Raw genomic sequence first — 56,914 nt, 5'->3', positions numbered from 1 at the left:
GCTCAGCAATCGTTGGTTACATCTTTGATTTCTCGCGGAGTAACTTGTGATGCTGATAATCTTGTTGACTATCAGTCTGACTCCACAAGCACCCACACGAATTGCTTGATTCAGTTGTTAAAGAGCGGTTGGTTAAGATCTTTCGTCTCAACCGAGGCGCGTATTCTACAGCAGCCTCATTTGCTGTCAAGTGGTTATTTTCAGAAGTTTTCGAAGATTTCTTCAACAACTTCAACCACTTGCGCTTGCGATCTCTCGTAAGCGGGAGGCGAATTCTACAGCGTTACACGCTGCTGTCAATACCTCTTTTTCAACTCCCTTTCGGCTTCGATGAACTGAAGCAACTTGCTGTCGACAACTGCGTAACTCGTTGTTTACCAAGGAGTTTTCCGTTTCGACTGCGCCGGAAGTGCGGCGAATTATAGGCTTCCAGAATCTGCCGTCAACCTTCTTTTTCACATTTCTGTCATATAAGTCAAAAAAGCCCCAATAATGCAAAGGCCGGCCCCAAGGGGCCGGCCTTTTACCTACCGAGCCTTACAGGCTAGGGAAGGCGAATTGCGACGCTTCATGGCTGGCCCGTTGCGGCCAACGCTGGGTGATTGCCTTGCGACGGGTATAGAAACGCACCCCGTCCGGCCCATAGGCATGCAAGTCGCCAAACAGCGAACGCTTCCAGCCACCAAAGCTGTGATACGCAACCGGCACAGGCAACGGCACGTTAACCCCCACCATGCCGACTTCAATCTCATCACAGAACAGGCGCGCCGCTTCACCGTCACGGGTGAAGATACAAGTACCGTTGCCGTATTCATGATCGTTGATCAGCTGCATCGCCGCTTCCAGGCTATCCACCCGCACTACGCACAGCACCGGCCCAAAGATCTCTTCTTTATAGATACGCATCTCAGGGGTCACACGGTCAAACAAGCTGCCACCGAGGAAAAAACCTTGCTCATGCCCTGCAACACTCAAGCCACGGCCGTCAACGACCAGCTCAGCCCCCGCCGACACACCGTCCTCTATATAGCCACTGACTTTATCTCGCGCCTGCCCCGTCACCAACGGGCCCATATCCAGCCCGCAAGAAGTGCCCGCACCAATCTTCAACGCCTTGACCTGAGGCGCCAGCTTGGCGATCAACGCATCCGCTACCTGGTCGCCCACGCACACAGCCACCGAGATCGCCATGCAACGCTCACCGCAGGAACCATAAGCCGCGCCCATCAGGGCACTCACAGCGTTATCCAAGTCTGCATCCGGCATCAGCACCGCGTGATTCTTCGCCCCACCCAGCGCCTGCACGCGCTTGCCGCGTTTGGTCGCTTCGGAATAGATGTACTCGGCAATCGGCGTCGAACCTACAAAGCTCAAGGCTTTGACTTCCGGAGCTTCGATCAATGCGTCCACCGCGCCCTTGTCGCCATGCACCACGCTGAGCACGCCCTTGGGCAGTCCGGCTTCCTGCAACAGCTGCGCGATCAACAGCGTCGAACTCGGGTCGCGCTCTGAAGGTTTAAGGATGAAACAGTTACCGCAGACAATCGCCAGCGGGTACATCCACAACGGCACCATCGCCGGGAAGTTGAACGGGGTGATACCCGCCACTACGCCCAACGGCTGGAAGTCCGACCACGCATCAATGTTCGGCCCTACGTTGCGGCTGTATTCACCCTTGAGAATCTCCGGCGCCGAGCACGCGTACTCCACGTTCTCGATCCCACGCTTGAGTTCACCCGCGGCGTCTTCCAGGGTCTTGCCATGTTCTTCGCTGATCAACTGCGAGATCCGCGCTTCGTTCTGCTCCAGCAGTTGCTTGAAACGAAACATCACTTGGGCACGCTTGGCCGGCGGCGTATTGCGCCAAGCCGGAAACGCCGCCTTGGCTGAGTCAATCGCCTGTTGAATGGTTTCACGGCTGGCCAAAGGCACCTGGTGAATCACCTGGCCGGTAGACGGGTTATAGACGTCGGCACTACGACCGCTGTCGTTGACCAGTTCACCGTTGATCAAATGCTGGATAAGGCTCATGCAGGGCTCCTGAAAAATTGTTCTATATAGAAGGAGAAATCAGTCGATCTTGTTCAGCACTTCGCCGACCGCGTCAAACAGACGGTCCAGGTCCTGCGGCTGGCTGTTGAAGGTTGGCCCGAACTGCAGGGTGTCGCCGCCAAAACGCACATAGAAACCGGCCTTCCACAACGCCATGCCGGCCTCGAATGGACGCACAATGGCATCTCCATCACGTGGGGAAATCTGAATCGCACCGGCCAGGCCGTAGTTGCGAATGTCGATCACATTCTTGCTGCCCTTCAAACCGTGCAGCGCATTCTCAAAGTGCGGCGCGACTTCGGCTACGCTCTGCACCAGGTTTTCTTTCTGCAACAGGTCCAATGCCGCCAAGCCCGCCGCGCAAGCCACCGGGTGCGCCGAGTAGGTGTAGCCGTGGGGGAATTCCACTGCGTATTCCGGCGTCGCCTGGTTCATGAAGGTCTGGTAGATCTCGCTGCTGGCAATCACCGCGCCCATCGGGATCGCGCCGTTGGTGACTTGCTTGGCAATGCACATCAGGTCCGGGGTCACGCCGAAGCTGTCGGCACCGAACATCGAGCCGGTGCGGCCAAAGCCCGTGATCACTTCGTCGAACACCAACAGGATATTGTGCTGGTCGCAAATTTCGCGCAGACGCTTGAGATACCCCTGCGGTGGCACCAATACCCCAGCGGAACCGGCCATAGGCTCGACAAATACGGCCGCAATGTTCGACGCGTCATGCAGCTCGATCAGCTTGAGCAACTCATCGGCCAAGGCAATACCGCCCTGCTCCGGCATGCCCCGGGAGAAAGCGTTGCTGGCCAGCAAGGTGTGAGGCAGATGGTCAACATCCATCATCGCCTGGCCAAACAGCTTACGGTTACCGTTCACACCGCCCAGGCTGGTACCGGCAATGTTCACGCCGTGGTAACCACGGGCGCGACCAATCATCTTGGTCTTCGTGGCCTGGCCTTTCAGGCGCCAGTAGGCCCGCACCATCTTCACCGCCGTATCGGCACATTCAGAGCCCGAATCGGTGAAAAACACATGATTCAGGTTGCCTGGGGTCAGCTCGGTGATTTTTTCCGCCAACTGGAAGGACAACGGATGACCGTACTGGAAGCCTGGAGAGTAGTCCAAGGTGCCCAATTGCTTGGCGACCGCTTCCTGGATTTCCTTGCGCGTATGCCCGGCGCCACAGGTCCAAAGGCCCGACAACGAATCATAGACCTTGCGCCCCTTGTCATCGGTCAACCAGCTACCTTCGGCGGCCACGATCAGGCGTGGATCGCGCTGGAAGTTGCGGTTGGCGGTGTAAGGCATCCAGTGCGCATCCAGCTTCAATTGGCTGGCCAGGGACGATGGGGCGTTTTCGGGCATGTTCATCAGCAAAACCTCGCAGGGCAAAAGGCAGCGTCGGGATTGAAAAAGCGTTGTTGCAGCTAAATTGCCACGGGGATAAAGTCGGTGAAATCCAACTCTTCTAACCTTCAGTCAGGACTTCACTAAACTATGAGCAGCCGTCGTCCCGACCCTTTGGCCCAAGTCAGTGACTTCGATATTCGCCTGCTGCGCATCTTTCGCAGCGTAGTGGAGTGCGGCGGCTTCTCGGCAGCGGAAACCGTTCTCGGCATCGGGCGCTCGGCCATCAGCCAGCAGATGAGCGACCTTGAGCAACGACTAGGGCTACGACTCTGCCAACGCGGCCGCGCCGGTTTTTCCCTGACGGAAGAAGGCCGCGAGGTCTATCAATCTGCCTTGCAACTGCTGAGTGCCCTGGAAAGTTTTCGCACCGAGGTCAACGGCCTGCACCAACATTTGCGCGGCGAGTTGATCATTGGCCTCACCGATAACCTTGTCACTCTGCCCCATATGCGCATCACCCACGCATTGGCGCAGTTGAAAGAACGCGGCCCGGACGTGCAGATCCAGATCCGCATGATCGCCCCCAATGAAGTGGAGCAAGGCGTACTCGACGGTCGCCTGCACGTCGGTGTGGTGCCCCAGGCCAGCGCACTGTCGGGCCTGGAATACCAGCCGTTGTACAGCGAACGTTCCTTGCTCTATTGCGCGGTCGGCCACCCGCTGTTTTACGCCGACAACAAGCAACTCGACGACGAGCGCGTCGACAGCCAGGACGCCATCGCCCCCACCTTCCGCTTACCTGCGGAAATCCAGGCCCATTACCAGGCGCTCAACTGCACCGCCAGTGCGTCAGACCGTGAAGGCATGGCGTTCCTGATTCTCACCGGGCGTTATATCGGCTACCTGCCCGATCACTACGCCAGCCTGTGGGTACAACAAGGCCGACTGCGTGCGCTGAAACCGGCTACACGTTTTTACGATTTGAGCCTGGCATCGGTCACGCGCAAGGGCCGTCGCCCTCATTTGGTGCTGGAAAGTTTCCTGGAAAGCCTGGCCGCCACCCGCTGATTCGGGCCTCGCGCAAAAAGCTGAGCATATGGACAGCTTTTTGCAAGGACTCAAGGACCTTGAACCGTCCGCCTTGAGTTGACCCGCCATGCCCCCAAAATCCTCCAGCCCCAGCGACCTCATCTACGGCCTCAACGACCGGCCGAAACCACTGCCGGCTCTCCTCGCGGCGCTGCAACATGTATTGGCGGCGTTCGTCGGCATTATCACGCCGCCTCTGATTATTGGCTCCACCCTCGGCCTCACCGCCCACTTGCCCTACCTGATCAGCATGGCGTTGATGGTTTCCGGCGTAGGCACCTTCATCCAGGCACGCAGGCCGTTTGGTATCGGTGCCGGCATGATCTGCCTGCAAGGCACCAGCTTTGCGTTTCTCGGCGCGGTGTTGTCTGCAGGCTTTCTGGTGAAACAACGCGGCGGCAGCCCGGAAGACATTCTGGCGATGATTTTCGGCGTGTGCTTCTTCGGCGCGGCGGTACAGATTGTATTGAGCCGCTTTATCGGCCAGCTGCGCCGCGTGATCACACCGCTGGTGACCGGCATTGTGATTACGCTGATCGGCATCAGCCTGATCAAAGTGGGCATCACCGACCTCGGCGGCGGTTTCAATGCACCGGACTTCGGCGCCCCCGCCAACTTGGCGCTGGGCCTGTTCGTTGTACTGACGATCATCCTGCTCAACCGCTCGAACACGCCCTGGGTACGCCTGTCGGCCATCATCATCGGCCTGGCCCTGGGCAGCCTCGCGGCGTGGTTCAGCGGTAAACTGATTCCCCAGGCTTTGCCTGACCTGCCATTGGTCAGCCTGCCTACACCATTCCGCTTTGGTTTCAACTTCGACTGGAGCGCCTTCCTGCCGATTGCGCTGATTTATCTGATCAGCAGCATCGAAACCGTCGGCGACCTCACCGCCAATTGCATGATTGCCCGCCAGCCTATCAGCGGCCCTTCTTATATAAGCCGGCTCAAGGGCGGCGTCCTCGGCGATGGGGTGAGCTGCATGATCGCCGCCACTTTCAGCGCTTTCCCCAACACCACGTTTGCGCAGAACAATGGTGTGATCCAGCTCACCGGCGTGGCCAGCCGTTACGTCGGTTTATACATCGGCGTGTTGCTGTTCTGTCTGGGCCTGTTTCCGCTGATTGGCGCCGTGCTGCAGCAAATCCCCAAGCCGGTGCTGGGCGGCGCGACGCTGGTGATGTTCGGCAGTGTGGCCGCGGCCGGCGTGCGCATTCTCGCCCAGGCACCGCTGGATCGACGCAGCATGCTGATTATCGCCACCTCGTTCGGTGTTGGCCTGGGTATCGCCGCGCAACCTAACCTGCTGCACCTGATGCCGACACTGGTGCAGAACCTGTTCGACTCCGCCATCACCAGCGGCGGTATCACCGCCATCCTCCTGTGCCTGTTACTGCCGGAGGCCAAGGCAAGTACCACCGCCGCAAACCACACCCCGGAACGCGACAGCCTGGAACCGCTTTGACGGTTTTATTGCATCAGGACTTGTCTGAGGCTTGAGGGTGGGTTATCTGTGCACACGTCGTCTCTATCGATCAGCACGGAAACCTCCATGAGCCTCGAAGTTCCTGCCCACAGCAACCACGGCGGTAAACCCGCCAGCCGCATTCGGCAAAAGAATGAACAAGCGATTCTCCAGGCTGCTGAAGATGAATTCGCGCGCCATGGCTACAAAGGCACCAGCATGAACACCATCGCTGCCAGCGCCGGGCTGCCCAAGGCCAACTTGCACTATTACTTCACCAACAAGCTGGGCCTGTACATCGCAGTGCTGAGCAACATCCTCGAACTCTGGGACAGCACCTTCAACGCGCTGACCGCCGAGGATGACCCGGCCGTGGCGCTCGCTCGTTACATCCGCACCAAGATGGAATTCTCGCGCCGCCAACCCCAAGCCTCGCGGATCTTCGCCATGGAGATCATCAGCGGTGGCGAATGCCTCACTGAATATTTCGGCCAGGACTATCGGGCCTGGTTCAGCGGCCGTGCCGCAGTGTTCCAGGCGTGGATCGACGCCGGCAAAATGGACCCCGTCGACCCCGTGCATCTGATCTTCCTGCTGTGGGGCAGCACCCAGCACTACGCTGACTTCGCCACCCAGATCTGCCGCGTCACCGGTCGCACCAAGCTGACCAAGCAGGACATGGAAGATGCCGGCACCAACCTGATCCATATCATTCTCAAAGGCTGCGGCATCAAGCCAGCCCTATAAACGAAGCGATTTATGTCTTTTACGCTCACCGGTTTTTGCGAGTTTCGTGAAGAAATACGCAAGAGCCGCTTTATCACCGTGGCGGCGCCGATTACCAGCCCGCAGGACGCCCAAGCGTTTTTCGAGCAACACAGCGACCTGAACGCCACGCACAACTGCTGGGCCTGGAAGCTAGGCGATCAATACCGCAGCAGCGATGACGGCGAACCCGGTGGCACAGCCGGGCGCCCGATCCTCGCGGCCATCGAGGCCCAGGGCTTTGATCAGGTGGCCGTATTGGTGATCCGCTGGTACGGCGGCATTCAACTGGGCACGGGTGGCTTGGCCCGCGCCTATGGCGGCGGGGCCAATAAATGCCTGCAAAATGCCGAGCGCATCGAGCTGATCAGCCGCGTACCTCTGAGCTGCGCCTGTGGCTTCTCCGAGCTGAACCTGGTGAAGCTGCGCGTCGCTGAACTCGGCGGGATTGTGGTGGAAGAAACCTTCACCGCCAACGGCGTAGAGCTGCAACTCGCCCTGGGGGAGGCGCACATCGACACCCTGCAAACCCAGCTCGCCGACCTGAGCCGTGGGCGCATCCTGCTCGAACGCTGAAACTGCTACTGTTATGCGCTGAACTCCATGAACCGCGATTTCAAAGGAAGCCTTTCATGTCTACGCCAAAAACCGCACTGATCATCGGCGCCTCGCGCGGGCTGGGCCTTGGCCTGGTCAAGCAACTGCTCCAGGACGGCTGGGACGTGACCGCCACCGTGCGCGATCCGAACAAGGCCGATGCCCTGAAAGCCGTGGGGCCGGTGCAGATCGAGAAGTTGGATATGGACGACCAGCAAGCCGTGATCGCCCTGGCCCAACGCCTGAAAGACCACACCTTCGACCTGCTGTTCGTCAACGCCGGCGTCAAGGGCCCGGCCAACCAGGAGCCCGGCCACGCGACCCTGGCGGAAGTCGGCCAGTTGTTCTTCACCAACGCCGTGGCGCCAATCAACCTGGCCCAGCGCTTTGTCGGGCAGATCCGCAAAGACACCGGCGTGCTGGCCTTCATGAGTTCGGTACTGGGCAGCGTGACCATTCCCGACGGCTCGGACCTGGCGCTGTACAAGGCCAGCAAGGCCGCCCTCAATTCGATGACCAATAGCTTTATCACGCAACTGGGCGAGCCCAAGCCGACGGTGCTGTCGCTGCATCCAGGTTGGGTGAAGACCGACATGGGCGGCGAAAATGCCCACATCGACGTCGAGACCAGCGTGCGCGGCCTGGTGGACCAGGTAAATGCCTACACCGGCAAAGGCGGCCATCACTTCGTCGACTACAAGGGCGACACCATCACCTGGTAACCACCCTCAACTGTAGGAGCGAGCTTGCTCGCGAAGAACGCCCAAGCACTGCGTTAAACCAGACTGCCCGCGTCATCATTGACGATTTTCGCGAGCAAGCTCGCTCCCACAGAGGTAAACTGCCCACCTCGCCCTCCCCGGCGACCCTGGATCAGCAGACAGGGCAACACTGAGCTGGCAAACCTGAACCCATCATTCAGAGGAGCCGGCCAATGCCTGCGACCCGTATCTGGTTAAAAAACCCCCTCGCGATATTCACTGCCAATCGCCTTGATGCCCGTGGCGGCCTGGTGCTGCAAGACGGTGTCATCACAGAAGTGCTGGCCCAAGGGCAGGCACCTGCACAACCCTGCGCACAGGTGTTCGATGCCCGCGAGCATGTGGTGCTGCCTGGGCTGATCAATACCCACCACCACTTCTATCAAACCCTGACCCGCGCCTGGGGCCCAGTGGTCAACCAGCCGCTGTTTCCCTGGCTGAAAACCCTGTACCCGGTATGGGCGCGGCTCACCCCGGAAAAACTCGCCCTGGCCAGCAAAGTCGCCCTGGCCGAATTGCTGCTCTCGGGCTGCACCACGGCGGCCGATCACCACTACCTGTTCCCCGATGGTTTGGAAAACGCCATTGATGTGCAGGTAGGCAGCGTGCGTGAACTGGGGATGCGCGCCATGCTCACCCGCGGTTCCATGAGCCTGGGCGAAGCCGATGGCGGCCTGCCGCCGCAGCAAACGGTGCAGCAAGGCCAGGTGATTCTCGAAGACAGCCAGCGCCTGATCCGCGAATATCACCAGCGCGGTGACGGTGCGCAGATCCAGATCGCCCTGGCGCCGTGCTCGCCGTTTTCCGTCACCCCCGAAATCATGCAAGCCAGCGCCGAGTTGGCCAACCAGCTGGACGTGCGCCTGCACACCCATTTGGCGGAAACTCTGGATGAGGAAGATTTCTGCCTGCAACGCTTCGGGCTGCGTACCGTTGATTACCTCGACAGCGTCGGCTGGCTCGGCCCGCGCACCTGGCTGGCCCACGGCATTCACTTCAACCCGGACGAAATCGAGCGCCTGGGCGCAGCCGGCACCGGCATCTGCCATTGCCCAAGCTCGAATATGCGCCTGGCCTCCGGCATCTGCCCCACCCTGGACCTGCTTGCCGCCGGCGCCCCGATCGGCTTGGGCGTGGACGGCTCGGCCTCCAACGACGCTTCGAACATGATCCTTGAAGCCCGCCAGGCCCTGTACATCCAGCGCCTGCGCTACGGCGCGGAAAAGATCACCCCCGAAGGCGTATTGGGCTGGGCCACCAAGGGCTCGGCGCAGTTGCTGGGGCGCACAGACATTGGCGAGTTGGCCGTCGGCAAGCAGGCGGACCTGGCACTGTTCAAGCTCGATGAGCTGCGCTTCTCCGGCAGCCATGACCCCATTTCCGCACTGCTGCTGTGCGGTGCGGACCGTGCAGACCGGGTGATGATCGCGGGTCAATGGCGGGTGATCGATGGTCAAGTCGAAGGCCTGGACCTCAAGGGCTTGATCGCCGATCACAGCCAGGCCGCGCGCCATTTGATCGCGGGCACCTAAGCCAGGCGCCAATCAAAATGTGAGAGCGGGCTTGCTCGCGAATGCGGTGTGTCAGTCAGTACATCTGTGACTGAACCACCGCATTCGCGAGCAAGCCCGCTCCCACATTGGGTCTGCGGCGCCTTTCAAATCGGGTTACAGCCCCAACAGCGACAGCATGATAAAGGTCGCAAACAACACAAAATGCGTCATCCCTTCTATCGCATTGGTTTCACCATCGTTGAGGTTGATCGCGCTGACGATCAGCGTGATAAACACCATAACCGTTTGCACCGGCGTCATCGCCATCTGGAACGGCTGCCCGGTGTAGAGCGCCATGGCTTCCATCACCGGCACCGTCAGGATCACCGTGGACAACGAAGCCCCCAGCGCGATGTTGACCACCGATTGCATGCGGTTGGCCAACGCGGCGCGCAATGCCGTGAGGATTTCCGGAGCGGCCGAGATAGCCGCCACCACAATCGCGGTAATCACTGGTGGTGCGCCTGTGCCTTCCAGGCCCAGGTCGAGGGTCTTGGACATCACCTCGGCCAGCGCGCCAATCACGATCACCCCAAACACCAGGGTCGCAATGGAAAACGTCAGGCTGACAGACGGCGCGTGCTCGTCTTCCGGCTGTTTCTTACGGCGTTTCTCCGGGTAGCTGTAGCTGAAGAAATAACTGTGCGGCCCCACCTGCATGCGCAGGAACAAGGTGTAAAGCACCACCATCGCGCCAATGGTGAAGGCCGAGTAAATTTTCCAGTCCGCTTCGGGGATAAATTCCGGTACCACCATCGACACCCCCATGGCGGTAAGAATCATCACACTGTAGGTGCGCGCCGAGTCATCGTTGTAGGACTGTTCGCCATGCTTGATGCCGCCCATCAGCGCGGCCAGGCCGAGGATACCGTTGATATCGAGCATCACCGCTGAGTAGATGGTGTCGCGCACCAGGGTGGGCGATGGCTCGTTACTCATCATGATCGCCAGGATCACCACTTCCACCAATACCGCGGCGAGGGTCAGGATCATGGTGCCGTAGGGGTCGCCGACTTTTTCCGCCAACTGTTCGGCGTGATGGGCCACGCGCATCGACGCCATCACGATAAACGCGATCAGCGCAAAGCCGGCCAGCAACGCAACCAGTTGGCCGCTGTGGAGCATCCAGTGTTCCAGAGGGTAGGCGGCGATGGCGGCAATCAGCGCCAGCAGCATGAATTTTTCTTGCTTGAGGGATGTGAGCATTCCGGGCCTTCTCGTACAGCGAATCAGTCATTGATGGGGTACAGACTGCGCCGAGCCGCTAACGTTTCGTTACACCTTAGTTCAGGCCGCCCTTGCGTGAGTGACAGAAATACTCTCCTGCTGGTCAGGTTTTGCCGATTATTTCAGCCATGGCCTGTAGAATGCCGCCATTGCACCTGATGAGATTTTAAAAATGTACGATTGGCTCAACGCCCTGCCCAAGGCTGAATTGCACCTGCACCTGGAAGGCTCGCTGGAGCCTGAGTTGCTGTTCGCCCTGGCCGAGCGCAACAAGATTGCGCTGCCATGGAACGACGTCGAAACCCTGCGCAAAGCCTACGCCTTCAACAACCTGCAAGAGTTTCTCGACCTGTATTACAAGGGCGCCGATGTGCTGCGCACGTCCCAGGACTTCTACGACCTGACCTGGGCTTACCTGCTGCGCTGCAAAGCCCAGAACGTGATTCACACCGAACCCTTCTTCGACCCGCAAACCCACACCGATCGTGGCGTGCCGTTCGAAGTGGTGCTCAACGGCATCGCCGCTGCGCTTAAAGACGGCGAGCAGCAACTGGGCATCACCAGCGGTTTGATCCTCAGCTTCCTGCGCCACCTGAGCGAAGACGAAGCGCAGAAAACCCTCGACCAGGCGCTGCCGTTCCGTGACGCGTTCGTGGCCGTGGGCCTGGACAGCTCGGAAATGGGCCACCCACCGAGCAAGTTCCAGCGCGTGTTCGACCGTGCCCGTCACGAAGGCTTCCTGACCGTGGCCCACGCCGGTGAAGAAGGCCCGCCCGAGTACATCTGGGAAGCCATCGACCTGCTGAAAATCCAGCGCATCGACCACGGCGTGCGAGCCATTGAAGATGAACGCCTGATGCAGCGCATCATCGACGAACAGATCCCGCTGACGGTATGCCCGCTGTCCAACACCAAGCTCTGCGTGTTCGACGACATGGCCCAGCACAACATCCTCGACATGCTCGAGCGTGGTGTAAAAGTCACCGTGAACTCGGACGACCCTGCCTATTTCGGCGGTTATGTCACCGAGAACTTCCACGCGCTGCACACCTCCCTGGGCATGACCCAGGACCAGGCCAAACGCCTGGCGCAGAACAGCCTGGATGCGCGGCTCGTGAAACCGTAACTGAATAGACTTGGACTCAACCTGTGGGAGCTGGCTTGCCTGCGATAGCGGTGTATCAGCCAGCCTCTTATTGCCTGACCTACCGCTATCGCGGGCAAGCCCGGCTCCCACATGGCCCCATCAGCTTCAAGCCTGGGTGAGTTCTTCCAGGGTCTTGCCCTTGGTCTCCATCCCGAACAGCCACACCACCAGCGCCGCCACCGCAAAGCACAGCGCGCCCAAGGCAAATACCCCGCCCTGCCCGGTTATCGGGAACACCAACCCGGTCACCAACGGCCCCAGCAACGAACCAACCCGCCCAATCGCCGACGCAAACCCCGAGCCGGTTGCACGTGCCGAGGTGGGATACAACTCCGGCGTGTAGGTGTACAGCACCGCCCACATGCCAAACAGGAAGAACTGCATCAACAACCCCGAGGTGATCAGCAGGCCCACGTTGCCGCCAAACACTGCGCTCTGCCCATACAGAAACGCCATCACCCCGCCGCCCAGCAGGGTCACCACGCACACAGGCTTGCGTCCCCAGCGCTCCACCAACCACGCGGCCATCAAAAAGCCTGGGATTCCGCCCAGGGAAATGATCACCGTGTAATACACCGACTGAGTCACGGCAAAACCCGATTGCTGCAACAACGCACTCAACCACGACGTCAGCCCGTAGAACCCAAGCAGGGCGAAGAACCACACACTCCAGATCATCATCGTGCGTTGGCGGTACTGCGCCGACCACAGCTGCTGGAACGCGGAGAAAAACGTCCCCGGCGCACTCTCGATCCGTGGCAGGGCAATTGGCTCCGGCAAGTCGGCACGGCCCAGGGAATCGCGCACCTTCTGCTCGATGCCAAGCAAGACCTTGTCCGCCGCCTCATGGCGCCCAGCCTGTTCCAGCCAACGCGGCGACTCCGGGATAAAGAAACGGATGGCCAGCACGAACACCGCCGGTACCGCCAGCACCAGGAAGATGTCGCGCCAGCCAATCACCGGCAACAAGAAGTAAGACAGTACGCCCGCAGCCACAAAGCCCAACGGCCAGAAACCATCCATCAAGGCGATATAGCGCCCGCGTCTTTTAGCGGGGATCAGCTCCGACAGCATCGACTGGGCAATGGGAAACTCCATGCCCATGCCAATGCCCAGCAGGATCCGAAACAACGTCAGCGTCTCCACCGTCTGGGCCGTGGAACACAAGTAGCTCGCCAACCCCCAGAGGACGATGCTCCACTGAAACACCGGTTTGCGACCGAATCGATCAGCAAGCATCCCGGACAGAGAAGCGCCCACCACCATGCCGAAAAAACTCGAACTGGCCAGCAACCCGGCCTGGGCCGTGCTCAGGCCAAACTCGGTTTTGATCGAGCCCAACAGGAAGGTCATCATCGCCAGGTCCATGGAGTCAAAGAAAAACGCCAGGGCGATGATGATGAAAATGATTCGGTGGTAACCGCTGATGGGCAACCGTTCCAGGCGTTCCGCCGCGCTATAACCCTGCCTACCCATGCCACACCCCTCGTATGAAAAATCCCCCTTGCGAGTGTGCGGCATCGTTTGCGCCGGCTATTGCTGGATGCGACCTGACGACAGCTGAGAACGACGCCTACAGCTTGGCAATGCGAGCTATGTGCTCAAGCCCCAGGTCATTGACCGACAAGGCCCGTGACTCGTTGATCACGCTGATCCAGTTCGCCTGCAGAAACAGTTGCATCAAGCCCGCCCCCAACGCACCGCCCAGGTGGGGTTGCTGCTGGCTCCAGTCGAAACAGTCGCAGGCCAGCGGCGATGCCAATGCCTGGGTAAAAATGCCCAACTGCGCCAACGCCTGCACGCCATTGGGCGTCACCTCTGTACGCGGCTCATGGCGCTCGATCCACCCGGCCTCAAGCATCCGTTGATACAACTGCGCCGCCAGCTCGCCGCCGAGGTGGCCATGGCACCAGCGGGCACGGCGCAGCAATGGCGGTGCGCGCAGCGCCGCTGGCAAAACATCAGGTGTGCTGCGGGCCGCGCTGGCCATAGTGGTGCTGGCCAGCGCATCAATGGCGGCACTGACATCGGCCGCCGCTACACGAAACAGGCGCTGGCCCCGCCGCGCCTCGATCCGCAACAGGCCGCTGCCGGACAGCCGCGCCAAATGTGCATTGGCTGACGCCGGCGACAGCCCGGCCAGCGTCGCCAGCTCTTCGGAAGTCTTCGCCGAACCGTCCATCAAGGCCCAGAGCATGGCCGTGCGTTTAGGCTCGGCGAGCAAGCTGGCGATCTGACTGATGCAAGGTGCTGCTCCCATGTATTCACTCCCTGTTAAACCATTTTTCTGCTGCGGTTGACGCCCAAGTATAGGTGCGCAGGCAGGAGGTTCCCCGGTGTCTGACGGTGCAAATCAGGACAAGATATGAGTGAAACTTCCGAGCGTGGCGCAGGCTATTGACGAGAAGCCATTCGTCCCGGTCGCTGGGCCGTCAATGTCGCACAACGGGACACGAGCATGTCCCGCAGCAGATTGATGGGTTTACTCAATTGCGCACGGTGGGCGCACAGCAGGTTGAGCGGGGTGCGCTCGCCCTGCAGTTCCGGCAGGATCAGACGCAAGCGCCCGGCCAGCACATCGGTGCTCACATCCAGCCAGGACTTGTAGGCGATGCCCATGCCCGCCACCGCCCAGCGGCGCACCACATCGGCGTCATCGCTGAAGCGATCGCCGCTGACCGTCAGGCCCACATGGCGCTTGCCATCGTAAAAACCCCAGTGGTCGTGGACGCGGCTGCCGAGCATGTACAGCAGGCAATTGTGCTGGGCCAATTGCTCCAGATGGCGCGGCTCGCCATGCCGGGCGAGGTAACTGGGGGCGGCGCAGAGTACGCGAATATTGTCCGGAGCAATGGGCAGCGCAATCAGGCTGGAGTCTTCGGGTTCGCCGTAACGCAGGGCAATGTCCACGGGCTGGCGGAACAGGTCGGCGATGCGATCACCGAGCAACAGGCGCACGTTCAGTTGCGGATGCTCCTGCTGGAACGCATCCAGCCACGGCAACAGTTGGTTGCGGCCGAAATCCGAGGGTGCCGACAATTGCAGCACACCACTGACATGATCCTGGCCACTGGCCAATAGGCGCCGCCCTTCATCCAGCGCGCTCAGTGACGCCCGCGCGTACGCAAGGAAGCCCTCGCCTTCGGCTGTCAGGCGCAGGCTGCGGGTGGAGCGCGCCAGCAAGCGCGTACCCAGTTGCTGTTCGATACGCTTGAGCGCGGCACTGGCCACCGCCGGTGACAGGTCCATGACCCGCGCCGCAGCCGACAGGCTGCCCAAGTCCGCCGCTCGCACAAACAACTGCAAATCATCAAAACGCAGCATGCATTTCCGCTCATTATCAATATTTGGTTGAAACAGCCTGCTGTTTTAGCCGCTTTTATCGGCGTGGGAAATAGCCAATCATCTGCCCATCCCGTTAGCCCGTGCCCGGAGTCGACTATGCCCACCGCTTTTAATGTCATCGCCACGCTGATCGCCAAACCAGGCCAGCACGCCACCCTGGAAACCCTGCTGCGCGGCCTGCTGGAACCGACCCGCCTGGAAGCCGGTTGCGAGCAGTACGACCTGCACCAGGACCTGCAACACCCCGAGACCTTCTACATGCTTGAGCGCTGGAGCGACGACGCTGCACTGGCCGACCACGACCAGAGCGCGCATATCCAGAGCTTTCGCGCCAAGGCCGCCGATGTGATCGAACACTTCGAACTCAAGCGCCTGAAATTTCTCGCCTGATCCCGCCTTTTTTGTAGGAACGAGCGTGCTCGCGAAAACCCCAACGACGAGGCGCGAAACCAGAAACACCGCGTCATCGTTAACGATCTTCGCGAGCAAGCTCGCTCCTACCTTGACCGTATTCACTTGGAGTCATCATGAAAGCCATCGCCTACTACGCCTCACTGCCGATCACCGATCCAGAATCCCTGCAAGACATCGAACTACCAGCCCCCGTGGCCGGCCCCCGTGACCTGTTGGTGGAAGTCAAAGCCATCTCGGTCAACCCGGTGGACACCAAGGTGCGCCAGAACGTCGCCCCGGAAAATGGCGCCGCCAAGGTGCTGGGTTGGGACGTGGCGGGTGTGGTCAAGGCGGTCGGCAGTGACGTGACGTTGTTCAAGGCCGGCGACAAGGTGTACTACGCCGGTTCCCTGGTACGCCCAGGCGGCAACAGCGAATTGCACACAGTTGATGAGCGCATCGTCGGCCATATGCCCCAAAGCCTGGGGTTTGCCGAAGCGGCCGCATTGCCGTTGACCGCTATCACTGCGTGGGAGCTGTTGTTCGAACGTTTGCAGGTGACTGAAGGCAAAGACGATCAAGGCCAGAGCCTGCTGATCGTCGGCGCTGCCGGTGGTGTGGGGTCGATCCTGACTCAGTTGGCCAACCAGCTCACCGCGTTGAAGGTCATCGGCACCGCCTCGCGCCCCGAGACTCACGCATGGGCCAAGGCCTTGGGAGCACACGTGGTGATCGACCACAGCCAGCCGCTGAGCGAAGTGTTGAAACAGGCCGGGCACGGGCAAGTGACCCACGTCGCCAGCCTGACCCAGACCGAGCAACACTTGGACCAACTGGTCGAAGCACTGCAACCCCAAGGCAAGCTGGCGTTGATCGACGATCCCAAGGCCCTGGATGTGAGCAAGCTCAAGCGCAAGAGCCTGTCGCTGCACTGGGAGTTCATGTACACCCGTTCGATGTTCGAAACGCCAGACATGATCGAGCAGCACAACCTGCTCAATCGCGTGGCCGAACTGATCGACGCCGGCACCCTGAAAACCACGGTGGGCGAGCACTTCGGCGTGATCAATGCGGCGAACCTGCGCCGCGCCCACGCTCTACTGGAAAGCGGCAAGGCCAAGGGCAAGATTGTGCTGGAAGGGTTCTGAAAAAACGGCTGTCAGTGTCGTCTGTTATCCACGTAGGTAACGGACGACACCATTAGTCCGAGAGTTGATCCTTGTCATATTTATGCGCCCGTTCAGGTTTATATTGGCCGCCTTTGCCACGATTCTTTTACGTGAGGAAGTCAGCAATGAAAATCCTGATAAAAGCGTTAGCAAAATCCCCAGGCAGCCAATGGCAAGTTCGTCTCGACGGCGAGGCCATCACCTTTCGCAGTGAAGCCGAGGCCCGCGCCTTCGCCGACACGCTGCAGGCCCGGATCCAGGCGCCCCATCGCTTCCCCCTCAACCAGCAACGTTCCGCTGGCTAAACCGAACTTCAGACCTGCGCCTGTACGGCCCTTGCCCGTTGCAGGCGCTGGGTCGCCATGGCAATGGTCACCGCCAGCACCCCGCAGAGGCTGATGACCATGGCCATCGGCATCGCCGTGCCGTCGTGCAACACACCAACCAACGACGCCGCCCCTGCAGCCACACCGAACTGAATGCAACCGAGCAACGCCGATGCGCTGCCGGCCCGAGCCCCCTGCCCGCTCATGGCACAGGCCGAGGTATTCGGCAAAATACAGCCCAGACTGGCGATACAGATAAACAGCGGCACCAACAACGGCCATAGCGCTTCAGTGCGCAACGCGGCAATTCCCAACAGCGTCAACGCCGCCGCCACGTACACCCACACGGTACGCGACAACAAAAACGCCGGGCCGCGCTTGGCGAGCAATCTTGCGTTCAGTTGCGCCACCAGGATAAAGCCCGCGGCGTTGGAGCCAAACAACCAGCCGTAATGCTCGGCCGGTACGCCATAGAGCTTGATAAACACGAAGGGGGAACCGGCGATGTAGGCAAACATTCCGGCAATCGAGATACCGCCGGTCAAGGCATAGCCCAGGTACACCCGGTCTGACAGAAGCGAGCCGTAGCGGCGCAACGAGCCCGACAACGGCTGACGCGGCTGATCGGCCGGGAAGGTTTCCGGCAACCCGACCGCCACGGCGATGGCCGCCATCACGCTGAACAACGACAACGCCAGGAAAATCGACTGCCAGCCCCACACGCCGACCATCAGGCCACCGGCCAACGGCGCCAGGATCGGGGCCAGGCCGGTCACCAGCATCAGTTGCGAATACACCTTGGCCGAACCCACGGCATCGCATTTGTCACTGACCACCGCCCGGGAAATCACCATGCCCGCACACCCGCCAAGGGCCTGCACGAAGCGTGCACCGATCAGCCATTCCAGGGACGGCGCATACGCACAAGCGAAAGACGCGAGGGTAAACAGGGTGACGCCGCTGAGCAGCGGCACGCGCCGGCCAAAGCGGTCGGCCAGCGGCCCGTAGATCAATTGGCCAATAGCCAGGCCCGCGAAATACACCGCCAGGGTCAGCTGGATATGTTTTTCGTCAGTGGCGAAGGCCGAGGCCATTGCCGGAAATCCCGGCAGGTAAAAGTCGATCGCCAACGGCGCGAAGGCGCTCAAGGCGCCCAGAATCAGGATTATGCGAAGGTTCATCAGACACCCAAGTGAGTCGGCAGCTCGACAGTCTAGCCGCGCTTGGGTGCCATGAACATTACGTTAGGTGGCTAACGATCAGAAAATCACGCCAACTTGACGCTGTAGCCTTCCTCGGCAATCAGGCCGATCACTTGGTCAGAGGACAGACTGCTTGCCACCCGCACTTCTTTAGCCTTCAAGTCGACCTCCACACTTGCTGCCGAATCCTGGCTCTGTACCGCCTGGGTCACCGCTTTAACGCAATGGCCGCAGGTCATTCCTTCAACGCTGAATATTTGCATGACATGACTCCTTTGATGAGGTTGAGCCCAGTGTCGAGCTTGCCATGATGGCAAGGTCAAGTTCTCAGTATTTCTGCCGGGCTGGTATTCGGCGGCGGCGTCGTCCAAGCTTCAACCTCCCTAGCTGTGAACCATGGAGCATTCGCCATGCGCTGGTCGTTTTTTGCCCTTGCCGGCCTGATGAGCTTGCCTGCCGCTGCGCCCCAGGCCCTGGCAGCTGAAGATTATGCGGTGCTGATTATTTCCCGCGAACGCCTGGAAGTGCCGACCCACTGCGAGATCGGCCTGTATATCCAGGACCAACTGGCCGGGCGTCTGTTCCAGGAACAGGCCACCTCCTTCAACCTTCCCCCCGGCGATGTGTCGCTGCGCCTGAAAGTGTTGCCGAGTCAGGCCCCCGGCTGTCTGCCAGGCATGCTCGCGCCTCCCGCGCAGAACATCACCTTGAAAGCCGGGGATGTACGCAAATTACGCATTGCACTGGGCCCGGACGGCATGTACCTCAAAGCGGCGAAACTGGAATACTGAGTAACCCCACGATCGTTCCCACGCTCTGCGTGAGAACGCCTCATCGGACGCGCTGCGTCCCGGGTACAAGGCACTGCTTCAACGCCAGGGTGACGCGGAGCGTCACGGCCGCATTCCCACGCAGAGCGTGGGAACGATCGGCGCAGAGCGTGGGAACGATCGGGCTTGACCTTCCCCACAGGTTAAGGTTGATCCTAGTGGCAACTTCTTCTGGAGGACTGCCCCATGAATGGATCCACCACCTTTGACCTGCCCATCGGCGGCATGACCTGTGCCAGCTGTGCCGGGCGGGTCGAACGCGCGCTGGGCAAAGTGCCTGGCGTGCAACGTGTCAGCGTCAACCTGGCCAATGAGCGCGCGCACATCGAAGTACAGGGCCAGATGGACCCCAGCGTGTTGATCGCCGCCGTCGACAAAGCCGGCTACACCGCCAGCCTGCCCCAAAGCGAAACCGCTACCGACGCCGATCAGGCCCGGCGCCTGCGCCGCGAGCGCTGGTCGCTGGTGGCGGGCATTCTGCTGGCGCTGCCCTTGGTGCTGCCGATGCTGGTAGAACCCTTCGGCCTGCACTGGATGCTCCCCGCCTGGATACAGTTTGCCCTGGCCACGCCGGTGCAATTCATCCTGGGTGCGCGCTTCTATGTCGCCGCGTGGAAAGCCGTGCGCGCCGGCGCCGGCAATATGGACCTGCTGGTGGCGATCGGTACCAGTGCCGGCTACGGCTTGAGTATCTATGAATGGCTCACCGCCGCCCCAGGCGTGACGCCGCACCTGTACTTCGAAGCCTCGGCGGTGGTGATCGCCCTGGTGCTGCTGGGCAAATACCTGGAAAGCCGCGCCAAGCGCCAGACCGCCAGCGCCATCCGCGCCCTTGAAGCCTTGCGGCCGGAGCGGGCGATTCGCGTGCAGGACGGCCGCGAAGAAGACGTCGCCATCAGTGCGTTGAAGCACGGCGACCTGGTGCTGGTCAAACCCGGCGAACGCTTCCCGGTGGACGGTGAGGTGGTGGAAGGCCAGAGCCATGCCGATGAAGCCCTGATCAGCGGCGAAAGCCTGCCGGTGCCCAAACAACCCGGCGACGCGGTCACCGGTGGCGCCATCAACGGTGAAGGCCGCCTGCTGGTGCGCACCCTGGCACTGGGCGCGGAAAGCGTGCTGGCGCGCATCATCCGCCTGGTCGAAGACGCCCAGGCCGCCAAGGCACCGATTCAGAAACTGGTGGATAAAGTCAGCCAGGTGTTCGTGCCGGCCGTGCTGGTATTGGCGCTGATTACCGTAGTGGGCTGGTGGCTGTATGGCGCATCCCTGGAAACCGCCATCATCAATGCGGTGGCCGTATTGGTGATCGCCTGCCCTTGTGCCCTGGGCCTGGCCACACCGACCGCAATCATGGCCGGCACTGGCGTCGCCGCACGCCACGGCATCCTGATCAAGGACGCCGAAGCCCTGGAGCGCGCCCATGCCGTGAGCGCCGTAGTGTTCGACAAGACCGGCACCCTCACCTCCGGCGCGCCCAACATTGCGCATTTGGCGGCCGTGGATGGCGATGAAGCCCTGTTATTGCAACAGGCCGGCGCCCTGCAGCGCGGCAGTGAGCACCCACTGGCCAAGGCCGTGCTGGATGCTTGTCGCGACAGAGGCTTGGACGTGGCCGATGTGAGCGCCAGCCAATCCCTGACCGGGCGCGGCATTGCCGGTACGCTCGACGGTCGGCCATTGGCGCTGGGTAATCGCCGCTTGCTGGAAGAGACCGGCCTGGACGCAGGCGATTTAGGCCCGCGAGCCAAGGAATGGGAAGCCGAAGGCCGCACCTTGTCCTGGCTGATCGAACAAGGCGCGCAACCCCGTGTGCTGGGGCTGTTTGCCTTTGGCGACACGCTCAAGCCCGGCGCGTTGCAAGCCGTGCAACAACTCAAGGCGCAGCACATCAGCAGCCACCTGATCACCGGCGATAACCACGGCAGTGCACGGGTGGTGGCCGAGGCCTTGGGCATCGACGATGTGCATGCCGAAGTACTGCCCGCCTATAAAGCCGCTGCCGTGGCCGAGCTGAAAAAAACCGGCGTGGTGGCCATGGTCGGCGACGGTATCAACGATGCACCAGCCCTGGCCGCTGCCGATATCGGCATCGCCATGGGCGGCGGCACCGACGTGGCCATGCACGCCGCCGGTATCACCTTGATGCGTGGCGACCCGCGCCTGGTGCCGGCCGCCCTGGAGATCAGCCGCAAGACCTACGCGAAAATTCGACAGAATCTGTTCTGGGCCTTTGTGTATAACTTGATCGGCATTCCCCTGGCCGCCTTCGGCCTGCTCAACCCGGTACTGGCTGGCGCCGCCATGGCCTTGTCCAGCGTCAGCGTGGTGAGTAACGCCCTGTTGTTGAAAACCTGGAAACCCAAGGACTTGGAGGATCAACGCCCATGAACATCGGCCAAGCCGCCCGCACCAGCGGGCTAAGCGCGAAGATGATTCGCTACTACGAATCCATTGGCCTGCTGAAAACCGCCCACCGCACCGACAGCGGCTACCGGGTGTACTGCCACGACGACCTGCACACCCTGACGTTCATCAAGCGCTCGCGAGACCTGGGGTTTTCACTGGAAGAAGTCGGCAAGTTGCTGACCCTGTGGGAGGACCGCCAGCGGGCCAGCGCCGACGTAAAAGCCCTGGCGCGCCAGCACATCGACGAGCTGAACCACAAGATTCGCGAGCTGGGGCAACTGCGCGATACCTTGCAGGACCTGATGGAGCACTGCCAGGGCGATCACCGGCCCGATTGCCCGATCCTCAAGGAGTTGGCAGCGGGCAACTGCTGCGCCTGACAGACAGCACGCAATGATCGTTCCCACGCTCCGCGAGGGAATGCCGCTTTCGACGCTCCGCGTCACGCTTTAGGACGCAGAGCGTCCAGGGATGCATTCCCACGCAGAGCGTGGGAACGATCAGCGTCGCTGTGAGTTACTGCATCCAAGGCGGCGGCGGTGGCTCGTCCGGCACTTTGCTTGGTGGCGCATCATCCGCCGCGCGAATCGCCTGGCGACGTTCTTCATCCAGCCGCGCCGCTTCGATTTCGCGGATCACACCGCCCACATCCGCCAGTTCTTCCGGTTCGTCGAACTCACCGGTCAATACACTGGCCGGGTGCAAGGTGCCGGCTTCATACAGCGCCCACATTTCCTTGGCGTACTTGGTTTTCTTCAACTCCGGGGCAAAACGCCCGAAGTAGGAAGCCATGTTGCCAACGTCGCGCTCCAGCATGCTGAACGCGTGGTTGTTACCCGCCGCATCCACCGCCTGGGGCAGGTCGATGATCACCGGGCCCGTAGGCGTGAGCAGTACGTTGAACTCGGAAAGGTCACCGTGCACCAGGCCGGTGCACAGCATCAGCACGATCTGGGAGATCAGGAAAGCGTGGTATTCGCGCGCCTGGTCCGGCTCCAGCACTACGTCATTCAGACGCGGCGCCGCATCGCCGTATTCGTCGGCCACCAGTTCCATCAACAGCACGCCTTCGAGAAAGTCGAACGGCCGGGGCACACGAACGCCCGCACCGGCCAGGCGAAACAGCGCCGCCACTTCCGCGTTCTGCCAGGCATCTTCGGTTTCTTTCTTGCCGAACTTGGAGCCCTTGGCCATGGCTCGCGCCTGGCGGCTGTTACGGACCTTACGGCCTTCCTGGTATTCGGATGCCTGACGAAAACTTCGTTTATTCGCCTCCTTGTAAACCTTGGCGCAACGCAATTCATTGCCGCAGCGCACCACATAAACAGCTGCTTCTTTACCACTCATCAGAGGGCGCAGCACTTCGTCGACCAGACCGTCTTCGATCAGGGGTTCAATGCGTTTAGGAGTCTTCATCAGCTTTTATTGTGGGTCCTGTATTACCAAACACGCGTGTGGAACTCGTTATACGGCAATCGGCTCGCCGGGGGGAGAGGCTACTGACCTCTGACCCCTTGAGAATGCATTCAATGGGCCAATTTTGTCGGCAATCAGCGTTCGATAATCGCCGTCACGCCTTGGCCACCGGCTGCACAGATGGAAATCAACCCACGGCCCTTGCCCGCTGCATCCAATAATTTAGCCAAGCTGGCGACGATACGCCCACCGGTGGCGGCAAACGGATGGCCCGCCGCCAGGGAACTGCCCTTTACGTTGAGGCGGCTGCGGTCGATCGACCCCAGCGGCGCGTCCAGGCCCAGGCGGGTCTTGCAATAGTCGGCGTCTTCCCAGGCCTTGAGCGTGCACAGCACTTGGGCGGCGAAAGCTTCGTGGATCTCGTAATAATCAAAGTCCTGCAACGTCAGGCCGTTGCGCGCCAGCAAACGCGGTACCGCATACACCGGCGCCATCAGCAGGCCCTCGGCGCCTTGGACGAAATCCACCGCCGCCGCTTCGCCATCGCGCAAGTAAGCCAGGATCGGCAAGCCGCGCTCCTTGGCCCATGCCTCACTGCCCAGCAATACCAGGGAGGCACCATCGGTCAGCGGTGTGGAGTTACCGGCGGTGAGCGTGCCCTTTTCGCTGCGCTCGAAGGCCGGCTTGAGGCTGGCGAGTTTTTCCAGGGTCAGGTCGGGGCGCAGGTTGTTGTCGCGGGTGAGGCCGAGAAAGGGCGTGAGCAAATCGTTGTGCCAGCCTTCGGCGTAGGCCGCCGCCATCTTCTGGTGGCTCTCCAGCGCAAGCTGGTCCTGCTCGGCACGAGGGATCTGCCAGGTCTGGGCCATCAGTTCGCAGTGCTGGCCCATGGACAGACCGGTACGCGGTTCGCCGTTGCGCGGCAGTTCCGGCTTGAGGTGATGAGGACGAAGTTGTAACAGGAGTTTTAATTTATCTGCCAGGGATTTGCTGCGGTTGGCTTGCAGCAGGATCTTGCGCAGCCCTTCATTCACACCAATCGGTGCATCCGAGGTGGTGTCCACCCCGCCGGCAATGCCGCATTCGATCTGGCCCAGGGCAATTTTATTGGCCACCAGCAGCGCCGCCTCAAGCCCCGTGCCGCAAGCTTGCTGAATGTCGTACGCAGGGGTTTGCGGTGACAGGCGCGAACCGAGCACGCATTCACGCGTCAGGTTGAAATCACGGGAATGCTTGAGCACCGCGCCGGCGGCCACTTCGCCCATGCGCAGGCCGTGCAGGTTGTAGCGCTCGATCAGGCCCTCCAGCGCGGCAGTCAGCATCGCCTGGTTGCTCGCCGTGGCGTAGGGGCCATTGGATCGGGCGAAAGGAATGCGATTACCGCCAATGATCGCTACACGGCGCAATTGAGTCATGGAAAGCTCCCTCGTGGTGGTGGGTGGAATCATCAAGCCTAGCCTAGGCTCAATCGAACGACTGCCACCCCAGGGTGGTCAACCTTTGAACCCCAGCCTTCGGAGAGCGTTCCATGTCTGACCGTTATATCGACTTCGCCAACTCAAGCCTCGGCCATCGCCTGGTCGCCGCCATTGGCCTGCCGTCACCGGTACGCCTGGAACGCTGGCAAGCCGGGCGCCTGCGCCCGGTCGAAGGTGCGCTGCTGCTGGGCGGTGGCGCATTGGCTACCCAGGTGCTGGCATTTGCCAACCGACTCACCGACGCCGTCTACAGCTACGGCGCCGAAGCCTCGACAGCACCCGCGTGGATTCCAGGACACGGCCCCAAGCTCAAAGCGGTGGTGTTCGATGCCAGCGATTTGCAGCACACCGACCAGCTCAAGCAGCTGCGCGAATTCTTCCAACCACTGCTTAAAAACCTCGACCACAGTGCCCACTTGGTGATCCTTGGCCGGGCGCCGGAAAGCCTCAGCGATCCGTTCGCCGCCAGCGCCCAGCGCGCCCTGGAAGGGTTCAGCCGCTCTTTGGCCAAGGAGTTGCGCAGCGGTGGCGTGCTGCAATTGCTGTACGTGGGCGACGGTGCCGAAGACCAGTTGGAAGGCGCGCTGCGGTTTTTCCTCTCGCCCAAAAGCGCTTATATCTCGGGCCAGGTGATTCGCCTGTCAGCTTGCGCCACCCCGGTGCAAGACTGGACGCGCCCCTTGGCCGGGCGCAAGGCGTTGGTTACCGGCGCCGCCCGAGGCATCGGTGCCTCCATCGCCGAAACCCTGGCCCGCGACGGCGCAGACGTGATTCTGCTCGATGTGCCCCAGGCCAAGGCCGACCTTGAAGCCCTGGCCGCACGCCTGAATGCACGCACGGTGGCCCTGGATATCTGCGCCGAAGATGCCACACGCCAACTGATCGAGCACCTGCCAGACGGGCTCGACATCCTGGTACACAACGCTGGCATCACCCGCGACAAAACCCTGGCCAACATGACCCCGGAATACTGGGACGCAGTGCTGGCGGTCAACCTCAAGGCTGCGCAAGTGCTGACCAAGGCCCTGCTCGACAGCGGCACCCTGCAGGACAATGCACGGGTGGTGTTGCTGGCATCTATCAGTGGCATCGCCGGCAATCGTGGGCAAACCAACTATGCCGCAAGCAAGGCCGGGTTGATCGGCCTGGCTCAAGCCTGGGCGCCGCTGTTGAAGGAGCGTGGGATCAGCATCAACGCCGTCGCGCCAGGGTTTATCGAAACCCAGATGACCGCGCATATTCCCTTCGCCCTGCGCGAGGCCGGGCGCCGCATGAGTTCCCTGGGCCAAGGTGGCTTGCCCCAGGACGTGGCCGAAGCCGTCGCCTGGCTGAGCCAGCCGGGTTCCGGCGCGGTCAGCGGCCAAGCGCTGCGGGTGTGTGGGCAAAGTCTTCTGGGAGCGTAAGAATGCAATGGCAAACGTTGGACAGCACCCCACCTCTACTGCCGCTGTATTGGCGTGCGGCGCTCAAGCGCAAGATCACCGGCAGCTCACTGCCCGAACGTGGGTTGCGCTGCCGGATGAATATCAACCTCAGCGCCGTTGCCGCGTACCGCAAGGTGTGCGGTTTTGCTGACAGCCCGATGCTGCCGGCGACTTATCCGCATATCCTCGCGTTCGGCCTGCAACTGCAACTGCTGACGGACAAGAGCTTTCCGTTTCCGTTGCTGGGGTTGATCCACCTGCGCAATCGCATCCGTATTCATCGGCCGTTGGGTGGCGTGGGTGACGTGAGTGTCGGTGTCTACGCACGTAATCTCAGCACCCATCCCAAGGGGGCCACCTTTGACATCGTGACGGTTGTCGAGGATGCCCTTGGGCTCTTGTGGGAGGGCGAAAGCCAAATGCTATGTCGGGGCGTAAAGGTTGAAGGCGAAGCTGCGGACAGCGGATCGCAGACTCCAGGAACGCTCACCGAACTGACGCGCTGGAAAGCCCCCCCTGATATTGGCCGACGCTACGCCCGAGTGTCTGGCGACTACAACCCCATCCACCTCAGTACCCCGACCGCGAAGTTGTTCGGTTTTCCCCAGGCCATCGCCCACGGGTTATGGAACAAGGCGCGCACTCTCGCGGCGCTGGCAGAACACTTACCGGCCGCCAATATTGAAATCGACGTCGCGTTCATGAAGCCGGTGCGCCTGCCCAGTGAAGTGATATTGATGAGCAGCGCGGCCGGTTCCAGCGGGACGTTGGAACTCAAAGGCGCTGGGGATATACAACATATGCTGGGGCAGTGGCAGCCGACTGCCTGAAGACCCTGATTAATTGTATATATACACCCTAAGTTATAGCGGACCTTACGAGGTCCGTCTTTATTTACAACACTTTGATTTTACTAATATAAAAATCCTGAAACACCCTTCCATTACACCTTTGGTATTAGTCATTAAGCCGACGATGGCCGGATGTATATAAATCGTTAATACCAAGTTGAGCGTTGCGTGAAAGAGTGCCCTCGCCTGAGATAGCCACACGGACAAACCTATCGTTATCCGAAGAAGTAACGAAGGTTTGAAACAACCAAGGTTGTACCAGGTGCAAGGAACTCAATCATGAAAACTCAAGTCGTGTTTTGGAAAGCAAGTACCGCGCTGGCCCTGATTCTGGCAATGAGCCTGGGCGGCTGCAGCAGCGGTGGTGGCGGGCATAAATCCAGCGTGGCGGCGTCATCGCCGGATGCTGGTGCAGGTGCCGGAGGCGGTACTGGTGGCGGTGATGGCGGTACAGGCGGTGGTACCGGTGGTGGCACAGGCGGCGGTGACGGCGGTACTGGCGGCGGAACCGGTGGTGGCACAGGCGGCGGTGACGGCGGTACTGGCGGTGGAACCGGTGGTGGCACAGGCGGCGGTGACGGCGGTACTGGTGGCGGAACCGGCGGTGGCACGGGCGGTGGTGACGGCGGAACTGGCGGTGGTACTGGCGGTGGTACTGGCGGCGGCACCGGCGGCGGCACTGGCGGCGGTACCGGCGGCGGCACTGGCGGCGGTACCGGCGGCGGCACTGGCGGCGGCACTGGCGGCGGCACTGGCGGCGGCACCGGCGGCAGTACTGGCGGCGGAACAGGTGGCGGAACAGGTTCGACAACCACCCCACTGGTCACCGGCCAGATTGCCGGCACCCTTGGCACCACTGTGGGCAATGTCGGTACAGCGGTCGGTAACCTGGGTTCGACGTTGAATGGCGTACCCATCGTCGGCGCAACCGCTGGCGGCCTGGTCACTTCGGCAGGCACCGCTGTTAACAGCATCGGCACAGGTGTGACCACCGGCTTGGGCTCACTGGGCACCAACACCAACTCCTTGGGCACCACGGTGGCAGGCGTAGGTAATGGCGTGGCCGACCTGGGCGGCGGCCTCTCGACCACCGGCCAAACACTGTCAACCACTCTCGGCGGAATACCTGTGGTCGGCGGCGCGACAGGCGGAGTGGGCACTGCGGTAGGTGGCGTCGTGGATAAAGTCGGCACCACCGTCACCATGCTCGGCGATACCCTCAGTACGGCCAGCACCACCGGCCCGCTGGGTTCGTTGACCAACACCTTGGGCAGCAAAGTCGTGGTGCCTGTGGTGTCGCTAGTGGAAAACACCACCGGCAACCTGGGTAACGCAACCGGCCTGGGCACTCCACTCAATGGCGTACTGGATAAAGTCGGTTCGGCTGTCACTGGCCTGGGTACTCAAGTCGCCAGCACGGGCGGCACGGGCGGCACGGGCAACCCGGTCACCGGTGTTGTCGGCACCGTACTCACTGGCGTCGGTGGCACACTGGATAAATCAGGTGGTTATGTCGCCCCAACCGGTGGCACCTCGGCTCCCGGCATTCCGGAACTGGTGGGTGGCCTGGTGGCTAACGTGGGTACCGGCCTGAACGTGGGCAATACCAACGGCACAGTCAGTGCAACGGGTGTGACCGGTGGTGCAGTCGGCGGCACCGTTGCGTCGCTGGGCACTGCGCTGGGTGGCACAGGTGTAGCAAACACCGCAGCTACCGCACCGGTCGCCACCGTAGCGGCCAATGTCGGCGCAGCGCTCAACCCTGTGACCAGCGGCGTCACCAACCTGACCCAAACCATCGGCACCACTACCGGGGTGGGTGCTCCGGTCAATGGTCTGGTGACTCAAGTCGGCGGCGCTGTGAGCAGCGTGGGCACTAACTTGACGGCAGCCAATGCCAACCCGATCACCAACGCGGTAGGCACCACCGTCACAGCGGTCGGCGGCACCGTCGCCTCGGTGGGTGGCCTGGTAACCGGCGGCGCGACTGGCGGCACCAGCGGTGGTTTGCTCGGCGGCCTGAATATCGGCACCACCGCCACAGCAACTGGCACTGCCACCACCACGGGCGGCACTACGGCCACAGGCGGTCTGGGCGGTTTGTTGAATGGCCTGACCGGCAAATAGAAATGCACCTGGCCGATTAGACGGCCTCCCCTACAGCGCCTACGCTTGGTTGAGACGAGAGACCTTTAATAAGTCTCTCGTCTTTTTTATGGGCAGCGACACCTGTGATCAGTCGCCGCCCTCCCGAACCGAGTCCCAGAACCCGGCGGGCCCGAAGCGCTGCTGCAGTTGACCATGGAGTGTCCTATGCGCGTGTTGACCCCGTTGTTATTGCTCACCCTCAGTGCTTACGCCCAGGCCGAGACCCTTCCCAGCTTTCTCAACAGCAACGACACTGTCCGCACCCTGCCGGTACCCAACCTGCCCGCGGACGCCTACCGACCACCCACGTCGAAAACCCAAGTACCCGAGGCGCCGCCGACTGCAGGCCAGCCGCTGTTGATGGACACCAAGGTCACTATTCGAAAGTTGCAGATCGAAGGCGGAACGGTCTACCCGCTCGCCGAGACGGCGCAGGTGTATGCGCCGTTGATTGGACGTGAAACCAACCTTGCGCAACTGATTGAAGCGACCCGTGGCATCACCCGCCGTTATCAGGAGGATGGCTACCTGCTGTCCTACGCCTTCCTGCCGCAACAGAACTTCGAAAATGGCCTGGTCCGCGTGGTACTGGTGGAAGGCTACATCAAGGACTATCAACAAACCGGCGACATTGGTTCGGTGTCGGCCTACGTCGATAAACTCGCGCAAAAGCTCCTGGCCGAACGCCCACTGACTCGCAAGACCTTCGAGCGCTATACCACGCTGATGAGCCGCATCCCCGGCCTCAGCGTACAAGCGCAAGTACCGCCGCCAGGCACCACCGATGGCGCCACGCACATGCAGATCCAGGCCAGCCGCAAACCTTTCACCACCAGCATGAGCCTGGTGCAGAAAAGCCGTGGCGGCACGCAAGCGTTGCTGAGCGCCACCAGCAATTCCCAGACGTCCATGGGCGAGCAGCTCAGCGTCAGCGGCCTGTTCCCACCCGGCGAGGACAAAGAGCATTACTACCGCGTGGACTACAACCAATTCATCAATGCCGAAGGCACCCAACTGGCGCTCGCCGCCGAGCGGTATCGCGCCGACCCCAGCAGCAGCGTGCAACTGGACGGCGGTTTCGAACTCAAGCCGCACCAGTCCATCGACCGCTACTCCATCGGCCTGAGCCACCCGTTCATTGCCTCGCCGACCGAGTCCTTCACCCTGGGCACACGCCTGTACGCGGTCGACCAGACCACGCGCTATAAACTGGTGGGTTACCCGTTGCGTTTCGACATCGAATCCAACCTGCGCGCCCTGGCCTTCGAAGGTGATTGGCGCAAAGCCGACGCGCGACGCCTACGCATCATCAGCGGTGGCCTGTACCAGGGCATCGATGGCCTGGGCGCCAAGGCCCGCAGTGACCTGGACGTGGCTAAACCCGACCTCGACTTCTTCCGCCTGCGCCTTTCCGGCGTGCAAAGCGACAAGTTCTTCGACAACTGGCAAGGCGTACTTTCCGGCGCGCTGTACTGGAGCAACAACACCCTGCCCGACAGCGAACGCGCCACCTTCGGGGGGCAAAATTTCGGCCGCGGCTACCCGGACGACCAAGGCTCGGGCGACAAGGGCTGGGGGGTGGCGTACGAGGTCAACTACAGCTTCAACCGCGCCGGCAACTGGGTGAAAATCCTGCAACCCTACGTCGTAGTCGATCGCGCCAAATCCTGGTTCAACGACCTGCCGGTCAAGGCCAACGACATGTCGTCGGCGGCGGTAGGTTTACGCTTTGGCGACAACAAGTACTACAACATCGCGCTGGAAGCGGCCAAGCCAATGTCGGATATCGCCCTGGACAGCTTCAATCGCAGGCCTCGGTATACGCTGAGCTTCAGTTATCAACTGTGACGAGGGAACCTGTAATCAATGTGGGAGCGGGCTTGCCTGCGATGGCGCTCTTCGGGTCGACCCTACAATTGGGTTGGAATGAGTACATATCTCGGTTACCTGCCATACCGCCTTCGCGAGCAAGCCCGCTCCCACAGTTGGGTTTCGGAGTGTCAGGCAGTTAGTCGTTGACTGTTCGGCCATCATCGCAGGCAAGCCAGCTCCCACATTTAATAAGCGGTGCAGGTCCGTTACCGACCAGGTGTAGAGAGGGGAAACAGGCTGTTGAGGGTATCGAGCAAGCGCACCAGGTAGATCGGCTTGCGAAACAAGTCCAGCACCTGCAAGCGCAGCATATCGCTGACATCGTCCATTTCTGCATGGCCAGACATCACGATCACAGGCAAATGCGAGCGTGAGGTATGTTCGCGCAGGCGCTTGATCAAGGAGATACCACTTTCCTCGGGCATGCGCAGATCGGTGATGACCAGGGCGATATCAGGGTGAAGTGTCAATTCTTGCAAGGCGAAGGTGACGGAGGTCGCGGTGAAACAGACGAACCCCTCGTTTTCGAGGGATTCGGCCAACTCCACCAGCGCATCCTCCTCGTCGTCCACCAATAGGATTTGTTGGCGGGATGACGAAGGGTGGGTCATGGGCGGTACCTGATAAAAAGAATCACCGGAACGAAAGAATACCGCAATGACGGCTAAGTCGCCGCTGGCAGCGCATCGGACACTTGCTCGAAGATGCCTTTTATCTTATCGCCAAGCCCAGTACCAATACCGACGATCACCAACGCAACTATCGCGACGATAATCACATATTCAATAGCCGACGCCCCATCTCTGCGGCGCAGGAATAACTGAGCGTGAACATAAAACTTCAAGAACAGGTCAAGGATCATGTTGAGATCTCCTTCATGCGCCACAAAGCGCCGATACAGCTGGCCCGCACAATGATTGCCGTGTGCCACTAGAGCATTGTCAACAAATTTAACACTCACAACTGTAAGAATGAATTAATCATAAAGTATTAGTGGCTTCATGCGCCCTGCAAGTCCGTTGTTTAAAGGCCCGATGCTAAAAACATCGATAAATTTTTCATTCAGTAATGGCAATTTGTCCTAGCTGAGCTACCTTCAAATAGCCAAATCGTTAGTTGTTCATCACAGCCCAGTTGCGAATTTAACTCGTTTGGATTAACGGGAATAAAAGTAGTGCAACAGGATAGGGAGCGCCGTCATGAACAGTCGCATCAGCATGGTCCTGGCTGGCTTGCTGCTTATCGGAGCCCTGGTGGCAGGGTATTGGGGCCTGGTGCTCAGCCGTCCACCGGCACCTGCCGTAGCACCCTCGCCACAACCTGTCATTTCCGTGGAAAAAACCGTTGCGGTCGTGGAAGACCAGACCCGCCAGCCCGTCGTGGTACTGGTGCACGCGGTTGCGCCTTTTGTGCCCCTCACCGCTGCCGATGTAGCCGTGGAAAAACTGCGCACCGTGCCGGCAGGCAGCCTGACCAGCGTTGACCAGGCCATCGGTCGTACGCCTTTGCGGGCCCTGGGTGCCGGCACCTGGCTCAATGATGAAAGCTTCACCGCCGGCGGCCCCCTGGCCCGCATGATTCGTGCGGATGAACGCGCGCTCGCCGTCGCCGTCGACGAGGTCATCGGTGCCGGTGGCCAGTTGAGCCCCGGCGACTACGTGGATGTCTTGTTGTTCTTGCGCCAGGACAATGCCAATGCCGAGCAATCGGCGCAGGTGGTCATCCCGGCGATTCGCCTGCTCAGCGTCGGCGACCAACTGGGTTTGGCCAACGACGGCACCCCGGCAGTACCGCCACCCGCCACCGCCGAAGAACGCGCCCAGGCGGCTCAACGTCGCACCGCCGCGCGCAGTGTGGTGCTGGCGGTGCCCGAACAATTGCTGAGTCGGCTGATGCTCGCTTCCCAAGCCGGCACGCTGCGCCTGGCCGTGCGCAGTGCCGACGAACAATTGCTCAGCCGCTACTGGGCCGGTGAAAGCGACACCCCGGACAAGGTGCAAAGCGCCAACCGCGACCTCTACCAATTCACCCAATTGGCCCTCAGCGGCCCGCCGAAAAAAATCACCCCCGCGGTGGCCGTCACCGGCCAGCGTCGGGGTATCGAAGTGATTCGCGGCGCGGCGGCAGCACAACCTACCCCCTGATTGAACAAGGATGCCTTGAATGAGCCAACGCTACGCTCAATTGGCCTTGGCCTTGATGCTGCCGTGCCTGCCCCTGGGCATGGCGATGGGCGCATCGGGCAGCTGCAACGCCCTGGGCCAATTGCCCGCCGTGATCGAGGTAGGCGAAGGCTTGCAGACCGAGCTGCAGTCGCCGGTAGCGATTACGCGCCTGGCTATCGGCGACCCGAAAATTGCCGATGTGCGGGTCAACGGCGACCGCCATTTCCTGCTCACTGGCGTCGGCAGCGGCGCTACCAGCCTGATGGTGTGGACCGGCTGCTCGACCACGCCGCGCCAGAGCATGGTGTTCGTCAAGGGCAAGGCTACTTCGGCGCTGACCAGCCAATCGCTGTCGCCCTCCGAAGACCCGACGCTGCCCAGCCAGGTGCAGACCGATATTCGTTTTGTCGAGGTCAGCCGCACCAAGCTCAAGGAAGCCAGCACCAAGATCCTGGGCATGGGTAAAAACTTCTTCCTCGGCAGCCCCGACTTGCTGTCCCCGTCAGAGGGCATCTTCAAATTGCCGGTGAGTGCCGACAACTTCAACATCGGGTTTGGCGGTGGCCGGGTCAAGGCACTGATCAACGCCCTGGAAAGCAGCGGTTTCGCCTATACCCTGGCGCGCCCGAGCCTGGTGGCCATGAGCGGCCAGAGCGCGACCTTCCTGGCCGGCGGCGAAGTGCCGATTCCGGTGCCCAGTGCCGGCAGCGATACCATCACCATCGAATACAAGGAGTTCGGTATTCGCCTGACCCTCACGCCCACGGTCATCGACCACAACCGCATCGCCCTGAAAGTCGCCCCGGAAGTCAGCGAGCTGGATTACAGCAACGCGATCCGAATCCAGAATATCCAGGTGCCGGCCCTGACCGTCAGGCGAACCGACACCAGTGTGTCACTGGCCGACGGTGAAAGCTTTGTGATCAGCGGCCTGATCAGCAGCACCAACCGCTCCACCATCGCCAAGCTCCCGGGCCTGGGCGATATCCCGATCCTTGGTGCGTTTTTCCGCGACTCCAATATCCAGAGCGAAGAGAAAGAACTGCTGATGATTGTCACGCCGCATCTGGTCCAGCCACTGGCTGCCAATGCGCAGTTGCCGTCGCTGCCCGGCGAAAAACTGCGCACCTATGATCCGAACTGGTTCCGCCTGTTCTTCCTGGAAAACGGCAACTTCGACCGTCGCAGTGGACTTTCCCAATGAGCGATAGCCTGAGCCAGACCTTCCTGGCAATCACCCGTAACAGCACCGACCTGGAATGGCTCCAGGGTGCCCTGGCCCCTCTTGGCCAAGTGATCAACGTGGGCGGCGGCAGCCTGGATGAATTGCTGGCACTGGTGGACGTGACCTTCGCCAACCTGGTGTTCGTGGGCCTGGATCGCGAGCACCTGGTAGCCCAGAGCGCCTTGATCGAAGGCGCCCTGGAAGCCAAGCCGATGTTGGCGGTGGTGGCCTTGGGCGACGGCATGGACAACCAGTTGGTACTCAACGCCATGCGTGCCGGTGCGCGGGATTTTGTCGCCTATGGTTCACGCTCCAGCGAAGTGGCCGGGCTGGTGCGGCGCCTGAGCAAGCGCTTGCCGCCCAGCGCGCCGAACGCCCATCTTGGCGGCCTCACCGTGCTCTACGGTGCCCAGGGCAATACCGATGGCGCCCTGCTGGCGAGCCACCTGGCGATGGTGGTGCAAAAGAGCGGCCAGCAGACGCTGATGCTCGACCTCGGCCTGCCCAGGGGCGACAGCCTGGCACTGCTGGGCCTGGACAGCACCTTCAATTTCGGCGACGCCTTGCGCCACCTGCGACGCCTGGACGCCACCCTGATCAACAGCGCGTTCACCAGCACCGACGACGGCCTGCGGATCCTCGCCTACGCCGCCAGCGATGACCCGTTGGAAATGACCAGCGCCGCCGAGCTGTACATGCTGCTCAGCGCCTTGCGTCAGCACTTCCAGCACATCGTGGTCAACCTCACCGGGCAAGCGGACAGCGAAGCCCTGCGCACCTTTGTCAGCCACTGCGACAAGCTGTTGTGGTGCACCGACCAGTGCGTACTCGACTGTCGGCGTAACCTGGCGATGCTGAACCTGTGGCGCGAAAAAGGCATGAAGCTCGACCATGCCAAGCTGCTCGTCGATCGCTACGTCAAAGGCTGCGCCCCCGGCACCGAAGCCCTGGAAAAAAGCTTCGGCCTGGAGTGCATCGCCGTGCTGCCCCTGAGCCCCGAAGTGCGCTTGAACGCCAAGAACCAGGGGCAAAGCCTGTTCACCCTGGCCCCCCGCGAAGCGTTGACCCAAGCCCTGCGCCACCTGGGCGAGCGCCTGGCCAAACGCACCGAAGGACTGGATAAACCTTCGACGCGCTGGTTCGAACGCCTGCTGGGAGCGAGTCGATGAACGGCGAAAAACTCTTCGGCGCTCCGGCCCGTGGAAGTACCGCGCACAACGACCACGACGGCCTGAAACTGGTGCTGCATCGCTACATCATCGATGCCATCGAAGAGTCGGGCCAGAACCTGCTGGAAGGCTCGCGCCAATCCCTGGCGCAATTTGTCATCGACAAAGTGGCCGAATACATCACGCGCATGCACCTGGCGATCTCGCGCTATGAGATGGAGCGCCTGGCCGAGGAAATCGTCGATGAGCTGACCGGCTTCGGCCCGCTGGAAGTGCTGCTGCGCGATGTGTCGATCACCGAGATCCTGGTCAACGGCCCACACCGGGTGTTTATCGAGCGTGACGGAGTACTCCACCAGAGCGACCTGCGCTTTATCGACGCGCACCATGTAGAACGCGTGATGCAACGCATTCTCGCGCCCCTTGGAAGGCGCCTGGATGAGTCGTCACCGATGGTCGATGCGCGCTTGCCGGATGGCAGCCGGGTCAATGCGATCATCCCGCCGATTGCCCTGGACGGCCCGTGCCTGTCGATCCGTAAATTTCGCAAGGACATGCTCAAGAGCAGCGACCTGGTGGCGATGCAAACCATCGACCACAACATCTTCGAGTTCTTCCAGGAGGCGGTGGGCAAGCGCTGCAATATCCTCATCAGTGGCGGCACTGGCACCGGCAAGACCACGCTGCTCAATATCCTCAGCCAATTGATCAACCCCCACGAACGCCTGGTCACCATCGAAGACGTCGCCGAGCTGCAACTGGGCCACCCCCACGTGGTGCGCCTGGAAACCCGCCCGCCCAATGCCGAGGGGCATGGCGAGGTCAAGGCCAGCGACCTGATTCGCAACGCCCTGCGGATGCGCCCGGACCGCATCATCCTTGGCGAGATCCGTGGCGTCGAAGTGCTCGACGTGATGACGGCCATGAACACCGGCCATGACGGTTCCATGAGCACCGTGCACGCCAACAATGCCCAGGACGCGTTGCTGCGCCTGGAAACCCTGGTGGGCCTGACCGGCCGGGTGGTGGCGGAGAAAACCCTGCGGCAGATGATCTGTGCCGCACTGGATGTGGTGGTGCAACTGACGCGCCTGCCCGATGGGCGCCGTTGCGTCAGCGAGGTGGTGGAAGTGGTGGGGGTGCGCGACGACGTGTATGTCACCAACACCCTGTTCCGCCTCGACCGCCGTACCGGTTTCGGCTTTCTGCGCGAAGCGCTCAACCCGGCCGGCGACAAGCTGCGGCGCGAATCGGCATTGCCGTTGTAGAGAGGGCTCATGACCGGACTTGTCTTGCTGCTCATTTGCATCCTGCTGATCAGCCTGTCCGTCTGGCTGTTCCAGCGAGGGTTGCGCCAGGCCGGCACCGACCGGGTGCTGGAGCGGCTCAGCGACGGCCAGCCGGTGCCCCAGGAGCCGAACGGCAGCTGGGTCGCGCTGGAGCGCATGTTCCAGCGCGCCGGCCTGGGCAAGCCCACCGACCGCCTGGGTTTGTGGCTGAGCGGCTGGGCGCTGGGCATGTTGCTGGGCTATCTGCTGGCCGGCGGGCTGGGACTGTTGGCCATGCTGATCCTGCCGCCGCTGCTGCTGCGGGTGTATATCGCCTGGCGCTACCAACGGCGAGTGCAGCGCATGGTCGAACAATTACCGCAGCTGCTGGACCACAGCGTGCGCAGCCTCAAGTCTGGGCGCACCCTGGCGGACGCTGTGCTGGGCGCGATCGACAGCACCGAAGCGCCGCTCAAGCAGGCCATGAGCCGCATCCAGCGCAACGTGCAAATGGGCGTGAGCCTGCCGGAGTCGGTCAGCGACTTTGCCGAGTTTTACGAGCGCGATGAATTCCGCCTGTTTGCTCTTGGCCTGAAGGTCAACCACCGCTACGGCGGCAACGCCAGCGAGCTGCTTGAAAACCTGATCAAGATGATCCGCGAGCGCGAACAGGGTGCGCGCCAACTCAAGGCCATGACTGGCGAAACGCGCATGACCGCCTATGTGCTGGCGGGTTTGCCTATCGTCATGGTCGGCTACTTCCTGATGGTCAACCCGGGCTACCTGATGAGCATGTGGAATGACGGAACCGGGCGCCACCTGCTGCTGGCCGCGGTGGCGCTCGACATCACGGGCACCTTCGTCATGTGGCGCATGTTGCGGAGTATTTGAGATGGCCATCCTGATTTGCATCCTGTTGTCGCTCGCCGCCGTCGCCTTGATCGTCGGCAACCTGCTAGAGCAAAGGCGCCGACAACGCCTGGTCAGCCAACGCCTGCAAGGCCAACTGACCCGCGAGGACAAACTCGGCAGCCTGATGCGCCAGTTGGGCGCCAGCGCCGTGGCCCAGCGCTCGGTCAGCCTGGACAACGAAACCCAGACCCTGCTCAACCGAGTCAGTTGGCGTAAAGCCAACCAGCGCTCCATGTTTGCCGCTTTCCAGATCGGCGTGCCCATCGTGTTGCTGGGCTTGACCCTGCTCGGCCAACAGCTGCTGTTTCCCCATGCCGGCTCACCCTGGATTGCCCCGGCGATTGCCCTGGGCATCGGTTACTTGCTGCCCAAACGCATCCTCGCCCTCAGTGCGAAATACCGCCAGGAGCGTATCGCTCGGGAAATTTCCACCTTCATTCCGTTGCTGCGCATCCTGTTCGAATCCGGCATGGCAGTTGAGCAATCGCTGCGGGTGTTGGGCACCGAAGCCCAGCGCTTGCTGCCAGACCTGACCCATGAACTGCGCCTGATCCTGGCAAGGGTCGACTCGGGCCTGGAACTGTCCGAAGAGCTGGGCAAGACCGCACGCCTGTTGGCCGTGGATGAGTTCACCGACACCTGCATCATCCTTCAGCAGTTGATCCACCAGGGCGGCGGCGCGATGAAATCCTTGCTGGCCCTCAAGCAGTTGCTTGACGACCGCCGCCTGACCCGCCTGCAGGAATACATCTCGAAGATGTCCGCGAAGATGTCCGTGGTGATGATGGTGTTCCTGTTTCCCGCCTTGCTGATCGTGCTGGGGGGGCCGGCCATGATCGCCATCTCCCGAGCCTTGAATAACTTTTGAGGAGCCTGCCATGAAACCACTGATCGTCGCCTTGAGCCTGCTGATGCTGGGCGGCTGTGCCAGCAACGGCCAGGTTCCGTGGGCCGGGTTGCTGGCGCCGGGCAGTTGCCCCAAGCCCAGCTCGGACCAGGAGCTGTCGCTGAACCTGGCCGATGACATGGCCAACGAAGGCAAGCTGCACGCCAGCCTTGCCAACCTGCAGAACCTGCCCAGCGCCCTGCCCCAGGTTCGTCAGCGCCAGGCCCGTGCCTATCGCTTGCTAGGCCGTCCCGACGCCGAGCCGTTGTACCGCAGCCTGCTGGGCACCTGCCTGGCCGCCGACGGTGAGCACGGCCTGGGGCAACTGGCGTCGGCCAAGGGCGACAACGGCCAGGCCATGGCTCACCTGCAACGCGCAGCACGGCTGGCGCCCACCGACGAAAAAATCCGCAACGACCTGGGCGTGGTGTACCTCGATCAACGGCGCCTTGAAGACGCGCGCTTTGAATTCATGACCGCCATCGAACTCAAGCAGAGCGATCAATTAGCGGCGGTCAACCTAGTGACCTTGCTGATCTATCAGGACAACTGGGAGCAAGCCGCGAAAGTGGTCGGCCAACTCGGGTTGAGCCCTGATCAGGTGACCCGAGCCCAGGCACGGGCGCAACACCTCAAGGACGCTGGCACGGCACCGCAGCGTCCAGTCAAAGATCAGGTAGCGGCGGTCAGCGATACGCTGCCGGCCTCTGTGAAATAAGGAGTCGATGATGAAATTCCAATACCTCGCCGGCCTTGCATGCCTGGCCCTGCCCCTCCTCGCTTCGGCCATCGAAGCGGGGCCGTCTTCACCCCGGCAGGCCGAAACGGAAAACTGGATGGCACTGCAACTGAGCGGGCGCGCAGCCTCGGCCAACCCCCAGAAAACCACGCCGGCAGAACGCGAACAGGCGCTCAAGCGCTGGCTGGACAGCAACAAGCACCCGATTCCGGAGTTCTTTGATCAGAAAATAGGCGGCACTGCGCAAAGTGGAAGCAAGTAAAGCTACTGTGGCGAGCAAGCTTGCTTGCGCTGGGGAGCGAAGCGCCCCCAAGAAAAGCCGACTCCAGCTGCGCTGTCGAGCGGGAGCAAGCTCCCTCGCCACAGAAAGATGGCTCCTGCAAGGTTTGCTTGGGCCTTTAGTGCGCAGTCACCCGCTGGCGCATCGCCGAGTTGCTCGGTGACAACGCCAGCGCCAACTGCGTGCGATTGTGCATATGGGTCAGGCGCAGCACCTGGGACACGTACAGCTTCACCGTGTTCTCGGTAATCCCCAATTCACAGGCAATCTGATAGTTGGTCTGGCCCTTGCCCACCAGGCGAGCCACATCCAGCTGGCGCGGTGACAGCTGATTGAAAATCGCCGGGATCTCCAACGGCCCGGCTTCATCGGCCGATGGGTCCCCATCATGGTCCTGGAGCGTCGGGTTGCGACGCACTTTGTCCAAGTCCATATACAAGTCATTGATCGATTCGGATAGGTACTGCAACTTCTGGTTGAGCGTGCCCAGCTGCAGGTCTTTTTGCCGTTCCTCCAACGCCGCTTCCTGGCGCTTGAGGCCTTCGAGCAATTCATCGAGGTTGATCGGCTTCTGGTAGTAATCGGCGATGCCCGCACGCAGGGCTTTGATCACATCCTGTTTGTCGGCACGACCGGTGAGCATGATCGCTTCGAACGCACGATGTTTGCCGGCGATCCGTTGCAGCGCCTGGACCAGTTCGATGCCGTCCATGTCCGGCATATGCAGGTCACACAGCACTAAACCAATCTGAAGGTCTTCGCCAAAACGCTGGACCGCTTGCTGGCTGGACTCGCACGGGACACAACGGTACCCGCTGCTTTCAAGAAATTCACAGAGTTCCTCCACGATCAATGGTTGATCGTCGACAACGAGCACTTTTACTGCAGACGTAAGCTTGTTCACGCGCTACTCCATGCCTGGCAAGCCAAATGATGACCTATCCTTTCTGACGAAAACTCCTACACAACTACTCATTAAACGTAGACGTACTTTCCGACTATGTACATAGCATTAATCAACTCGTGCGACTGATGGATCCAAAACCAGCTGCCGGCAAAACCTGTCAAAACGAAGGGCGCAAAGGGCTGTTTTGTTGACGCTTGCCCTGCCCGCTCAACGCGATTTGAGCTAAGCCATTGATGCATAAGTGTCCAGGCCACCATGACGATGCCGGCACCGATCAACGCCCCCAACAGGTAGTCGATATTGGAGGCCAGCCCCAAGGCGGCTAGCAACTTCACATCCCCCGCGCCAAAGCGGCCCAACGCATAGCCCGGCAAGGTCAGTACCAGTGCCAAAGCCAAGGCCAGGCCGCCCTCGCTGCGGGGCGCGCCCAGCCAGGTCGACCCCGTCCACAGCAGGTAGATCAACGCCAGCAGGCCTACGCCCAGGGTCAGCGTATTGGAAATTTGGCGCTGGCGAATATCCTGCACAGCACATACGCCCAACCACAGCACAATCACTAGCGTCTGGATCACGTAAAAAACATCCCTTTTGGCTGAATGATTCTATGCTGATATCAAGTACTCGACTCAGGGTAGACGCAGTCATGAAATCGAGCCTCCCGAGAAAGCAAAAAGGCGCTGCGGCGATCGAGTTTGCCTTGGTCTTCGTGATTTTCTTTGCAGTGTTCTACGGCATGCTCAGCTACAGCTTGCCGCTGCTGTTGATGCAGTCATTTCATCAAGCGGCAGCCGAAGGGGTCCGCCGCAGTGTGTCCCTGGACCCCAGCACCGCAGGCTATTCGGCCCTGGTGGTGCAACGCGCCAAGGATGCCGCCCAGGCCCAATTGAATTGGATCCCCGGCTCATTGAAATTCTTGCCCGGCTATATCACCGCCACCTACACCAATAATTTGCTGACAGTGAAGATCACCTACCCCTCGGCCAATATCAAAGCGGTCTTGCCGGCCCTGGTATTGCCCGGGGTGGGCACTGTACCGAACCTGCCCACCAACCTCACTGCTACCTCGAGCCTTCAGTTTTGACGACGGGGGATAAATTGTTCGCACGCCTGCGCGGGCGCACCAGCGCCCTGGCCTTGGACGCGCCAGCAGCACCCGCGTCGGGCCTGCAAGTGCAACTGGACAACCTGGGTGGGGTGCTGAACATCTCGGGCACCTTGAAGCCTTTACTTGCCCAGCATCTTGCCAACGCGCCCAACCCGCCCTTGCAGACCTTGCTGTGTGCCGACAGCGCGCGGAGTGTCGAGGGCACGCCGCAGGAGTGGCAACGACACGGCCTGGACCTCGACTTCCAGGGCGTTGCTGGCCAGGTCCTGCATACCCGCGGCTGGATCGAGCCGGAGGGCGACGGCTGGGCCCTGCACCTGTTGGACATCACTGACCTGCTGGCCGACCGAGTGCGGATGCAGCAACGCGAACAGAACCACCAACTCGCCGCCCTGATGAGCGAACAGCTGCGCGTGTGCAGCCCCAACCGCCTGCCCCAGGTGTTCAGCGAACACCTGCGCAGCGTGGCCCAGCGTTGGCGCATCCCCTGCGTCGCCATGGCACTGCTCGACGAAGATGACCAGGGCTGGCGCATCTACAGCCACTACGCCGCTCACGACGCCCCGGCCTTGTGGCAGACCGGGCAACACCTGGGCACCAGCCTGGACAGCATCAACGGCAACACACCACTTAGCCTGGACATTGCCCAGGGGCGCAGCGACAACCCGCGCCTGCACAGTGTATTTGGCAATGCCGACGGCTTCCTGGTGCCGTACCGCGACAGCCATGGCGCCGCCGCGTGGCTGCTGTGTGGCTTCTATAACGGCCAGGCACACCACACCGGCGAGCGTGACTGGCTGAACCTGTGCGCGGCACTCGCCGCGCCGCTGCTGGGCCGTCTGCGCGAACAGCGTCACAACCAGCAACTGGAACGGGTAGAAGCCCTGCAAGGCCTGCTCGGCACTGGCTGGTGGGAACTGTTGCCCGCCACCCAGGAAATCCAACTGGCGCCACAATTGCTGCGCAACCTGAGCCTGGACGAAGGCCCCACCCGCCAACCCCTCGGCACCTGGCTCGAACTCATCCACCCCGCCGACCGTCAGGCCCTCGACAGCCGCCTGCAAGACCTGCAAGCCCTGGGCAAGCCACTGCTGACCAGCGTGCGCCTGCAACGCACCGAGTCTGAGCAGTCGCCCCTGTGGTACCGCATACAAGGCCAAGTGCTGGGTGCCGGCAATGAACGGCGCTGGATCGGCTTCATGCTCGACATCAGCGACATCCAGAACCAGCAACTGCAAGCCGCCGCCGCCCATGCGCGCCTGGACAACCTGATCGCCAGCTCACCGGCCGTCATCTATGTGCAGCGCTACGTCAACGGCGCGCTGCACCCAGCGTTTTTCAGCGCCAGCCTGTTGCCGCTGCTGGGCTGGACCTTGGCCGATTGCAACCACGACACCCTGGCGGCGCTGATCCACCCCGACGACCGAGAACGCTACTTCGAACGCACCCGCCAACTGCTGCGCGAAGGCAACGTGCGCAGCCGCTACCGCCTGCGCGACAAGCAAGGCAACTACCACTGGCTGCTCGACGAAGCCAAGCTTTTGCGCGACGACCTCGGCTTGCCGGTGGAAGCCGTGGGCCTTTGGCTGGACGTCACCGAGGCGACCCTGGCCGCCGAGCAGGTGCGCCAAAGTGAAGAGCGCTACCGCATCCTGGTGGAAGACTCGCCAGCGATGATCTGTCGCTACCGTCCCGATCTGATCCTCACCTTCGGCAACACGCCGCTGGCCAATTACCTGGAATGCCGGCCCGACCAATTGCCAGGCATCGACTTGGGCCAGTGGCTGTCGGATGAACAGCGCGCCGCCTTTATGCAACGCATTCAGCAACTGACCCCGGAATTCCCGGTGAGCACCGCGGAAATCAGCCTGCAACTGCCGGGGCGCGAACATGCCTGGTGGGTGTGGTCGGACCGTGGCGTCTTCGATGAACAAGGCGCCCTGATCGAAGTGCAGGCCGTGGGCCGCGACAACACCGAAGTACGCCGCTCCCAGCAGCAACTGACCCAAAGCGCGAAAATGGCCACCCTCGGCGAAATGGCCACCGGCCTGGCCCATGAGATCAACCAGCCGCTGAACGTGATGCACATGGCCATCACCAATGTGCTCAAGCGCCTGGGCAATGGCGATGTGCAAATCGACTACCTCACGGAAAAACTGCAGCGTATCGACGCCCAGGTGCAACGCGCGGCACGGGTGGTCGACCATATGCGCGTGTTCGGCCGCCGCTCGGAAATCGAGCAGCAACCGTTCGACCCCGCGCAGGCGCTGGAGGGCACCCTGTCCCTGCTCAGCGAAGGCCTGCGCGGCAAAGGTGTAGACGTGCGCATCAGCCCTGCGGACTTCTCGGTGCAGGTCAAAGGCTATGTCGACCAGCTGGAACAGGTGCTGATCAACCTGATGGTCAATGCCCGCGACGCATTACTCAGCCGGCGAGAAAAAGACCCTGCCCTGCGCCCCTGGATTGCCCTGCACAGCGAGCACGACAGCCGCCATGTGCGTATCTGGGTTGAAGACAACGCCGGCGGGATCGACCCGCGCCTGTTGGAGCGGATTTTCGAACCGTTCTTTACCACCAAGCCAATCGGCGTCGGCACCGGATTGGGGCTCTCGGTGAGCTATGGGATTGTGGAAAACATGGGTGGGCGCCTGAGCGTCACCAACGGCGAGGCCGGCGCGAAATTCTGCGTCGAGTTACCCATCGCGCAGAACTCAATCAGCTAACCACGATGCGAAGCGAGCCGCTCTTGCTCTTGCTCTTGCTCTTGCTCTGCTTTTGATCTTAGGCGCCCCGTCAAACCACGCTGGCCGGAATTCGACAGTGATTTGGGGGGTAAACCGGCAGGGATGCCGGTTTAGCCGCCCCGCGCCATGGATGGCGCGTGGCGGCGGCCCCCCAAATCACTGGCGGATTGCGGGCACACCGAGCCTAGGCGAGGTGCCGAGTGGTGGGGCAAGAGCCTTTTGCTTACTTTTGGGCTCTTTTCAAAAGTGAGCCGCTGTAAAAGCGGAACCCTAAGTGGCCGTTACCGCAGGAATGGATATGTACACGTTCCAACTGTGTTGACTGCCAGGCCGCCTTCGCGAGCAAGCCCGCTCCCACAGTTGGATCGCGGGGGGTCAGGTAGATAGGCGTCGGCTGGCAGGCCGCCATCGCAGGCAAGCCAGCTCCCACATTTGGAACTCGGGGAGTCAGCTAAATCACCAGGTAAGCCCTGCCCATATGACAGGTGAGGTTGGCACCGACTTCAGCATTGCCCAGGTTGATGCCCAAGGCGCTGAGCAAGGTGTTGACGACAGGGTCGAGAATCGGTGACAGCACATTCTGGATCAGCCCCACCACCGCCGTGGTAATGGTCGCCAACAGCCCGGCAACCCCAGCCAACGCGCCACTGGAGACACTGCCGCTGGGCGGTGCATAAGTTACCTGCAAGCCATTAAGGGTCGCCGCCAGGCTGCCGACGATATTGGCGGTGCCCGGCGCGAACTTGTAGGTGGGCGGCGCATTCATCTCGGCCACCGGGGCAAACACCATCGTGCTGGTTTGCGCAGCAATGGTGGAGTTGGCTTTCAACAGCAAACCACCCCCCACATTGGGTGTACGGTTGGGGCTGCACAGCAGCGTCAGGACCACACAGTAGCGCTGGCCAAAATCGATCAGCCTGACCGGCTGCACATCGACTGCTGCGGAGGAAGAAAAAGCCGCCACCGGATCCACTGTACCGACCGCCAGGGACGCCAGGGACGTAGTGGTTTTCACCGTCAAGGATTTGGAGGCCGGCGAGTCGCAATTGAAATCCGTGACATGGGTTTGCGCACTGCCGGCTTCGATGTAAATGGCCAGCGATGTGGTGACATCGACGTCAGCCACATTGCAGGCCACCAGGCACAACACACCGCCAACCACCGCCGGCAGGTTGAGGTTCAACAAGCCCTTGACCACCTGGGACACCGGCGTGCCCAGGCCCGTCAATATGGACGCCACGCCAGAGACCGCCTTGATGATCGGCGCCTGCACGGTCACCAACGTGCGCACTTGCGCGGTGCGTACAAAAATCTGATCGGTCGGCGGGGTATTTTGCAAGCCCTTCTTGGCCAACACAGGATTGCCAATCGCTGAAAGCTGCGGCGGCTCGATGACCTTGGTCTGGATCGACACATTGCCCACTAGCGGAATCGCGACCTGCGCCGCCGCACTCACCGCATTCTTGCTACTGGACAACTGCGCTACCGCTTCCAGCAGTTGAAACAATTGCACGTTGCTGTTCAGCGCCGCTGTCGGCGTGCCGGTGGCGATGTCGACCAGGTCTCCCACCGTTAACAGCTTGCTGTTAGGTGCAATGGCTTGAATCGAAATCACGTCATTGATGACCGCCGTGGCCGCCGCGCCGTTTTTCTGCAACACCTTCACAGCAGCGTCGATCAGTTGAGTCGCCGAGACCGCGGTACTGAGCAAGGCATCGTAGTCACCGGCCTTCACGTTCAGGTTGATCGCTAGTTGGTCGAGGTAACTGAGCAGGTTGACGTTGGTCTGCAGCAAGCCGTTCCAACCCGCCGCCGTGAGCGAAAGGTTGCCGCCGAGCAGGTTGCCGATCACCAGGTTGAGCAGCGGGGATTTGCCTGAATCGACGCTGGCCAGGCTGCTGCGGATCGACAGCTGCGCCACGGGCGGTGGTGTCGCCGCGACGGCGGTGGCGCTCAAGTTGATTTGCGGGGTAATCGGCGCACCACTGAACAGGTTCCACAGCCCATTGGCAACGCTGGTCATCACAGTGCGGGAAGCCACCACGCGGATAGCGTCGCTCTTGGTGGCATCAGCGGTAAACACACGGGTGTTCAGAGCATTGGTCGCCAGGGTGCCGCATGTCACCGCCAGGGTGCTGCCATTACCGACCACAAAACCGTTGCGCGCCGCATTTTGCGTGGCATAGGCGTTTGCGGTGGTGTTGGTACCGCATTGGCCACCGAGACTGGCTGCCTCCAACGCAGAGGTATCGGCGACGGATTGCAGCTTGCGCTTTTCCAAATACAAGCGCCCGCTGTCGACCGCCAGCAACGTAAACACCAAGGCCAAGGCCAAAGTGCCTGCCGCCATCAAGCCAATTGCACCACGCTGTCTGGAGCCGAATCGGGGAGACATCGAAGCACTCCTGCGCTAACTCTCCGTTGCACTGGAGTGTAGACAAGGCTTCGGCAGGTTGCTGGCAACTCGCCACATTGGCGACTGGCGGAGATGCCCTGATACGCCCTGATACTGTAGGAGCGAGCTTGCTCGCGAAAAACCTACAGACGCCGCGTTGATTCAGGAAGTACGCGTTATCGTTGACGTTTTTCGCGAGCAAGCTCGCTCCTACAGTGAGCGATCAGCGCGGGGGGTAGTTGGAAAGGATCTTGGTCACGGTGCTGCGGATGGCTTTGTTGCGTTCCTCGGGGTTCGGCGTGCTGGCCATCATCTGTTCGTCGCTGCCGCGCCACACCAGCTTGCCGTCCTTGCCGTCGAGCAGGTCGATCTGGATGGTCGCGACCTTGTAGGTGATATTGCGGGTTTCGTTGTACATCGGCGCGCCCCAGTAACCATTCCACGGGCCGCCCCAGGCACCGCCATAGTTGGTGGTGACTTGCTGCTGGCGGTCTTCGACGATCAGGTAGGCCTGTACATTCAGGTCAGCCTTGGTACCCGCCGCCGCAGGACGCAAACCGCGCTGATCCAGCTGTTCGCCCACCGCCTGGCGGATGCGTTGCTCGGTGAGGTCGCTCTTGATCCTCGGGTCATCGGGACGGTACTGCAACGCTGGGTCTTTCCAGGCCCAATTACGGTAGGCGCCGAAGTCTCGGCTGGCGTCGAAATCGTGGTTGACCTGGTTGCTCTGGCAACCGCCCAGCAACATGACAACAGCAAGCGCAGCGATGCGACGAAGCATGGTGTTCTCCAAAAACAACGTGGGCATGTAATGAGAATAGCTGCTAACTGGGCGGATAGGCAGCCATTGCCTTCTGCATCGCCTTGCGCAAGCTATCGGCGCGTTCGCTCAGGCTGCCCTGGCTGGTGGTTTCGGCACTGGTGCTCCACACCGGCTGGCGGGTGCGCGCATCGAACAGGCTGATACGCGCCACGGCCACTGTCACTTCATAGGTGCGCACCACGGGCACGCTGTTGTACATGCCGTAACCGTTGCCATAGCGGTTATAGCCGCCGTAGCCGTAACCATAATCGTCCTGGACCTGGCGCAGGCGTTTTTCCAGGCGTACATCGGCGCTCACAAGCAGGTCGGGCGCACGCTTGTCATGCAAGGGGCGCAAGCCTCGCTGATCGAGGGCGCCGCTGACCGCCTCGGCAATCTGCGCCGAATCGGCCCAGGCCGTGCCCGCCGGCAACTGACCGTTGAACCAACCCCAGCTGCGGTAGGCACCATAGTCGCGCACCGGCGCGGGGTAGGCGCTGGCATCAAAGGTAGTGGCCGCCTGGGCGGGCGCCGGCGGCATCGGTGCCGAACTGGCCACGTAAGGATTGGGGCTCGAACAAGCCCCAAGACCTAAAGACAACAGGATTAAACCGAGACGACGCATGTCGACCTCCCACGCTGGGCCGCTTAAACCGGGCGGCAGATCCAGTGCAAATATCGCCCAAGCCCGGCAAAGCTTGGGTGACGACGGTGAGCGAGCTCCATCTCCAACAAGTCCTCCAGGTTGGCGCGAGCCTGGAATTCCACCGGCATATAGTCGTGGAACACCCGCACGCCACTTTGGCTTTCGACCTGCCACAGCCCTTCGAGTTGCGCCGCCAACTCCCGTGGGTCCAGGGGTTGTTGCGGCGTCAGGCTCTGCTTTTCGCCGGCCATGTCGTTCTTGCGCATTTTGCGGAAGTGGCCTTTGAGCAGATTGCGGTAGATCAACGCATCACGGTTGTAGAACGCCAGGGACAACCAGCCACCCGGCAGCGTCAGTTGGTGCAGTACCGGCAGGATAGCGTGGGGCTCGGCCAACCACTCCAGCACGGCATGACACAGCACCAGATCGTAAGGCTCGGTGAGTTGGCCGAGCAAGTCCTGCCACGGTGCATGAATAAAGGTCGCGCTTTGGCCCGCGTCGGCGAAGCGCTGGCGCGCACCTTCAAGCATCGGCGCAGCGGGTTCGGCCAAGGTTACCTCGTGGCCCTGCTCGGCCAGCCACAGCGACATGTGCCCCAGGCCTGCGCCGATATCCAATACGCGCAACGGCCGCTGCGGCAAGGCTTGCACCAGGTCGGCCTGGAGCACCGCCAGGCGAATCGCGCCCTTGGCGCCGCCGTAGATCTTTTCGGCAAAGCGCGTGGCCAACTGGTCGAAATGACGATCACTCATGGGCAAACCGCCGTTCGCTATCGGCCAGCTTGGCGCGCACCACTTCGTTCATATCCAGCCCCAGTTCACTGCACAGCAACAGCAGGTACAGGACAATATCGCCGATCTCCTGACCCGCATGGGCAAGTTTATCGGCGGGCAGTTGGCGGGATTGGTCTTCGGTGAGCCATTGGAAGATTTCCACCAGCTCGGCCATTTCCACGCTGGCAGCCATGGCCAGGTTTTTCGGGCTGTGGAACTGCTTCCAGTCGTTGGTATCGCGGATGCGGTGCAGGCGTTCGGTGAGGTGTTCGAGGTTCATGCGGGGGCTCCTGAATGGGTATAGCTTACCCGATCATTCCCACGCTCAGCGTGGGAATGCTTCCAGTGACGCTCCGCGTCGCCTGCGCGGATGACGGGACGCGGAGCGTCCCAGGCGGCGTTACCACGCAGAGCGTGGGAACGATCAGTCGACAACACTGAACTCGAGCCTGGCGGTTTGACCGGCTTCATCCAATACGCTGAGCTGATAGCGGCCCAGCCGTTCAAAACTGGCATTGATGCTGTCCTGGTTCGCGCTGTCGCCCAACGGCGCACCGTTGAGAAACCACCAACGCCGGCCACTGCCGCCCAGGGCGGAGATGTTCAGGCGCAAGGCTTGTTGACTGGCAGCGGGCAGGCGCAGTTGGTCGCCTTCGCGTACGCCCACGATGGACAACGGCGATGAAGCGGCCAGCGCCGGCGGAGGGCAATCCGGGTCAGACGCAGGAATGCGCGCTTCCCGGCGTTCAATCCTTGGCAACCAGGGCTCCAGCGGCGCCGGCCACAGCGCGATGTTTTTGGGGGTTGCGCCAGGGCAATGGGCATCGACCCTCAAACCCTTGGGGTTAACCCAGATGCTTTCCATCAAGCCCACGCTCAAGGGTTGATCCAATGCCTGCAAGGTCGGCGGCGTGGTGTTGTCCAGGGTCCAGGCAAAACGCTGGCGGCGGCAATTGGGGTCGCTGCGGCTCATGGGCTGGCCCAGCGGCCAACAAATCGCTGCCACGCCGATATTGGCAGGCACCGGTTTGACTGGCGCACTGATGCCGCGCTGGCTGTCGCGGTTGGTCAGCACGTCATGCACCTGCAACATCAACGGCGCTGCCGACGCCAGGCCGAACTGCCCCGGTACCGGCGTGCCATCGGGCCGGCCGATCCATACGCCAATCAGGTAACGCGGGCCCACGCCAATCGCCCAGGCATCGCGAAAGCCATAACTGGTGCCGGTTTTCCACGCCAGCACCGGGCGTTGGACCAGCTCGGCACGCGGGTCGCGGTCGGGCCGCGCCTGGCCGCTGAGGATGCGCCGCACAATCCACGCGGCGCCGGGCGACAGCAACGGCCGCTCCCTGAGCGTATCGTCCGGTTGCAACCGCAGGGTGGCGCTCTTGCCATCGCGGGCCAGGGCGCTGTAGCCACTCACCAGGTCCTCCAGGCGACTGCCCGCACCGCCGAGGATCAGCGCCAGGTTCGGCTCGGCCAATGCCGGCAACGCCAACGGCACGCCACCGATGCGCATCTGCGCGGCAAAGCGCTTGGGCCCGTAGGCTTCCAGCAGTTGCACCGCAGGCAGGTTCAACGAGCTGGACAACGCAGTGCTCGCCGGCACCGCGCCAGTAAAACCCATGGAAAAGTTGCCTGGACGGTAATCGCCATAGCGCCGAGGCACGTCCTGCAACAGCGATTCGGAGTGAATCAGGCCGTCATCCAACGCCATCCCGTAGAGGAAGGGCTTCAAGGTGGAACCGGGCGAACGCAGCGCGCTGATCATGTCCACATGACCAAAGCGTTTGGTGTCGTTGATATCCACCGACCCCAGGTAAGCGCGCACCGCCATGCTTTCTTCTTCCACCACCAGGATGGCTGCCGAGGTGTGCTCCGGCAGGCGTGCGCGCCAGCCCAACAGCAGGTCTTCGAGACGGCGTTGCAAGGTGGCATCCAGAGTGGTGCGAATCAGTGGCGGGCTGTCGGGACGATTCAGGCGACGTGCGAGCAAGGGCGCCAGGCTCGGTTCCAGGCGTGGGGCGAGCAACAGGGGTTCTTCCAAGGCTTCATCCACCGCCGACTGCGGCCATACCTGAAACTCGGCCAGGCGGCGCAGCACTTTGTCCCGGGCCTGCTGGGCGCGCTGCGGATGACGGTCCGGGCGCAAACGACTCGGCGCCTGGGGCAATACCGCGAGCAACGCGGCTTCGGCGTGAGTCAGTTGTGATGGCGACTTGCCCAGGTACGCCCAACTCGCTGCCGCCACGCCCTGCAGCGTACCGCCGAAGGGCGCGCGGTTCAGGTACAGGTTGAGGATTTCATCCTTGGACAGGTGCCACTCCAACTGCGCGGTACGCCACAGCTGGCGTAACTTGCCGTGCAGGGTGCGTGAGTGCGGGTCGAGCAGGCGCGCAACCTGCATCGACAAAGTGCTGCCGCCGGACACCACCCGCGCGCCGCTCAGGTTTTGCCAGGTCGCACGCACCAGCGCCAACGGGTTTACGCCGGGGTGCTGGTAGAACCAACGGTCTTCATAGGTGAGCAACGCGTCGAGGTAATAAGGCGATACTTCGCTGGTGTGTACCGGGTAGCGCCATACGCCATTGGCATCGGCAAATCGCCACAGTGGTGTGCCATCTTCGGCCAGCACTACCCGGGCCAGGTCATCCTGGGGCAGGGGCAAGGGCCAGATACGATCGGCCAGCCATAGCAGGGCAACCACCAACACCACACAACCCAAAGCCCAGCGCAATAACTGTGGGAGCGGGCTTGCTCGCGAAAGCGGTGGGTCTGTTGGCAGAGATGTCACAGGCACGCCGCCTTCGCGAGCAAGCCCGCTCCCACATTGGGCCGCGTACATCCGCAGGTGATTAAACTAAAACTCAAACGGGCAAACCTCTATGCTTGCAGGGAACTCGCCTGCGTTATCGACAACCAAAGGCACAGTTACGCCCACCTTCTCATCAGGACACGCACATGCAGGTAGAAAGCTTTTTCGAATGGTTGGGCCAGGCGCTCGGTTCCGTCATCCGTTTTATCGTCGACGGGCTCAGCGGTTTGTTCGGGGCCTTGACCCACGCCGGCGGCAACTTTATCGACGGCCTGTCACGCACCTTGGGCATGGACACCTCGATCATCAGCATCATCACTCTGATCGTCGGGTTGCTCTTCCTGTACTCGGCGGTACGCGCCTTTATGCGGGCCTCGATTATCGTGGGGATCATCTGGCTGATGCTGGGGCTTTGGTTGCTGAGCTGGGTCGTACACTGATATTTCGATCCTCTCCTGTAGGAGCGAGCTTGCTCGCGAAAAACTCACAGACGCCGCGTTGATTCAGGAAGCACGCGTTATCGTTGACGTTTTTCGCGAGCAAGCTCGCTCCTACAGTGTCTTTCAGCGGCCCTTGATCACCATATCCACCGGCGTCTCGCCCACCGCCTGCCAGTTCGGCCGATACATCGACTCTACCTGCGGCGGCGGCACGCGGTAGGTTCCCGGTGTCACCGCCCGTGCCAGGTACAACAAGTGCGTGGTGCCATAGCCATCCAGATTCATCGCCGCCACATAGCGGTCGTCCCGGAACTCCTGATGCTTGAGCGATGCGTTCTGCATCGACTCGCGCCACTCCTTGACCTGGCTACTGGCGTTCTCCAGGCTCGCTGCGCTTTGTGCCAGGTTCTGGTTTTCCAGTTCCAGGCCGGCGGGCAGCAAGTCCACCACCAGGGCATCCGGCACGCGTTGCTTGGCACTGACGGCCAGGTGCACCAGCACCAGGTCGCCGCTGTTGAGGCTGCGCAAATTCAACGGCTGGCCATTCATGCCCAGGTATTCGCGGCGAATACTCAGGTTCTCGCCACCCGGGGCAGGCGGCACTTGTGGGTAACCCGAGATTGTCAGTTGCTGGTAGACCGGCACATCGCTTTGATTGGTCAGGCTCAAATTGCCGGAAAGCAGCTTGCCTTCCAGGTTGAGCGTCGACTGTTGGTTGTTCAGCTCATGCTCCCCGTCGCTGCCATCCAACAGCACCTTCCACGCCGATTCGGGCTGCGCGAAACCCAGCCGCCCGGCCAGGAACAACGAGTTGCGCTCCTGGGTCGACAGATAGGGGCTGGCCGCCAACTGGTCCGACAAGGTAAACAGGCGCTCTTCACGCTTGCCCTTGGCCAAGTCATTTTCCTCCAGCAACGCCAGAATCATCGCCTGATCGCGCAACGGGCTGCCGTAGTCGGCCAGCCACTCCTTGGCACTGCGCTGCGCCGCCAAACCGGCGAGCAAGGCTTGATCGGCACGCGGCTGGTCGCCCATTTTCTGCAGGGCGATGGCCAACTGCACCAACGGCAAGCCGGAGCGTGCGTCGCTGCGCCGTTCGAACAGACTGCGCAACGCACCCAACGGCGCCTGCTGACTGCGCGCCAGCACCATACCGGCGTAGGCCTGTACGGCGAAACGCGTGTGCTCGGCGTTGTCGCTGTAATCCACCTCGATCAGGTTACGTTCCTGCACATACCGCAGCAGGCGCTCGCTGGCCTTCTTCAAGGCTTCAGGCGGTACTGCAAAACCCTGGTCGCGGGCGCGCAGCAGGAAGTCGGTGACATACGCAGTCAGCCAATATTCTTCCTCGCCATCAGCGCCCCACAAACCGAAGCTGCCGTTGTAGCGCTGCATCCCCAGCAGGCGCTCGATGCCCAACTCGATCTTGCGCTTGCGCTCGGCATCCGGCTCGCCCTTGATGCTCAGGCGCTTGAGCAGCGCGTCGTCGGCGTACAGCGACGGGTACAAGCCACTGGCGGTTTGCTCTAGGCAACCATAGGGGTACGCCTTGAGCGCACTGATCTGCGCGCCCAGGTTCAACGGCGGCCCGCTCGACAGGCTCAACAGCGCCTCACGCCCCGAGGCATCGAACTGATCCAGTGCGCCCGCCGGTAAGCTCCACGGCTGATCCTTGATCACGGCGCGGTAATGCTTGAGCAAGGCCGGGTACGCCGGGCGCACGCCTAAGGTCCATTCGCGGCTGAATGGAGGCAGGTTTTCCCCCGGCAGGTCCAGGCCATTGACCGTAACCTTGACCTTGCCCTGACCGAAACCGCCCCAGGCTTGTACCGGAATACGCAGGGTGGTGCGCTGGCCTTGCTTGAGTTCAACCGATTGCGCGTCGCTGTTGACCAGTTCCAACGGCCCTTGCGTCGTTAATTGCACATCGAGTTTCTGCGCCTTGCCCGACAGGTTTGAGAGGTCCAGGGCCAGGGTGGTCTGGTCGCCTCCTGCCAGGAAGCGCGGCGCCGACAACTCGGCAATCAGCGGGGCGGCAATCACCGTCTTGCCTTCCGCCATACCGTAGCGATCATCGCTCCAGGCTTGGGCCATCAGGCGCAGTTCGCCGTTGAAGTCGGGGATATTGACGCTGACTTCGCCCTCGCCTTTGTCGTTCAGCGTCACCGGGGCGCTTTGCAGGGCGACGATGGTTACGCTGGTGTCCGGGCGTTTGCCGCCTTTGGCCAACGCCGCGTCGCCACCAAATGCCAGACTGGCCAGGCGCCCTTGGCCGGCTTCAATCAACTGGCCGTAGATGTCGAATTGGTCGACGCCATAGGCTTTGCGGCCAAACAGGCTGGCGTACGGATCGGGCGTTGGAAATTCGGTGATATTGAGGATGCCCACGTCCACTGCCGCAAGCAGTACGTGCACCTTTTGAGGCACACTGCCATCGGCGTTTTTGGCGGCGATCTTTACCGTCAGCGGTTGTTTGGGGCGCATTTTTTCAGGTGCAGTGAGGGTCAGGCCGAGTTTGCGCTGGGTGCGATCCAGCGGCAGGTGCAGCAAGCCCACGGCGCGTTTAGGCGTGATATTGGCTTTGCGCTCGCCGGGACGAATCACCAGGGCGCTCACATACAGATCGTGGCGCGACCATTTCGGGTCGAGCTTCACCGCAAAGCTTTTGCCTTCGGCCGGTACGTCGATCTCCTGCCACCACAGCGGGCCTTCGGCAGACTCCACCAACAGGTAGCCTTTACCGGCAGCCGGTGGCGTGACGGTGACGTTGGCGGTGTCGCCATCGCCATAGGCGGGCTTGTCCAACGCCAGCTTGACCTGGTCGGGGCGCACGGCGCCGCCTTCGGTGTTGTCCTGGGCCTGGTAGCCGGCCCAGAAACGCAGGCTGCTGACCAACCCGGTGTGCGGGTCTTCGACCTCCACGCGGTAAGGGCCCCACTCCACCTGGAAGCTGACCTTGGCGGTGTCGCCCGCCTTGATGTTCAGGCTCTGCTCATCGAGGTTGAGGAATTTCTCGTTGAAGTGGTAGCTCCAGCCGTCATTCTCCGAGTAGTTCCAGTAGTAGTCGCGGCGCTCACGCACCAGGCGCACCTTGAGGTCTTGCGCGGCCAGTTTCTGACCGTCCTGGTTGGCCACCAGCACTTCGAATTCCACCGGGCCATCGCCGTTGGTTTCCTTGCCGTCAAACAGGCCACGCAGGCCCGGCAATTGCTCGGCCGGCCAGATCGGCTGCACCAGGCGCCGGGTGATCGGCCGACCGCCGGACTCCTGCAGGCTGGCTTGCACAATCAGTTGCAACGGCGACTTGGCCTCGGCCCACTTGCTTTCCAGGGTCAGCGCTTGCTCGCCATTGGCATCGAGTACGCTTTCGTCCAGTTCGAAATCCTGGCTCAGCTCTTCTTCAGTGACGGAACCGAACTGGTAGCCCGGCAGGGATTTGACCGCCTCACGCAGTGGCCGCACGTACACCTGGCCACTGACGCGGTTACCGGAGGCGGGCGCGCCGTAGAGGTAACGACCGTTGACCTGGATGACCGGGTTATCCGCCGGGCTCAACGCCGTGTCACTGCCCTTGAGTTCCAGCGCCAGGCGTTCGGGCAGAAAGTCTTCGACGAGAAATTCATAGAGTTGCGGCTTGCCGTCACCGAGGTCGAACACCAACTGCCAGCGCCCGGTCGGCGCCTCGCCAGCCAGCTGCAACGGGTATTGATACAGGCCCGACGCGTCGGCCTCCCACACGAACTTGCGGCTCACCTGTTCATCCGGGCGCCGCACTTCGACGCTCACCGGCTGAGGCTTCACCGCCTTGCCATCCTTGTCACGCAACAGCGCGTTGAGCAGCACGGTTTCGCCGGGGCGATACAAATCACGCGGGCCGAACACAAAGAACTGCAACGGGTGGGACGGTTGCCCACCGATATCGAACTCCGCCAAATCCAGCGCGGCGCTGTCCAGGCGCAGCAGGCTGGTTTGCTCGCCCTGCTTGGCCAGTAACACCTGGGCTTTTTTCGGCAGCGGCAACTCGGCGTGGCCACCGTCTTCGGTCTTGCCCTGGCCGAGCACGCGGCCTTCGGCATCGAGGATTTCCAGTTCGACGCCGTTGAGTGCCTTGCCGCCTTCCAGGGCCTGGGTAAACACATCCAGGCGATTGGCGTAGCGGTGCACCGACAGGCCGATATCACTCAAGGTGAACAGGGTGGCCGGTTGCGAATAGTTGTAGGTGCCCGAAGCGCGCATCACCGCCAGGTACACGCCCGGCTGCTGCAACTGCTTGAGGCCGGCAATCGGTAGCAACAGGGTTTCGCGGGTATTGCGCGCCGGGTTCAGGTCGAAACGCCCGCCGTACACCAGTTCGGCCATTGGCAGCAGTTCACGGGACTCATAGCTTTGCAGGCTGGTATTACGCCCCCACTGCGCAAGGAACGACGGCAGGGATTCGGGTTTGATCCGAAAGAATTCCACGTCGATCTTGTCGACATTCAACGCGATCACCGGCAGGCCCTCGGCCAGGCGCGTCGGCAACAGGGTGCCACGGCTGGCGAAGCCGACGGTGGCTTGCAGGTCGCGGGTTTCCAGGCGGGCGCTGTATTCGGCGGCGAGGGTGTTGCCGTTGACCGCCTTCACCCCGGCGTCCACGGTCAGCACCAATTTGCGCTGCGGTTCAAGGTGGCGCAGGCGCAATTCCATCAGGTTATCGGACAGTTCCCAGGCGCCATCGACCTTGCCGGACTTGCTGTCTACCAGGTGCAGCTTGTCGGCGAATTTCTGATCGGGGTCCAGCGGAATG

50 protein-coding genes (1 of these 50 only partly in view) are annotated in these 56,914 nt (G+C 61.6%); 29 read left to right on the top strand and 21 right to left on the bottom strand.

The features are described 5' to 3' along the window. Positions 1-537: 537 nt before the first annotated feature. Together HBO10_RS11855 and HBO10_RS11850 are read right to left on the bottom strand one after the other, a co-directional pair. Positions 538-2,031 carry a CoA-acylating methylmalonate-semialdehyde dehydrogenase gene (locus HBO10_RS11855; protein WP_034125914.1) on the bottom strand — a complete coding sequence of 498 codons (1,494 nt, stop codon included), beginning with the start codon at positions 2,029-2,031 and terminating at the stop codon, positions 538-540. 39 nt (positions 2,032-2,070) lie between these two features. Then, positions 2,071-3,420, bottom strand: coding sequence for an aspartate aminotransferase family protein (locus tag HBO10_RS11850; RefSeq protein ID WP_034125913.1), 1,350 nt, complete (start codon positions 3,418-3,420; stop codon positions 2,071-2,073). 126 nt (positions 3,421-3,546) lie between these two features. On the opposite strand from HBO10_RS11850, the gene HBO10_RS11845 reads away from it, so the two are divergent. From HBO10_RS11845 to HBO10_RS11820, 6 genes are all read left to right on the top strand, one after another. Next, complete coding sequence (locus HBO10_RS11845; RefSeq protein WP_034125912.1) at positions 3,547-4,467, top strand: LysR family transcriptional regulator; 921 nt, start codon at positions 3,547-3,549, stop codon at positions 4,465-4,467. Positions 4,468-4,555: 88 nt separating this feature from the next. Beyond that, positions 4,556-5,950: a nucleobase:cation symporter-2 family protein gene (locus HBO10_RS11840; protein ID WP_034125911.1), complete on the top strand. Its 1,395-nt coding sequence runs from the start codon at positions 4,556-4,558 to the stop codon at positions 5,948-5,950. A gap of 87 nt (positions 5,951-6,037) precedes the next feature. Further along, complete coding sequence (locus tag HBO10_RS11835; protein WP_034125910.1) at positions 6,038-6,697, top strand: TetR/AcrR family transcriptional regulator; 660 nt, start codon at positions 6,038-6,040, stop codon at positions 6,695-6,697. A gap of 12 nt (positions 6,698-6,709) precedes the next feature. Then, positions 6,710-7,291 carry a YigZ family protein gene (locus tag HBO10_RS11830; RefSeq protein WP_034125909.1) on the top strand — a complete coding sequence of 194 codons (582 nt, stop codon included), beginning with the start codon at positions 6,710-6,712 and terminating at the stop codon, positions 7,289-7,291. A 56-nt stretch (positions 7,292-7,347) separates the two neighbouring features. Then, positions 7,348-8,034 (top strand): SDR family oxidoreductase, encoded by a 687-nt coding sequence (locus tag HBO10_RS11825; protein WP_034125908.1) that lies wholly within the window; start codon positions 7,348-7,350, stop codon positions 8,032-8,034. A gap of 212 nt (positions 8,035-8,246) precedes the next feature. Next, entirely contained in the window at positions 8,247-9,605 is a 1,359-nt protein-coding gene (locus tag HBO10_RS11820; RefSeq protein ID WP_034125907.1) for an 8-oxoguanine deaminase, read from the top strand. 135 nt (positions 9,606-9,740) lie between these two features. Here HBO10_RS11820 and HBO10_RS11815 read toward each other — a convergent pair whose 3' ends face one another. Further along, positions 9,741-10,832, bottom strand: a complete 1,092-nt coding sequence (locus HBO10_RS11815; protein ID WP_003188263.1) for a calcium:proton antiporter — start codon at positions 10,830-10,832, stop codon at positions 9,741-9,743. 193 nt (positions 10,833-11,025) lie between these two features. On the opposite strand from HBO10_RS11815, the gene HBO10_RS11810 reads away from it, so the two are divergent. Then, positions 11,026-11,979: an adenosine deaminase gene (locus HBO10_RS11810; RefSeq protein WP_014716772.1), complete on the top strand. Its 954-nt coding sequence runs from the start codon at positions 11,026-11,028 to the stop codon at positions 11,977-11,979. 126 nt (positions 11,980-12,105) lie between these two features. Here HBO10_RS11810 and HBO10_RS11805 read toward each other — a convergent pair whose 3' ends face one another. From HBO10_RS11805 to HBO10_RS11795, 3 genes are all read right to left on the bottom strand, one after another. Further along, positions 12,106-13,476 carry an MFS transporter gene (locus HBO10_RS11805; protein ID WP_034125906.1) on the bottom strand — a complete coding sequence of 457 codons (1,371 nt, stop codon included), beginning with the start codon at positions 13,474-13,476 and terminating at the stop codon, positions 12,106-12,108. A gap of 97 nt (positions 13,477-13,573) precedes the next feature. Then, positions 13,574-14,260: a helix-turn-helix transcriptional regulator gene (locus tag HBO10_RS11800; RefSeq protein WP_034125905.1), complete on the bottom strand. Its 687-nt coding sequence runs from the start codon at positions 14,258-14,260 to the stop codon at positions 13,574-13,576. Positions 14,261-14,394: 134 nt separating this feature from the next. Continuing rightward, positions 14,395-15,324: a LysR family transcriptional regulator gene (locus HBO10_RS11795; protein WP_034125904.1), complete on the bottom strand. Its 930-nt coding sequence runs from the start codon at positions 15,322-15,324 to the stop codon at positions 14,395-14,397. A 117-nt stretch (positions 15,325-15,441) separates the two neighbouring features. On the opposite strand from HBO10_RS11795, the gene HBO10_RS11790 reads away from it, so the two are divergent. The 3 genes from HBO10_RS11790 (at position 15,442) to HBO10_RS11780 (ending at position 17,212) form a co-directional block, all read left to right on the top strand. Further along, complete coding sequence (locus HBO10_RS11790) at positions 15,442-15,735, top strand: putative quinol monooxygenase (RefSeq protein ID WP_034125903.1); 294 nt, start codon at positions 15,442-15,444, stop codon at positions 15,733-15,735. A 137-nt stretch (positions 15,736-15,872) separates the two neighbouring features. Next, positions 15,873-16,886 (top strand): zinc-binding alcohol dehydrogenase family protein, encoded by a 1,014-nt coding sequence (locus HBO10_RS11785; protein ID WP_034125902.1) that lies wholly within the window; start codon positions 15,873-15,875, stop codon positions 16,884-16,886. A 146-nt stretch (positions 16,887-17,032) separates the two neighbouring features. Further along, complete coding sequence (locus HBO10_RS11780; protein WP_014716767.1) at positions 17,033-17,212, top strand: hypothetical protein; 180 nt, start codon at positions 17,033-17,035, stop codon at positions 17,210-17,212. Between the two features lie 8 nt (positions 17,213-17,220). Here the strand turns inward: HBO10_RS11780 and HBO10_RS11775 are convergent, their stop codons facing one another. Together HBO10_RS11775 and HBO10_RS11770 are read right to left on the bottom strand one after the other, a co-directional pair. Next, positions 17,221-18,414, bottom strand: a complete 1,194-nt coding sequence (locus HBO10_RS11775) for a multidrug effflux MFS transporter (protein ID WP_034125901.1) — start codon at positions 18,412-18,414, stop codon at positions 17,221-17,223. An 86-nt stretch (positions 18,415-18,500) separates the two neighbouring features. Further along, positions 18,501-18,698 carry a cation transporter gene (locus HBO10_RS11770; RefSeq protein ID WP_034125900.1) on the bottom strand — a complete coding sequence of 66 codons (198 nt, stop codon included), beginning with the start codon at positions 18,696-18,698 and terminating at the stop codon, positions 18,501-18,503. Between the two features lie 147 nt (positions 18,699-18,845). On the opposite strand from HBO10_RS11770, the gene HBO10_RS11765 reads away from it, so the two are divergent. The 3 genes from HBO10_RS11765 to cueR all read left to right on the top strand — a co-directional run bounded on the left by HBO10_RS11765 (position 18,846) and on the right by cueR (position 22,051). Further along, on the top strand, positions 18,846-19,226 hold the full coding sequence (locus HBO10_RS11765; RefSeq protein WP_034125899.1) for a hypothetical protein: 381 nt from the start codon (positions 18,846-18,848) through the stop codon (positions 19,224-19,226). A gap of 225 nt (positions 19,227-19,451) precedes the next feature. Beyond that, positions 19,452-21,653, top strand: a complete 2,202-nt coding sequence (locus HBO10_RS11760; RefSeq protein WP_034125898.1) for a heavy metal translocating P-type ATPase — start codon at positions 19,452-19,454, stop codon at positions 21,651-21,653. Next, positions 21,650-22,051: a Cu(I)-responsive transcriptional regulator gene (gene cueR, locus HBO10_RS11755; RefSeq protein ID WP_034125897.1), complete on the top strand. Its 402-nt coding sequence runs from the start codon at positions 21,650-21,652 to the stop codon at positions 22,049-22,051. Before HBO10_RS11760 ends, cueR begins: the two co-directional genes overlap by 4 nt. A gap of 136 nt (positions 22,052-22,187) precedes the next feature. On the opposite strand, the gene HBO10_RS11750 is transcribed toward cueR, so the two are convergent. After that, the gene (locus HBO10_RS11750) at positions 22,188-23,087 is read right to left on the bottom strand and encodes a PA4780 family RIO1-like protein kinase (RefSeq protein ID WP_034125896.1); all 900 of its coding nucleotides are present in this window, start codon (positions 23,085-23,087) and stop codon (positions 22,188-22,190) included. A 134-nt stretch (positions 23,088-23,221) separates the two neighbouring features. Beyond that, a complete protein-coding gene (locus HBO10_RS11745; RefSeq protein ID WP_034125895.1) occupies positions 23,222-24,499 on the bottom strand; it encodes an acetyl-CoA C-acetyltransferase in 1,278 nt (425 codons plus the stop codon). Positions 24,500-24,612: 113 nt separating this feature from the next. Here HBO10_RS11745 and HBO10_RS11740 point away from each other — a divergent pair, with 113 nt between their 5' ends. The 5 genes from HBO10_RS11740 to HBO10_RS11725 all read left to right on the top strand — a co-directional run bounded on the left by HBO10_RS11740 (position 24,613) and on the right by HBO10_RS11725 (position 30,833). Further along, complete coding sequence (locus tag HBO10_RS11740; RefSeq protein ID WP_034125894.1) at positions 24,613-25,965, top strand: 3-oxoacyl-ACP reductase; 1,353 nt, start codon at positions 24,613-24,615, stop codon at positions 25,963-25,965. Between the two features lie 2 nt (positions 25,966-25,967). Next, the gene (locus HBO10_RS11735; RefSeq protein WP_034125893.1) at positions 25,968-26,816 is read left to right on the top strand and encodes a MaoC/PaaZ C-terminal domain-containing protein; all 849 of its coding nucleotides are present in this window, start codon (positions 25,968-25,970) and stop codon (positions 26,814-26,816) included. Between the two features lie 424 nt (positions 26,817-27,240). Next, positions 27,241-27,741: a hypothetical protein gene (locus HBO10_RS31670; protein ID WP_052228103.1), complete on the top strand. Its 501-nt coding sequence runs from the start codon at positions 27,241-27,243 to the stop codon at positions 27,739-27,741. Then, entirely contained in the window at positions 27,696-28,964 is a 1,269-nt protein-coding gene (locus tag HBO10_RS11730) for a collagen-like triple helix repeat-containing protein (RefSeq protein WP_052199935.1), read from the top strand. Before HBO10_RS31670 ends, HBO10_RS11730 begins: the two co-directional genes overlap by 46 nt. 186 nt (positions 28,965-29,150) lie before the next feature. After that, positions 29,151-30,833, top strand: a complete 1,683-nt coding sequence (locus tag HBO10_RS11725; RefSeq protein ID WP_034125892.1) for a POTRA domain-containing protein — start codon at positions 29,151-29,153, stop codon at positions 30,831-30,833. 230 nt (positions 30,834-31,063) lie between these two features. On the opposite strand, the gene HBO10_RS11720 is transcribed toward HBO10_RS11725, so the two are convergent. Together HBO10_RS11720 and HBO10_RS11715 are read right to left on the bottom strand one after the other, a co-directional pair. Further along, positions 31,064-31,468 (bottom strand): response regulator, encoded by a 405-nt coding sequence (locus HBO10_RS11720; RefSeq protein WP_034125891.1) that lies wholly within the window; start codon positions 31,466-31,468, stop codon positions 31,064-31,066. A 53-nt stretch (positions 31,469-31,521) separates the two neighbouring features. After that, the gene (locus HBO10_RS11715; RefSeq protein WP_034125890.1) at positions 31,522-31,719 is read right to left on the bottom strand and encodes a Flp family type IVb pilin; all 198 of its coding nucleotides are present in this window, start codon (positions 31,717-31,719) and stop codon (positions 31,522-31,524) included. Positions 31,720-32,056: 337 nt separating this feature from the next. Between HBO10_RS11715 and cpaB the strand changes: the two genes are divergently transcribed. The 8 genes from cpaB to HBO10_RS11675 are packed head-to-tail and all read left to right on the top strand — an operon-like array spanning position 32,057 to position 39,483. Beyond that, the gene (gene cpaB, locus HBO10_RS11710) at positions 32,057-33,001 is read left to right on the top strand and encodes a Flp pilus assembly protein CpaB (protein ID WP_034125889.1); all 945 of its coding nucleotides are present in this window, start codon (positions 32,057-32,059) and stop codon (positions 32,999-33,001) included. 19 nt (positions 33,002-33,020) lie between these two features. Then, a complete protein-coding gene (locus tag HBO10_RS11705; protein WP_034125888.1) occupies positions 33,021-34,226 on the top strand; it encodes a type II and III secretion system protein family protein in 1,206 nt (401 codons plus the stop codon). Beyond that, positions 34,223-35,416 (top strand): pilus assembly protein, encoded by a 1,194-nt coding sequence (locus HBO10_RS11700; RefSeq protein WP_034125887.1) that lies wholly within the window; start codon positions 34,223-34,225, stop codon positions 35,414-35,416. Before HBO10_RS11705 ends, HBO10_RS11700 begins: the two co-directional genes overlap by 4 nt. Then, positions 35,413-36,684: a CpaF family protein gene (locus HBO10_RS11695; protein WP_034125886.1), complete on the top strand. Its 1,272-nt coding sequence runs from the start codon at positions 35,413-35,415 to the stop codon at positions 36,682-36,684. The genes HBO10_RS11700 and HBO10_RS11695 overlap by 4 nt, the downstream gene beginning before the upstream one ends. Positions 36,685-36,693: 9 nt before the next feature. Continuing rightward, positions 36,694-37,575 carry a type II secretion system F family protein gene (locus HBO10_RS11690; protein ID WP_034125885.1) on the top strand — a complete coding sequence of 294 codons (882 nt, stop codon included), beginning with the start codon at positions 36,694-36,696 and terminating at the stop codon, positions 37,573-37,575. A gap of 1 nt (position 37,576) precedes the next feature. Then, complete coding sequence (locus HBO10_RS11685; RefSeq protein ID WP_034125884.1) at positions 37,577-38,464, top strand: type II secretion system F family protein; 888 nt, start codon at positions 37,577-37,579, stop codon at positions 38,462-38,464. A 10-nt stretch (positions 38,465-38,474) separates the two neighbouring features. Then, positions 38,475-39,200, top strand: coding sequence for a tetratricopeptide repeat protein (locus tag HBO10_RS11680; protein ID WP_034125883.1), 726 nt, complete (start codon positions 38,475-38,477; stop codon positions 39,198-39,200). Positions 39,201-39,210: 10 nt separating this feature from the next. After that, the gene (locus HBO10_RS11675) at positions 39,211-39,483 is read left to right on the top strand and encodes a DUF3613 domain-containing protein (RefSeq protein ID WP_034125882.1); all 273 of its coding nucleotides are present in this window, start codon (positions 39,211-39,213) and stop codon (positions 39,481-39,483) included. A gap of 136 nt (positions 39,484-39,619) precedes the next feature. Here the strand turns inward: HBO10_RS11675 and HBO10_RS11670 are convergent, their stop codons facing one another. Continuing rightward, a complete protein-coding gene (locus HBO10_RS11670) occupies positions 39,620-40,405 on the bottom strand; it encodes a response regulator transcription factor (protein WP_034125881.1) in 786 nt (261 codons plus the stop codon). Between the two features lie 71 nt (positions 40,406-40,476). Then, complete coding sequence (locus tag HBO10_RS11665) at positions 40,477-40,980, bottom strand: prepilin peptidase (protein WP_034125880.1); 504 nt, start codon at positions 40,978-40,980, stop codon at positions 40,477-40,479. 71 nt (positions 40,981-41,051) lie between these two features. Between HBO10_RS11665 and HBO10_RS11660 the strand changes: the two genes are divergently transcribed. Both HBO10_RS11660 and HBO10_RS11655 read left to right on the top strand, forming a co-directional pair. After that, positions 41,052-41,489, top strand: a complete 438-nt coding sequence (locus HBO10_RS11660; protein ID WP_003188217.1) for a TadE family protein — start codon at positions 41,052-41,054, stop codon at positions 41,487-41,489. Beyond that, on the top strand, positions 41,486-44,236 hold the full coding sequence (locus tag HBO10_RS11655) for a PAS domain-containing sensor histidine kinase (protein WP_034125879.1): 2,751 nt from the start codon (positions 41,486-41,488) through the stop codon (positions 44,234-44,236). The genes HBO10_RS11660 and HBO10_RS11655 overlap by 4 nt, the downstream gene beginning before the upstream one ends. 472 nt (positions 44,237-44,708) lie before the next feature. Here HBO10_RS11655 and HBO10_RS11650 read toward each other — a convergent pair whose 3' ends face one another. The 6 genes from HBO10_RS11650 to pbpC all read right to left on the bottom strand — a co-directional run bounded on the left by HBO10_RS11650 (position 44,709) and on the right by pbpC (position 51,610). After that, positions 44,709-46,652, bottom strand: a complete 1,944-nt coding sequence (locus tag HBO10_RS11650) for a pilus assembly protein TadG-related protein (protein WP_034126432.1) — start codon at positions 46,650-46,652, stop codon at positions 44,709-44,711. Positions 46,653-46,875: 223 nt separating this feature from the next. After that, positions 46,876-47,433, bottom strand: a complete 558-nt coding sequence (locus tag HBO10_RS11645) for a DUF4136 domain-containing protein (protein WP_034126431.1) — start codon at positions 47,431-47,433, stop codon at positions 46,876-46,878. A 43-nt stretch (positions 47,434-47,476) separates the two neighbouring features. Next, positions 47,477-48,079, bottom strand: coding sequence for a DUF4136 domain-containing protein (locus tag HBO10_RS11640; protein WP_034126430.1), 603 nt, complete (start codon positions 48,077-48,079; stop codon positions 47,477-47,479). A gap of 23 nt (positions 48,080-48,102) precedes the next feature. After that, positions 48,103-48,852 carry a methyltransferase gene (locus HBO10_RS11635; protein ID WP_034126429.1) on the bottom strand — a complete coding sequence of 250 codons (750 nt, stop codon included), beginning with the start codon at positions 48,850-48,852 and terminating at the stop codon, positions 48,103-48,105. Further along, on the bottom strand, positions 48,845-49,153 hold the full coding sequence (locus HBO10_RS11630; protein ID WP_034126428.1) for a MazG-like family protein: 309 nt from the start codon (positions 49,151-49,153) through the stop codon (positions 48,845-48,847). The genes HBO10_RS11635 and HBO10_RS11630 overlap by 8 nt, the downstream gene beginning before the upstream one ends. Positions 49,154-49,297: 144 nt before the next feature. Next, positions 49,298-51,610 carry a peptidoglycan glycosyltransferase PbpC gene (gene pbpC, locus HBO10_RS11625; RefSeq protein ID WP_034126427.1) on the bottom strand — a complete coding sequence of 771 codons (2,313 nt, stop codon included), beginning with the start codon at positions 51,608-51,610 and terminating at the stop codon, positions 49,298-49,300. Positions 51,611-51,834: 224 nt separating this feature from the next. Here pbpC and HBO10_RS11620 point away from each other — a divergent pair, with 224 nt between their 5' ends. Next, positions 51,835-52,128, top strand: a complete 294-nt coding sequence (locus HBO10_RS11620) for a hypothetical protein (protein WP_003188208.1) — start codon at positions 51,835-51,837, stop codon at positions 52,126-52,128. 123 nt (positions 52,129-52,251) lie between these two features. On the opposite strand, the gene HBO10_RS11615 is transcribed toward HBO10_RS11620, so the two are convergent. Continuing rightward, on the bottom strand, positions 52,252-56,914 hold the 3' portion of the coding sequence (locus HBO10_RS11615; RefSeq protein ID WP_034126426.1) for an alpha-2-macroglobulin. It continues 233 nt past the right edge of the window; 4,663 of the gene's 4,896 nt are visible here — the last part of the coding sequence; its start codon lies off the right edge, out of view; its stop codon occupies positions 52,252-52,254.

It is taken from the genome of Pseudomonas sp. WS 5503 (assembly GCF_012985385.1).
GTDB lineage: Bacteria > Pseudomonadota > Gammaproteobacteria > Pseudomonadales > Pseudomonadaceae > Aquipseudomonas > Aquipseudomonas paracarnis.
This window is presented reverse-complemented; position numbering and strand designations above follow the sequence as displayed.

Bases quoted from the DNA above. Each gene is read 5' to 3' on its own strand.
- HBO10_RS11720 (WP_034125891.1), bottom strand. From the start codon at position 31,468: ATGACCCACCCTTCGTCATCCCGCCAACAAATCCTATTGGTGGACGAC.
- HBO10_RS11820 (WP_034125907.1), top strand. From the start codon at position 8,247: ATGCCTGCGACCCGTATCTGGTTAAAAAACCCCCTCGCGATATTCACT.
- HBO10_RS11795 (WP_034125904.1), bottom strand. From the start codon at position 15,324: ATGCTGCGTTTTGATGATTTGCAGTTGTTTGTGCGAGCGGCGGACTTG.
- HBO10_RS11705 (WP_034125888.1), top strand. From the start codon at position 33,021: ATGAGCCAACGCTACGCTCAATTGGCCTTGGCCTTGATGCTGCCGTGC.
- HBO10_RS11700 (WP_034125887.1), top strand. From the start codon at position 34,223: ATGAGCGATAGCCTGAGCCAGACCTTCCTGGCAATCACCCGTAACAGC.
- HBO10_RS11725 (WP_034125892.1), top strand. From the start codon at position 29,151: ATGCGCGTGTTGACCCCGTTGTTATTGCTCACCCTCAGTGCTTACGCC.
- HBO10_RS11715 (WP_034125890.1), bottom strand. From the start codon at position 31,719: ATGATCCTTGACCTGTTCTTGAAGTTTTATGTTCACGCTCAGTTATTC.
- HBO10_RS11840 (WP_034125911.1), top strand. From the start codon at position 4,556: ATGCCCCCAAAATCCTCCAGCCCCAGCGACCTCATCTACGGCCTCAAC.
- HBO10_RS11800 (WP_034125905.1), bottom strand. From the start codon at position 14,260: ATGGGAGCAGCACCTTGCATCAGTCAGATCGCCAGCTTGCTCGCCGAG.
- HBO10_RS11635 (WP_034126429.1), bottom strand. From the start codon at position 48,852: ATGAGTGATCGTCATTTCGACCAGTTGGCCACGCGCTTTGCCGAAAAG.
- HBO10_RS11680 (WP_034125883.1), top strand. From the start codon at position 38,475: ATGAAACCACTGATCGTCGCCTTGAGCCTGCTGATGCTGGGCGGCTGT.
- HBO10_RS11785 (WP_034125902.1), top strand. From the start codon at position 15,873: ATGAAAGCCATCGCCTACTACGCCTCACTGCCGATCACCGATCCAGAA.
- HBO10_RS11850 (WP_034125913.1), bottom strand. From the start codon at position 3,420: ATGAACATGCCCGAAAACGCCCCATCGTCCCTGGCCAGCCAATTGAAG.
- HBO10_RS11845 (WP_034125912.1), top strand. From the start codon at position 3,547: ATGAGCAGCCGTCGTCCCGACCCTTTGGCCCAAGTCAGTGACTTCGAT.
- HBO10_RS11855 (WP_034125914.1), bottom strand. From the start codon at position 2,031: ATGAGCCTTATCCAGCATTTGATCAACGGTGAACTGGTCAACGACAGC.
- HBO10_RS11650 (WP_034126432.1), bottom strand. From the start codon at position 46,652: ATGTCTCCCCGATTCGGCTCCAGACAGCGTGGTGCAATTGGCTTGATG.
- HBO10_RS11825 (WP_034125908.1), top strand. From the start codon at position 7,348: ATGTCTACGCCAAAAACCGCACTGATCATCGGCGCCTCGCGCGGGCTG.
- HBO10_RS11640 (WP_034126430.1), bottom strand. From the start codon at position 48,079: ATGCGTCGTCTCGGTTTAATCCTGTTGTCTTTAGGTCTTGGGGCTTGT.
- HBO10_RS11790 (WP_034125903.1), top strand. From the start codon at position 15,442: ATGCCCACCGCTTTTAATGTCATCGCCACGCTGATCGCCAAACCAGGC.
- HBO10_RS11735 (WP_034125893.1), top strand. From the start codon at position 25,968: ATGCAATGGCAAACGTTGGACAGCACCCCACCTCTACTGCCGCTGTAT.
- HBO10_RS11765 (WP_034125899.1), top strand. From the start codon at position 18,846: ATGCGCTGGTCGTTTTTTGCCCTTGCCGGCCTGATGAGCTTGCCTGCC.
- cpaB (WP_034125889.1), top strand. From the start codon at position 32,057: ATGAACAGTCGCATCAGCATGGTCCTGGCTGGCTTGCTGCTTATCGGA.
- cueR (WP_034125897.1), top strand. From the start codon at position 21,650: ATGAACATCGGCCAAGCCGCCCGCACCAGCGGGCTAAGCGCGAAGATG.
- HBO10_RS31670 (WP_052228103.1), top strand. From the start codon at position 27,241: ATGCTGGTGCAGGTGCCGGAGGCGGTACTGGTGGCGGTGATGGCGGTA.
- HBO10_RS11660 (WP_003188217.1), top strand. From the start codon at position 41,052: ATGAAATCGAGCCTCCCGAGAAAGCAAAAAGGCGCTGCGGCGATCGAG.
- HBO10_RS11630 (WP_034126428.1), bottom strand. From the start codon at position 49,153: ATGAACCTCGAACACCTCACCGAACGCCTGCACCGCATCCGCGATACC.
- HBO10_RS11805 (WP_034125906.1), bottom strand. From the start codon at position 13,476: ATGGGTAGGCAGGGTTATAGCGCGGCGGAACGCCTGGAACGGTTGCCC.
- HBO10_RS11835 (WP_034125910.1), top strand. From the start codon at position 6,038: ATGAGCCTCGAAGTTCCTGCCCACAGCAACCACGGCGGTAAACCCGCC.
- HBO10_RS11745 (WP_034125895.1), bottom strand. From the start codon at position 24,499: ATGACTCAATTGCGCCGTGTAGCGATCATTGGCGGTAATCGCATTCCT.
- HBO10_RS11775 (WP_034125901.1), bottom strand. From the start codon at position 18,414: ATGAACCTTCGCATAATCCTGATTCTGGGCGCCTTGAGCGCCTTCGCG.
- HBO10_RS11750 (WP_034125896.1), bottom strand. From the start codon at position 23,087: ATGAAGACTCCTAAACGCATTGAACCCCTGATCGAAGACGGTCTGGTC.
- HBO10_RS11685 (WP_034125884.1), top strand. From the start codon at position 37,577: ATGGCCATCCTGATTTGCATCCTGTTGTCGCTCGCCGCCGTCGCCTTG.
- HBO10_RS11620 (WP_003188208.1), top strand. From the start codon at position 51,835: ATGCAGGTAGAAAGCTTTTTCGAATGGTTGGGCCAGGCGCTCGGTTCC.
- HBO10_RS11690 (WP_034125885.1), top strand. From the start codon at position 36,694: ATGACCGGACTTGTCTTGCTGCTCATTTGCATCCTGCTGATCAGCCTG.
- HBO10_RS11770 (WP_034125900.1), bottom strand. From the start codon at position 18,698: ATGCAAATATTCAGCGTTGAAGGAATGACCTGCGGCCATTGCGTTAAA.
- HBO10_RS11780 (WP_014716767.1), top strand. From the start codon at position 17,033: ATGAAAATCCTGATAAAAGCGTTAGCAAAATCCCCAGGCAGCCAATGG.
- HBO10_RS11675 (WP_034125882.1), top strand. From the start codon at position 39,211: ATGAAATTCCAATACCTCGCCGGCCTTGCATGCCTGGCCCTGCCCCTC.
- HBO10_RS11810 (WP_014716772.1), top strand. From the start codon at position 11,026: ATGTACGATTGGCTCAACGCCCTGCCCAAGGCTGAATTGCACCTGCAC.
- HBO10_RS11740 (WP_034125894.1), top strand. From the start codon at position 24,613: ATGTCTGACCGTTATATCGACTTCGCCAACTCAAGCCTCGGCCATCGC.
- HBO10_RS11815 (WP_003188263.1), bottom strand. From the start codon at position 10,832: ATGCTCACATCCCTCAAGCAAGAAAAATTCATGCTGCTGGCGCTGATT.
- HBO10_RS11760 (WP_034125898.1), top strand. From the start codon at position 19,452: ATGAATGGATCCACCACCTTTGACCTGCCCATCGGCGGCATGACCTGT.
- HBO10_RS11830 (WP_034125909.1), top strand. From the start codon at position 6,710: ATGTCTTTTACGCTCACCGGTTTTTGCGAGTTTCGTGAAGAAATACGC.
- HBO10_RS11645 (WP_034126431.1), bottom strand. From the start codon at position 47,433: ATGCTTCGTCGCATCGCTGCGCTTGCTGTTGTCATGTTGCTGGGCGGT.
- HBO10_RS11695 (WP_034125886.1), top strand. From the start codon at position 35,413: ATGAACGGCGAAAAACTCTTCGGCGCTCCGGCCCGTGGAAGTACCGCG.